General features: G+C 67.2%; 48 protein-coding genes, 1 other RNA gene and 1 riboswitch. Of the genes, 17 read left to right on the forward strand and 32 right to left on the reverse strand.

Annotated features, from left to right (window positions below; genetic code table 11):
• Positions 1 to 166: 166 nt before the first annotated feature.
• On the forward strand, positions 167 to 1309 hold the full coding sequence (locus tag H9654_RS15130; RefSeq protein ID WP_191771613.1) for an alginate lyase family protein: 1143 nt from the start codon (positions 167 to 169) through the stop codon (positions 1307 to 1309).
• Positions 1310 to 1373: 64 nt separating this feature from the next.
• Positions 1374 to 1712: a DMT family protein gene (locus tag H9654_RS15135; RefSeq protein WP_057507846.1), complete on the forward strand. Its 339-nt coding sequence runs from the start codon at positions 1374 to 1376 to the stop codon at positions 1710 to 1712.
• Between the two features lie 11 nt (positions 1713 to 1723).
• On the opposite strand, the gene H9654_RS15140 is transcribed toward H9654_RS15135, so the two are convergent.
• The 3 genes from H9654_RS15140 to H9654_RS15150 form a co-directional block, all read right to left on the reverse strand.
• Positions 1724 to 2278 carry a Hemin transport protein gene (locus tag H9654_RS15140; protein ID WP_191771615.1) on the reverse strand — a complete coding sequence of 185 codons (555 nt, stop codon included), beginning with the start codon at positions 2276 to 2278 and terminating at the stop codon, positions 1724 to 1726.
• A 177-nt stretch (positions 2279 to 2455) separates the two neighbouring features.
• Positions 2456 to 2650: a hemin uptake protein HemP gene (gene hemP, locus H9654_RS15145; protein WP_057507839.1), complete on the reverse strand. Its 195-nt coding sequence runs from the start codon at positions 2648 to 2650 to the stop codon at positions 2456 to 2458.
• A gap of 194 nt (positions 2651 to 2844) precedes the next feature.
• Positions 2845 to 3816 (reverse strand): potassium channel beta subunit family protein, encoded by a 972-nt coding sequence (locus tag H9654_RS15150; RefSeq protein ID WP_191771617.1) that lies wholly within the window; start codon positions 3814 to 3816, stop codon positions 2845 to 2847.
• Between the two features lie 191 nt (positions 3817 to 4007).
• Here H9654_RS15150 and H9654_RS15155 point away from each other — a divergent pair, with 191 nt between their 5' ends.
• The 4 genes from H9654_RS15155 to H9654_RS15170 all read left to right on the forward strand — a co-directional run bounded on the left by H9654_RS15155 (position 4008) and on the right by H9654_RS15170 (position 8430).
• Positions 4008 to 5306 (forward strand): NupC/NupG family nucleoside CNT transporter, encoded by a 1299-nt coding sequence (locus H9654_RS15155; protein ID WP_101098598.1) that lies wholly within the window; start codon positions 4008 to 4010, stop codon positions 5304 to 5306.
• A 42-nt stretch (positions 5307 to 5348) separates the two neighbouring features.
• The gene (locus H9654_RS15160; protein WP_191771619.1) at positions 5349 to 6311 is read left to right on the forward strand and encodes a ribokinase; all 963 of its coding nucleotides are present in this window, start codon (positions 5349 to 5351) and stop codon (positions 6309 to 6311) included.
• 251 nt (positions 6312 to 6562) lie between these two features.
• On the forward strand, positions 6563 to 7558 hold the full coding sequence (gene dusB / locus H9654_RS15165) for a tRNA dihydrouridine synthase DusB (RefSeq protein WP_191771688.1): 996 nt from the start codon (positions 6563 to 6565) through the stop codon (positions 7556 to 7558).
• Between the two features lie 44 nt (positions 7559 to 7602).
• On the forward strand, positions 7603 to 8430 hold the full coding sequence (locus tag H9654_RS15170; protein WP_101098596.1) for a methyltransferase domain-containing protein: 828 nt from the start codon (positions 7603 to 7605) through the stop codon (positions 8428 to 8430).
• A gap of 193 nt (positions 8431 to 8623) precedes the next feature.
• Here the strand turns inward: H9654_RS15170 and H9654_RS15175 are convergent, their stop codons facing one another.
• Positions 8624 to 9658, reverse strand: coding sequence for a metal-dependent hydrolase (locus tag H9654_RS15175; protein WP_191771620.1), 1035 nt, complete (start codon positions 9656 to 9658; stop codon positions 8624 to 8626).
• A gap of 223 nt (positions 9659 to 9881) precedes the next feature.
• On the opposite strand from H9654_RS15175, the gene metK reads away from it, so the two are divergent.
• Complete coding sequence (gene metK / locus H9654_RS15180; RefSeq protein WP_042615327.1) at positions 9882 to 11093, forward strand: methionine adenosyltransferase; 1212 nt, start codon at positions 9882 to 9884, stop codon at positions 11091 to 11093.
• 166 nt (positions 11094 to 11259) lie between these two features.
• Positions 11260 to 11766, forward strand: coding sequence for an acyl-CoA thioesterase (locus H9654_RS15185; RefSeq protein WP_191771622.1), 507 nt, complete (start codon positions 11260 to 11262; stop codon positions 11764 to 11766).
• Positions 11767 to 11867: 101 nt separating this feature from the next.
• Here the strand turns inward: H9654_RS15185 and ppc are convergent, their stop codons facing one another.
• Together ppc and H9654_RS15195 are read right to left on the reverse strand one after the other, a co-directional pair.
• Entirely contained in the window at positions 11868 to 14579 is a 2712-nt protein-coding gene (gene ppc, locus H9654_RS15190) for a phosphoenolpyruvate carboxylase (protein ID WP_191771624.1), read from the reverse strand.
• A 137-nt stretch (positions 14580 to 14716) separates the two neighbouring features.
• Positions 14717 to 17212 (reverse strand): S9 family peptidase, encoded by a 2496-nt coding sequence (locus H9654_RS15195; RefSeq protein WP_191771626.1) that lies wholly within the window; start codon positions 17210 to 17212, stop codon positions 14717 to 14719.
• Between the two features lie 108 nt (positions 17213 to 17320).
• Positions 17321 to 17395: riboswitch (S-adenosyl-L-homocysteine riboswitch) on the forward strand.
• Between the two features lie 35 nt (positions 17396 to 17430).
• Between H9654_RS15195 and ahcY the strand changes: the two genes are divergently transcribed.
• Together ahcY and ybaK are read left to right on the forward strand one after the other, a co-directional pair.
• Positions 17431 to 18876, forward strand: coding sequence for an adenosylhomocysteinase (ahcY, locus tag H9654_RS15200; protein WP_191771628.1), 1446 nt, complete (start codon positions 17431 to 17433; stop codon positions 18874 to 18876).
• A 156-nt stretch (positions 18877 to 19032) separates the two neighbouring features.
• On the forward strand, positions 19033 to 19500 hold the full coding sequence (gene ybaK, locus H9654_RS15205) for a Cys-tRNA(Pro) deacylase (RefSeq protein WP_191771630.1): 468 nt from the start codon (positions 19033 to 19035) through the stop codon (positions 19498 to 19500).
• A 69-nt stretch (positions 19501 to 19569) separates the two neighbouring features.
• On the opposite strand, the gene H9654_RS15210 is transcribed toward ybaK, so the two are convergent.
• From H9654_RS15210 to H9654_RS15230, 5 genes are all read right to left on the reverse strand, one after another.
• The gene (locus H9654_RS15210) at positions 19570 to 20127 is read right to left on the reverse strand and encodes a DUF3228 family protein (protein WP_191771632.1); all 558 of its coding nucleotides are present in this window, start codon (positions 20125 to 20127) and stop codon (positions 19570 to 19572) included.
• A 63-nt stretch (positions 20128 to 20190) separates the two neighbouring features.
• Positions 20191 to 20412, reverse strand: coding sequence for a hypothetical protein (locus H9654_RS15215; protein WP_191771634.1), 222 nt, complete (start codon positions 20410 to 20412; stop codon positions 20191 to 20193).
• A 97-nt stretch (positions 20413 to 20509) separates the two neighbouring features.
• Positions 20510 to 21241, reverse strand: coding sequence for a LytR/AlgR family response regulator transcription factor (locus H9654_RS15220; RefSeq protein ID WP_191771636.1), 732 nt, complete (start codon positions 21239 to 21241; stop codon positions 20510 to 20512).
• Complete coding sequence (locus H9654_RS15225) at positions 21238 to 22278, reverse strand: sensor histidine kinase (RefSeq protein ID WP_191771637.1); 1041 nt, start codon at positions 22276 to 22278, stop codon at positions 21238 to 21240. Before H9654_RS15225 ends, H9654_RS15220 begins: the two co-directional genes overlap by 4 nt.
• A gap of 57 nt (positions 22279 to 22335) precedes the next feature.
• Positions 22336 to 23259 carry an alpha/beta fold hydrolase gene (locus H9654_RS15230; protein ID WP_191771639.1) on the reverse strand — a complete coding sequence of 308 codons (924 nt, stop codon included), beginning with the start codon at positions 23257 to 23259 and terminating at the stop codon, positions 22336 to 22338.
• A gap of 181 nt (positions 23260 to 23440) precedes the next feature.
• Between H9654_RS15230 and metF the strand changes: the two genes are divergently transcribed.
• On the forward strand, positions 23441 to 24268 hold the full coding sequence (metF, locus tag H9654_RS15235) for a methylenetetrahydrofolate reductase [NAD(P)H] (RefSeq protein WP_101098607.1): 828 nt from the start codon (positions 23441 to 23443) through the stop codon (positions 24266 to 24268).
• Positions 24269 to 24314: 46 nt separating this feature from the next.
• Entirely contained in the window at positions 24315 to 24890 is a 576-nt protein-coding gene (locus H9654_RS15240) for a DUF4124 domain-containing protein (protein ID WP_191771641.1), read from the forward strand.
• A 169-nt stretch (positions 24891 to 25059) separates the two neighbouring features.
• Here H9654_RS15240 and H9654_RS15245 read toward each other — a convergent pair whose 3' ends face one another.
• The 4 genes from H9654_RS15245 to H9654_RS15260 form a co-directional block, all read right to left on the reverse strand.
• Positions 25060 to 26013 (reverse strand): Nudix family hydrolase, encoded by a 954-nt coding sequence (locus tag H9654_RS15245; protein ID WP_191771643.1) that lies wholly within the window; start codon positions 26011 to 26013, stop codon positions 25060 to 25062.
• A 234-nt stretch (positions 26014 to 26247) separates the two neighbouring features.
• Positions 26248 to 29922: an autotransporter outer membrane beta-barrel domain-containing protein gene (locus H9654_RS15250; RefSeq protein ID WP_225212102.1), complete on the reverse strand. Its 3675-nt coding sequence runs from the start codon at positions 29920 to 29922 to the stop codon at positions 26248 to 26250.
• Between the two features lie 399 nt (positions 29923 to 30321).
• Positions 30322 to 33051, reverse strand: coding sequence for a preprotein translocase subunit SecA (gene secA / locus H9654_RS15255; RefSeq protein ID WP_191771645.1), 2730 nt, complete (start codon positions 33049 to 33051; stop codon positions 30322 to 30324).
• A 230-nt stretch (positions 33052 to 33281) separates the two neighbouring features.
• Positions 33282 to 34235: a M23 family metallopeptidase gene (locus H9654_RS15260; RefSeq protein WP_191771647.1), complete on the reverse strand. Its 954-nt coding sequence runs from the start codon at positions 34233 to 34235 to the stop codon at positions 33282 to 33284.
• 12 nt (positions 34236 to 34247) lie between these two features.
• Here H9654_RS15260 and H9654_RS15265 point away from each other — a divergent pair, with 12 nt between their 5' ends.
• On the forward strand, positions 34248 to 34688 hold the full coding sequence (locus H9654_RS15265; protein ID WP_042613655.1) for a DciA family protein: 441 nt from the start codon (positions 34248 to 34250) through the stop codon (positions 34686 to 34688).
• 274 nt (positions 34689 to 34962) lie between these two features.
• Here H9654_RS15265 and lpxC read toward each other — a convergent pair whose 3' ends face one another.
• From lpxC to mraZ, 15 genes are all read right to left on the reverse strand, one after another.
• On the reverse strand, positions 34963 to 35874 hold the full coding sequence (gene lpxC, locus H9654_RS15270) for a UDP-3-O-acyl-N-acetylglucosamine deacetylase (RefSeq protein WP_191771649.1): 912 nt from the start codon (positions 35872 to 35874) through the stop codon (positions 34963 to 34965).
• A gap of 218 nt (positions 35875 to 36092) precedes the next feature.
• On the reverse strand, positions 36093 to 37340 hold the full coding sequence (ftsZ, locus tag H9654_RS15275) for a cell division protein FtsZ (RefSeq protein WP_101100363.1): 1248 nt from the start codon (positions 37338 to 37340) through the stop codon (positions 36093 to 36095).
• Positions 37341 to 37507: 167 nt separating this feature from the next.
• Entirely contained in the window at positions 37508 to 38743 is a 1236-nt protein-coding gene (gene ftsA / locus H9654_RS15280) for a cell division protein FtsA (protein WP_042613652.1), read from the reverse strand.
• Positions 38740 to 39471 carry a cell division protein FtsQ/DivIB gene (locus H9654_RS15285; RefSeq protein ID WP_101100351.1) on the reverse strand — a complete coding sequence of 244 codons (732 nt, stop codon included), beginning with the start codon at positions 39469 to 39471 and terminating at the stop codon, positions 38740 to 38742. The genes ftsA and H9654_RS15285 overlap by 4 nt, the downstream gene beginning before the upstream one ends.
• Positions 39468 to 40445, reverse strand: coding sequence for a D-alanine--D-alanine ligase (locus H9654_RS15290; protein ID WP_191771651.1), 978 nt, complete (start codon positions 40443 to 40445; stop codon positions 39468 to 39470). Before H9654_RS15290 ends, H9654_RS15285 begins: the two co-directional genes overlap by 4 nt.
• Positions 40442 to 41878, reverse strand: coding sequence for a UDP-N-acetylmuramate--L-alanine ligase (gene murC / locus H9654_RS15295; RefSeq protein WP_191771653.1), 1437 nt, complete (start codon positions 41876 to 41878; stop codon positions 40442 to 40444). The genes H9654_RS15290 and murC overlap by 4 nt, the downstream gene beginning before the upstream one ends.
• A 43-nt stretch (positions 41879 to 41921) precedes the next feature.
• Positions 41922 to 43010 (reverse strand): undecaprenyldiphospho-muramoylpentapeptide beta-N-acetylglucosaminyltransferase, encoded by a 1089-nt coding sequence (murG, locus tag H9654_RS15300; RefSeq protein ID WP_191771655.1) that lies wholly within the window; start codon positions 43008 to 43010, stop codon positions 41922 to 41924.
• Positions 43007 to 44353, reverse strand: a complete 1347-nt coding sequence (ftsW, locus tag H9654_RS15305) for a putative lipid II flippase FtsW (protein ID WP_191771657.1) — start codon at positions 44351 to 44353, stop codon at positions 43007 to 43009. Before ftsW ends, murG begins: the two co-directional genes overlap by 4 nt.
• Positions 44353 to 45438 carry a phospho-N-acetylmuramoyl-pentapeptide-transferase gene (gene mraY, locus H9654_RS15310; RefSeq protein ID WP_057507808.1) on the reverse strand — a complete coding sequence of 362 codons (1086 nt, stop codon included), beginning with the start codon at positions 45436 to 45438 and terminating at the stop codon, positions 44353 to 44355. The genes ftsW and mraY overlap by 1 nt, the downstream gene beginning before the upstream one ends.
• Positions 45428 to 46822, reverse strand: a complete 1395-nt coding sequence (locus H9654_RS15315; protein WP_191771659.1) for a UDP-N-acetylmuramoyl-tripeptide--D-alanyl-D-alanine ligase — start codon at positions 46820 to 46822, stop codon at positions 45428 to 45430. Before H9654_RS15315 ends, mraY begins: the two co-directional genes overlap by 11 nt.
• Positions 46819 to 48309: a UDP-N-acetylmuramoyl-L-alanyl-D-glutamate--2,6-diaminopimelate ligase gene (locus H9654_RS15320; protein ID WP_191771661.1), complete on the reverse strand. Its 1491-nt coding sequence runs from the start codon at positions 48307 to 48309 to the stop codon at positions 46819 to 46821. The genes H9654_RS15315 and H9654_RS15320 overlap by 4 nt, the downstream gene beginning before the upstream one ends.
• On the reverse strand, positions 48306 to 50159 hold the full coding sequence (locus H9654_RS15325) for a peptidoglycan D,D-transpeptidase FtsI family protein (RefSeq protein ID WP_191771663.1): 1854 nt from the start codon (positions 50157 to 50159) through the stop codon (positions 48306 to 48308). Before H9654_RS15325 ends, H9654_RS15320 begins: the two co-directional genes overlap by 4 nt.
• Complete coding sequence (gene ftsL, locus H9654_RS15330) at positions 50156 to 50419, reverse strand: cell division protein FtsL (RefSeq protein ID WP_191771665.1); 264 nt, start codon at positions 50417 to 50419, stop codon at positions 50156 to 50158. The genes H9654_RS15325 and ftsL overlap by 4 nt, the downstream gene beginning before the upstream one ends.
• Positions 50416 to 51384, reverse strand: coding sequence for a 16S rRNA (cytosine(1402)-N(4))-methyltransferase RsmH (gene rsmH / locus H9654_RS15335; RefSeq protein ID WP_191771690.1), 969 nt, complete (start codon positions 51382 to 51384; stop codon positions 50416 to 50418). The genes ftsL and rsmH overlap by 4 nt, the downstream gene beginning before the upstream one ends.
• Positions 51385 to 51398: 14 nt before the next feature.
• Positions 51399 to 51845, reverse strand: coding sequence for a division/cell wall cluster transcriptional repressor MraZ (mraZ, locus tag H9654_RS15340; RefSeq protein WP_191771666.1), 447 nt, complete (start codon positions 51843 to 51845; stop codon positions 51399 to 51401).
• A gap of 324 nt (positions 51846 to 52169) precedes the next feature.
• Here mraZ and H9654_RS15345 point away from each other — a divergent pair, with 324 nt between their 5' ends.
• Both H9654_RS15345 and H9654_RS15350 read left to right on the forward strand, forming a co-directional pair.
• Entirely contained in the window at positions 52170 to 52934 is a 765-nt protein-coding gene (locus tag H9654_RS15345; RefSeq protein ID WP_191771668.1) for an NRDE family protein, read from the forward strand.
• Between the two features lie 108 nt (positions 52935 to 53042).
• Entirely contained in the window at positions 53043 to 53522 is a 480-nt protein-coding gene (locus H9654_RS15350) for a DM13 domain-containing protein (protein ID WP_191771669.1), read from the forward strand.
• Between the two features lie 57 nt (positions 53523 to 53579).
• Here the strand turns inward: H9654_RS15350 and rnpB are convergent.
• Positions 53580 to 53928, reverse strand: an RNA gene (gene rnpB, locus H9654_RS15355) — RNase P RNA component class A.
• 46 nt (positions 53929 to 53974) lie between these two features.
• Entirely contained in the window at positions 53975 to 54793 is an 819-nt protein-coding gene (gene rsmI / locus H9654_RS15360) for a 16S rRNA (cytidine(1402)-2'-O)-methyltransferase (RefSeq protein ID WP_191771670.1), read from the reverse strand.
• Between the two features lie 81 nt (positions 54794 to 54874).
• On the opposite strand from rsmI, the gene H9654_RS15365 reads away from it, so the two are divergent.
• Positions 54875 to 56599 carry a penicillin-binding protein activator gene (locus H9654_RS15365; RefSeq protein ID WP_191771671.1) on the forward strand — a complete coding sequence of 575 codons (1725 nt, stop codon included), beginning with the start codon at positions 54875 to 54877 and terminating at the stop codon, positions 56597 to 56599.
• Positions 56589 to 56954 carry a YraN family protein gene (locus H9654_RS15370; protein WP_191771672.1) on the forward strand — a complete coding sequence of 122 codons (366 nt, stop codon included), beginning with the start codon at positions 56589 to 56591 and terminating at the stop codon, positions 56952 to 56954. Before H9654_RS15365 ends, H9654_RS15370 begins: the two co-directional genes overlap by 11 nt.
• Positions 56955 to 56982 lie beyond the last annotated feature (28 nt).

Raw genomic sequence — 56982 nt, forward strand, 5'->3', positions numbered from 1 at the left:
CCCCCCCCCCCCCCCCCCCCCCCCCCCCCCCCCCGCCCCTCGGACAGATTCCGGGGCCGTGTCGTCTGCGGACCGGGCGTGTACCGACGCGGAAGCCGGTTCTTGGCCGATAACCCCCGGAATCGGACGCGATTAGCGTGGAGACTCCTTCAAGGAGACTGCCCCGATGCGCGCCCCCGTGCTGCTGCTCTCACTCACCCTGTTGTCCCCCGCCCTCGCCCACGGGCAGGCATTCGTCCATCCTGGCATCCTGCTCGACGCGCCCGCGCTGCAGGCAACGCGGACCGCGCTGCGGGCGGGAGATCCGCTCAAGACCTCTGCCATGGCCGCCATGCGCCAGAGCCCCTTGGCGTCGCTGGAGCATGTCGCTACCCCGTCCGCGCGGGTGGAATGTGGTTCCTTCGACAAACCCAGCATCGGCTGCAAGCCCGAACGCGACGACGCCAAGGCCGCGTATACGCATGCGCTGCTGTGGGCGTACCTGGGCGAGCAGGCGCATGCACGCAAGGCCGTGGAGATCATGGACGCCTGGGCCACCACGCTGACCGGCGGCCACGCCAACAGCAACGCGCCGCTGCAGGCGTCCTGGACTGCGCAGCTGTGGACACGTGCGGCCGAACTCATCCGGCACACCAGCACGGCGTGGCCGGAAGCGGATGCCCGACGCTTCGGCGACTGGCTGATCGCGCAGTATCTGCCGGACATCGACCGCATGGGGCCCTGCCCAGGCGGAAACTGGCATGCCAGCGGCATCGAGGCACGCATGAACATGGGCATCTACACCGATCGCCGCGATATCCATGACCGCGCCGTGGCCGATTGGCACACGCGCCTGCCGACCTACGTCTACCTGCCGGTGGACGGTTCCACGCCGTTGCCGCGTCCCGGCTGCGACACCCCCATCGAAACCCTGTGGTTCGGCCAGACCGTCATGGCGGCCGGACTGGCCGAAGAAACCTGCCGCGACCTGGAACATACAGCGTACGGCCTGGCGGCTTTTCTCAACGCGGCCGAAACCAACCGTCTGCAGGGTGGCAGCCTGTACCAGGCGCAGGGCGAGCGCCTGGTCGCTGCGATGGAGTTCCACACCGACATGCTGGCGCGCCCCGTTGTTCCTGCGTGGTTGTGCAAGGGCAAACTGGTTTCCGATGTGCGCGGCACGCTGGAGATCGGCTACTCGCATTTCGCGGGCCGCCTGGGACAGGCACTTCCACACACCGCTGCATGGCTGGCCGCGCATCGGCCCAGCCAAGGCGACTTCCACTTCCTGTGGGAAACCCTGACGCATGGTTCCGCGCTCATCGAATGAAGGCTGTTGACCTGTCGCGCACGCCGCAGGCGCATAATCCGCCGACTCCACCGGCGTGATCGACATGGCCCAGTACCTCTACCCCGTGCTGCTGCTCCTGGGCAGCAACATCTTCATGACCTTCGCCTGGTATGGGCACCTGAAATTCAAGAGCGCACCGTTGATGACGGTGATCCTGATCAGCTGGGGAATCGCGTTCTTCGAGTACTGCCTGCAGGTGCCGGGCAACCGGCTGGGCAGTGCGGTGTATTCGGCACCGCAGCTGAAGGGCATGCAGGAAGTCATCACCCTGGTGGTGTTCGCGGTGTTCTCCGCGTTCTACCTCGACCAGCCGCTGAAGTGGAACCACTACGCGGCATTCGCGTTGATCGTGGTGGCCGCCCTGCTGATGTTCAAGGAATGACCCTGCACGTCTCAGGCATGCAGGGCGAGCGGAGCTGATTCTGCGGCGCCTTCGGCGCTTTCCAGCCGCGCGATGCGCCGCGCGGTCGCGCAGCCCAGCGATGACAGCGGCGCGAGGCTCACGGCCAATCCGCTGCCTTGATCCACCGCATGCAGCTGCACCGCGCACATGCGCCAGCGCTGCCCGCCCAGGCTGCCGGCGAGTCGCCGCCACAGGCGCTCGCCGACACTGGCATCGTCGTCGGCGGCCGAACGTACCGCCAGCCCAGCCACAAGACGGTCCCAGGCGAGGAAATCGCTGTCGGGCAAAAGGTACAGCCGCCAGCAGCAGCGGCCGCGTGCATCGGTGAAGCACAAGCTCTCTCGCACGCCCTCACTGTCCAGGCCTTGGCAGGCGTGGGCGGCAACCGCATCCTGCCAACCGGCCAACTCATTGCTGTCGGCCCGGTACAGGCACAGCACGGTGCCGAGGGCGGCCAGCTGACGGGCGGCAGGCCGGCTGACGGACTGCGATGACGGTATGCCGCGCGGCATGGCCGCGCGTACTGCGGACAAGGCTCTGCTCATGGGATCACCGTGTTGTGCACCTGGCCGTGCGGGAAGGGATCCCCCGGGGCCGCCACCAGCGCAACGAAGGCGCTGGCTGGAAGACCGAGGGGGAGAGAGACAGCAGAGACGACCGCCCGTGTCGACCGCGTCGCGCCACGGCGCGGCGCTGCCTCCGGAGAGAGGCGGCCGACCCGTTTACTTGGTCAGGATCAACTTGTCGTTGCTGGTGTGGCGCAGCCGGTAAAAGCGGTCGCCATGCTGGATGAGGATCTCGCGACGCCCTTTCAGCAGGGCCTCGCTGTCGATCACTTCCTCGGCGGGCACGGCACGGACCGGGCGGTCACGGAGGGTCAGGGTTTCGGGACGAAGCAGCACTGCTTGAGCATTCATCGTCTGGACTCGGTGCGAGGGACGACTCAAATGATAACGATTCTCAGTTCGCAATCAACACCCATTCTCAAATTGATTGATGGGATTGATGATTGAAGCCGGATTTACAATAGGCCTGAACTATCACCGTGGCACCGAGGTAGGCTCGACGCATCCCCGAAAGCCCCGCCGAGCTTGGCTCGGCGCTCCCACCATCAGGCGAATACCGCTTCCACCTGATCCCAGGCAGCGTCTTCCAGCGTCCCCACCCGCCCAAGGGCCTGCAGGTTCTGCAGCAGCTGCTCCACCCGGCTGGCGCCCAGGATCACGCTGGACACATTCGGATTGCGCAGGCACCAGGCGATGGCCAGGGTGGCGGGGGCGACGCCCAGCTCGGCCGCCAGTGCGGTGTAGCGCCTTACCTGTTGCAGGCGCGTGGCGCCGTCGGCACCCAGCACGATGTCCTGCAGCCAGGCCATGTCATCCAGCCCCAAGCGCGAACCGGCCGGGAAGCCATCGTTGTACTTGCCGGTCAGCAGCCCCGATGCCAGCGGCGAGAAGGTGGTGGTGCCCAGCCCGGCCTCGGCGTACAGCGGCGCGTACTCGCGTTCCACCCGGTCGCGGTGCAGCAGGTTGTACTGCGGCTGCTCCATGGTCGGGCCCTGCAGGTTGTGGCGGCGGGCGATATCCAGCGCTTCCTGGATCTGCGTGGCCGACCATTCCGAGGTCCCCCAGTAAAGCACTTTGCCCTGCCGGACCAGGGTGTCCATCGCATGCACGGTCTCGGCGATCGGCGTGTCTGCGTCGGGGCGATGGCAGTAATACAGGTCCAGGTAATCCACCCGCAGCCGCTTCAGCGCCGCATGGCAGGCATCGGTCACGTGCTTGCGCGACAGCCCGCGCTGGGTCGGTGCCGGGTCCACCGCACTGCCGAAGAACACCTTGCTGGACACGCAGAAGCCATCGCGCGGCAGCCGCAGGTCGGCGATCACATCGCCCATCACCTGCTCGGCGCGACCGTTGGCATAGCCCTCGGCGTTGTCGAAGAAGTTGATGCCGTTGTCCCAGGCCGCCGCCACCAGGTTGCGCGCCTGGTCCCGGGCCACCTGGCTGCCAAAGGTGACCCAGGCGCCGAAGGACAGCGCGGAAAGCTTCAACCCGGAGGTTCCAAGGCGGCGGTAGAGCATGCACAACTCCTGCTGCAGGCCCGCAGATCGGGCCGGAAGGGGGTTCATTCTAACCGCGCCACGTCGCCTGCATCCCTTGTCAATACAGAGCGGATCGGCGCTGATCGCCCCTCGCTGCGCGCTTTTCCTTGCCCCGGCCCCTGCCCTGCTCTAGGCTTCCCGTTTTTCGCGGTGCCCTCAGGGGATTCAACATGGTCGAAGGTTTGGGCAGGATCGGCTTCGGCCTGTTTGGTCTGGCGGTGCTCATCGGCATTACCTGGCTGTTCTCCAACAACAAGCGCGCGGTGGACTGGAAGCTGGTTGCGACCGGCCTGCTGCTGCAGATCGCGTTTGCCGCCGTGGTGCTGCTGGTACCGGGTGGCCGCGACGTGTTCGATGCGCTGGGCCATGGCTTCGTGAAGGTGCTGAGCTTCGTCAACGAAGGCTCCGGCTTCATCTTCGGCTCGCTGATGAACGTGGAGAGCTACGGCTTCATCTTCGCCTTCCAGGTGCTGCCGACCATCATCTTCTTCTCCGCGCTGATGGGCGTGCTGTACCACCTCAACGTGATGCAGGCGATCGTGCGCGTGATGGCGCTGGCGATCACCAAAGTGATGCGCGTGTCCGGTGCGGAAACCACCAGCGTCTGCGCCAGTGTGTTCATCGGCCAGACCGAGGCCCCGCTGACGGTGCGCCCCTACATCTCGCGGATGACCGAATCCGAGCTGCTGACCATGATGATCGGCGGCATGGCCCACATCGCCGGTGGCGTGCTTGCGGCCTACGTCGGCATGCTCGGCGGCGGCGATCCGGAATCCCAGGCCTTCTATGCCAAGCACCTGCTGGCCGCCAGCATCATGGCCGCGCCCGCTACGCTGGTGGTGGCCAAGCTGCTGATCCCGGAAACCGGCACCCCGCTGACCCGCGGCACGGTGAAGATGGAAGTGGAGAAGACCTCAAGCAACATCATCGACGCCGCCGCCGGTGGCGCTGCCGATGGTCTGAGGCTGGCACTGAACATTGGTGCGATGCTGCTGGCCTTCATCGCGCTGATCGCGCTGCTGAATGCTCCGCTGACCTGGCTCGGTGAAGTGACCGGCCTGGCCACGGCGATCGGCCGCCCGACCAACCTGTCCACCATCTTCGGCTACCTGCTGGCCCCGATCGCCTGGGTGATCGGCACCCCGTGGGCCGATGCCAGCACGGTCGGCTCGCTGATCGGCCAGAAGGTGGTGATCAACGAGTTCGTCGCCTACAGCGAACTGTCGCGCATCATCAACGGCCAGGTCCCGGGCGTTACCTTGTCCGAAGAAGGCCGCCTGATCGCCACCTACGCGCTGTGCGGCTTCGCCAACTTCAGCTCCATCGCGATCCAGATCGGCGGCATCGGTGGCCTTGCCCCGGAACGACGCCAGGATCTGGCCCGGTTTGGCCTGCGCGCCGTGCTGGGCGGTACCATTGCCACTTTCATGACCGCCACGATCGCCGGCGTCCTGACCCACTTTGGTTGATACCCTCGGGTACCACCGCGCTTCACTGAGAACCGTTTTCCTATGAGCAGCAACGTCGTCGTCGTCGGTTCCTTCAATGTCGATCATGTGTGGCGGTGCGAAGCACTGCCCGCCCCCGGCGCGACCATCGCCGGGCGCTACAGCACCGGCCCGGGCGGCAAGGGCTTCAACCAGGCCGTGGCCGCACGCCGCGCCGGTGCGCAGACCACCTTCGTCTGCGCGCTGGGCGATGATGCCGGTGGTGCCATGGCCCGCGGCCTGGCAGCCCAGGATGGCTTCACCCTGAGCGCCGAGGCGAGCACCGAACCGACCGGCACCGGTGGCATCTATGTCGATGCACGCGGCCGCAACACCATCGTCATCGGGCCGGGCGCCAATGCCGCGCTGAGCATCGGCTTCGTGCAGCAGCAGCAGGCGCTGCTGGCGGGCGCCAAGGTGGTGCTGGTGCAGCTGGAATCGCCGGTGGAAACCATCGAAGCCGCCCTGGCGGTAGCGCGCGAAGCCGGCGTCACCACCGTGCTCAACGCGGCCCCGGCCGACGCGCCCTCGAGCATCGGTCTGCTGAAGCTGGCCGATGTCATCACCCCGAATGAAACCGAGTTCGCCGCGCTGCTCAGCCGCCATGTCGGCGAGCGGATCGATCCCAATGATGTCGCCGCGCTGGACGGCGCCAGCCTGCATGCGCTGTGCCGCAAGCTGGTCGGCAGCGGCACCGTGGTGGTGACCCTCGGTGCGGTGGGCGTGTTCGTGTCGCACGACGAAGACACCCTGCGCGGTGACAGCCAGCCGTACTACCGCGTGGGCGCCGAGCAGGTGCAGGCCATCGATACCACCGGTGCCGGTGATGCCTTCAACGGTGCGCTGGTGGCCTCCATCGCGCACTCGCCGGATGCCCCGTTCACGCGCCACGTGCGCTTCGCCAACCAGTTCGCCGGCCGTTCCACCGAAAAGGAAGGCGCCGCCGCAGCGATGCCCCATTTCACCCCGGACGACCAGCCGGCGTAACGCACCGGTAGTGACGACCGCTGGTCGTCACGCTGTTGCTCTTGCCGCTGCGCTCGCCGAGCATGGCTCGGCACTACCACCCGGTCGTGCCGGGTGCATGCCAGCCGCCCACCATGGCCTGCGCCTGGGGGCGGCGGAAGCAACCGTCAAGCATCTGCTGATGCCGGTGTGGCATGAGCCCCATCCGGATCGGCCTGAACCGGGGGCTGCCGGCAGCGGCCCGGCCTGCCCTGCCGCACTACAATGGCCGCATGCAGATCGGCCCTTATTCCATTGTTCCCAACGTCGTGCTGGCGCCCATGGCCGGCGTCACCGACAAGCCGTTCCGGCTGCTGTGCAAGCGTCTGGGCGCAGGGCTGGCAGCCTCGGAGATGACCATCTCCGATCCGCGCTTCTGGACCACCCGCAAGTCCCTGCACCGGATGGACCACGACGGCGAGCCCGACCCGATCAGCGTGCAGATCGCCGGCACCGAACCGCAGCAGCTGGCCGAGGCGGCACGCTACAACGTCGACCACGGCGCGCAGATCATCGACATCAACATGGGCTGTCCGGCCAAGAAGGTCTGCAACGCCTGGGCCGGCTCGGCGCTGATGCGCGATGAGGACCTGGTCGCCCGCATCCTGACCGCGGTGGTCAACGCCGTCGACGTGCCGGTGACGCTGAAGATCCGCACCGGTTGGGACTGCGACCACCGCAACGGCCCGCGCATCGCCCACATCGCCGAAGACAGCGGCATCGCCGCGTTGGCCGTGCACGGCCGCACCCGCGACCAGCACTACACCGGCCATGCCGAGTACCAGACCATCGCCGCGATCAAGGCGGCGCTGAGGATCCCGGTGATCGCCAATGGCGACATCGATTCGCCGCGCAAGGCCGCCCACGTGCTCGCCGTCACCGGCGTGGATGCGGTGATGATCGGCCGCGCTGCGCAGGGGCGGCCGTGGATCTTCCGCGAAGTGGCGCACTACCTGGCCACCGGCCAGGAGCTGCCGCCGCCGTCGTTGTCCGAAGTGCGCGACATCCTGCTCGGCCACCTGCAGGCCCTGCATGCCTTCTACGGTGAACCGCAAGGCGTGCGCATCGCGCGCAAGCACCTGGGCTGGTACGCCAAGGATCGCCCGGAAAACGCGGCGTTCCGCGCCGTGGTCAACCGGGCCGAGGACCCGGCCAGCCAGATCGCGCTGACCACGGACTACTTCGATCGGTTGATCGCGGACACGCGAGAAACAGCTTCCGTTGATTGAGCCCTTCGCCGGGCGCTGGCCCGGCGCTACCCGGATACGCCCCCATGACGCCGCCGATTTCTTCGCCCACCTATCTCCATGGCTTCTCCAGCACCGAACAGGAGCGCCTGATGACCCAGGCCCGCCTGCTGGAGCCGACCATCTTCGGCCACATCGATTACACCGGCGTGCGCCGTCTGCTGGAAGTGGGCAGTGGCGTCGGCGCACAGACCGAAATCCTGCTGCGCCGTTTCCCGGAACTGCACGTCACCGGCGTGGACCTGAGCGAAGCCCAGCTGGCCACCGCACGCGCCAACCTGGAGAAAACGCCATGGTGCAGCGACCGCTACGTGCTGCAGCACGCCGATGCCGGTGAGCTGCCGTTCGGCGCGCGCGCCTTCGATGGCGCCTTCCTGTGCTGGGTGCTGGAACACGTGCCCTCGCCGGCCCGCGTGCTGAGCGAAGTGCGCCGCGTGTTGTCACCCGGCTCGCCGGTATACATCACCGAAGTGATGAACGCCTCGTTCCTGCTGGACCCGTATTCGCCGCACATCTGGCGTTACTGGATGGCCTTCAACGACTTCCAGCATGACAACGGCGGCGATCCGTTCGTCGGTGCCAAGCTGGGCAACCTGCTGCTCGCCGGTGGCTTCCGCGACGTGCAGACCGACATCAAGACCATCCACCTGGACAACCGCGAGCCGGCACGTCGGAAGACGATGATCGCCTTCTGGGAACAGGTGCTGCTGTCGGCCGCCGAGCAGCTGCTGCAGGCCGGTACGGTGGACGAAGAGACGGTGGACGGCATGCGCCGCGAGTTCCGCCAGGTGCAGAACGATCCGAACGCGGTGTTCTTCTTCTCCTTCGTGCAGGCCCGCGCGACGGTGTATTGACCGTCGCCCCGCTACGCACGCGGTCTGCCCTGGTAGCGCCGAAGGCGGCGGCAGGAGCCGCTGCCAACGTCGCTTGCGACGGCCCGCAGGGTGCCGGTCAGGACGATCGGCATAGCCGTGCTCGGCGAGCGCGCAGCGCGGCCTGCGTCAGGCACCATCACGCCGGACAGATCCCGCCGAGCATGGCTCGGCGCTACCGTACGGGCTCGTGCCAGATCCGGTCCCACATCAGCCCCAATCGACGGCTGATGTCGGCGCGCGCTTCGGGGCTGCTGTAATCGCCACGCAACTGCTCCGGCACGATGCCCTGCCACCGCCCTTCGTGCTCGGCCGCCACCGCGAAATTGAAGGTGTAATCCGGTTCCAGCCCCATCCGCAGGTCGCTCAGCACCAGCCGTCCATCCACCACCTGCGCGCGCATGAAGCCACGATTGAACCATTCCAGCCGCTGCACGGCCGGAATGTCCGCAGCCTGGCGCAGCGCCTGCACGTTGGAGGCGAATCCTTCGAACTGCATCTCTCCCTTGTCGGCCACCAGCGAGCGATCAGCCACCACGTAGCCGCTGGGGGTCATCGCCACCACCCGCCACAGCAGGGTGTTGAACGGCATGGGCACCGAGAACCGTGGCGCATCGCCCAGGCCCATCGCGGCCAGGCTGCGCTGCGCGGCGCGGTCCACCTGCGCCTTGGCCAGCAGGCTCCATCCCAGGTAACCACTGCTGACCACCAGGGCGACCGCCAGCGCCTTGCCGGCCCAGGGCCGGCTGCGCCCGAACCAAGCCAGCACGCAGCCCAGCAGCAACCACACGGTGTACAACGGATCGATGATGAAGATGTTCGAGCCCATCACCGGCGATGGCCGAAGCGGCCACCACAGCTGGGTGCCGTACACGGTCATTGCGTCCAGCAGCGGGTGGGTCACCAGCGCCAGTTGCATGGCCCAGAACCAGCGCAGCGGAGACTGCGCCACCCGGCCGTTGCCGAATCGCTTGAACAGCCACCAGACCAGCGCGGCGACCCACGGCAGCACCAGCAGCGAATGGCTGAAACTGCGATGTTCGGTCATCACCGCCACCGGGTCGGCGGCCCTGAAGCCGAGCCACAGCGCGTCCAGGTCGGGCAGCGTGCCGAGCGCGGCACCGGCCAGCAGGGCGGCACGGCGATGGCCGGACGGGGCAATAGCGGCGGCTACGGCGCCACCGAGTACGATCTGGGTAAGGGAGTCCATCGACCGATGCTAGCAGCCGCGCGTTGCGGATGGTCTGTTGCCGCTGCGCTGGCCGCGCGTGGCGCGGCGCTACCACGGTCCGGTCATGGTTCCCGGCTACCCTCACACCCGGGCACGCGACCTTAACCACCGGCAACCTGTCGCAGTCCACAATGCACGTGCGACGCGCGCCGTGTATCATTCGCGCCCATCTTTCCATCCGAATTAAAGGATATAACGCCTGATGTCCAGCTACCTGTTCACTTCCGAATCGGTCTCCGAAGGCCATCCGGACAAGATCGCCGACCAGATTTCCGATGCGGTCCTGGACGCGATCCTGGCCAAGGACCAGCGCGCCCGCGTGGCCTGCGAGACCATGGTCAAGACCGGCGTGGCCATCGTGGCCGGCGAGATCACCACCAGCGCGTGGATCGATCTGGAAGCCCTGACCCGCCAGGTGATCCTGGATATCGGCTACAACAGCTCCGACGTCGGCTTCGACGGCGCCACCTGCGGCGTGCTGAACCTGATCGGCAAGCAGTCCCCGCACATCGCGCAGGGCGTTGACCGTAAGAAGCCCGAAGAAATGGGCGCTGGCGACCAGGGCCTGATGTTCGGCTACGCCACCAACGAGACCGACAGCTACATGCCGGCGGCGATCCACCTGTCGCACCGCCTGGTCGAGCAGCAGGCCAAGATCCGCAAGAAGAAGAACTCGCCGCTGTCCTGGCTGCGCCCGGACGCCAAGAGCCAGGTCACCCTGCGCTATGAAGACGGCCAGGTATCGGCCATCGACGCCATCGTGCTGTCCACCCAGCATGCCCCGGGCATCAAGCAGAAGGACCTGATCGAAGCGGTCCGCGAAGAGATCATCAAGCCGGTGCTGCCGGCCAAGTGGCTGCACAAGGGCACCAAGTTCCACATCAACCCGACCGGCAAGTTCGAGATCGGTGGCCCGGTGGGCGACTGCGGCCTGACCGGCCGCAAGATCATCGTCGACACCTACGGCGGCTGGGCCCGTCACGGTGGCGGTGCGTTCTCCGGCAAGGATCCGTCCAAGGTCGACCGTTCGGCGGCCTATGCGGCCCGCTACGTCGCCAAGAACGTCGTGGCAGCCGGCCTGGCTGATCGTTGCGAAGTGCAGGTCTCCTACGCCATCGGCGTGGCCGAACCGACCTCGATCTCGGTCACCACCTTCGGCACCGGCAGGATTCCGGACGAGCAGATCGAAAAGCTGATCCGCAAGCACTTCGACCTGCGCCCGTACGGCATCATCAAGATGCTCGACCTGATCCATCCGATGTATCAGCAGACCGCGGCCTACGGCCACTTCGGCCGCAAGCCGAAGGATTTCAGCTACCTCGATGGCAACGGCGACACCGTCAATGCCACGGCCTTCTCTTGGGAGAAGACCGACCGCGCCGCCGCCCTGCGCGCGGATGCGAAGCTGAAGTAAGCGGAACGCAACACGTACCATCCGAAGGGCCGCGCAAGCGGCCCTTCTTTTTGGGTAGCGCCGAGCCATGCTCGGCGGAACGCATCACGATTCACGACTGCCGGCAGCAAGCCGCCGAGCATGACACGGCGATACCCGGCAGGGGGCCCCATGCGAAGATGGCCACATGTCGACCGAACTGAAATCCCACCAGCTCACCATGACCGTGTTGATGACACCGGACATGGCCAATTTCTCCGGCAAGGTCCACGGCGGCGCCGTGCTGCGCCTGCTCGACCAGGTGGCCTACGCCTGTGCCAGCCGCTATGCCGGGCGCTACGTGGTCACCCTGTCGGTGGACCAGGTGATGTTCCGCCAGCCGATCGCGGTCGGCGAACTGGTCACCTTCCTTGCCTCGGTGAACTACACCGGTACCTCTTCGATGGAGATCGGCGTCAAGGTGGTAGCCGAGGACATCCTGGAGCGCAGCGTGCGCCACGCCAACAGCTGCTTCTTCACCATGGTGGCGGTGGACGATGAAGGCCGGCCGACGCCCGTGCCGGCGTTGCAGCCCACCTCTTCCGACGAGCAGCGCCGGCACGCCGCCGCCCTGCTGCGGCGCCAGCTGCGGCAGGAAATGGAACAGCGCCATCGGGAACTGCTGGCCTCCAACCCGCCCGCGCCGGAGGCCTGACGGTAGCGCCGAGCCATGCTCGGCGAGCGCGCAGCGCGGCCTGTGTCAGACCTGGCCGTGCCGGAAAGATTCCGCCGAGCATGGCTCGGCGCTACCGTACGTCAGCCGGTGTTCTGTACGCCCTGCGACACGCCGTTGACGCACGCCACCAACGCGCGCAGCAGGTCCTCGTCCTCTCCTCCGCTTGCCCGCCAGCGCTGCAGCAGGTCCACCTGCAGCACGCTGATCGGGTCCACGTAGGGGTTGCGCAGGCGGATCGACAGCGCCAGCCGCTGGTCGTGTTCCAGCAACGACTGCTGGCCGGTCAGTTCCAGCACCCAGCGCTCGGTCAGCGCCCATTCGTCCTGCACCTTGGGGAAGAAGCTGCCGTGCAGCTCACCGGACAGCCGCGAGAACTGTTCGGCGATGGTGATGTCCCCCTTCGACAACACCATCGCGATGTCATCCAGGAACGTCCGGAAGAACGGCCAGTCGCGCGCCATCTGCCGCAGGGTGTCCTCATGTCCGGCATCTACCGCAGCCTGCAGGCCGCTGCCCACGCCGTACCAGCCCGGGATCACCGCACGTGCCTGGCTCCAGGCGAACACCCAGGGAATCGCGCGCAGGTTGGTCAGCGCCGCATCCTGGCCCAGCCGGCGCGAGGGGCGTGAGCCCAGCGTCATCCGCTCGATCACATCGATCGGCGTGGCAGTGCGGAAGTAGTCCATGAAGCGCGGCTGGCCGACGAACGCACGGTAGGCGGTGCTGCTCGCTTCGGCCACCACGTCCATCACCGGCCGCCATGCTTCCTCGCGCGGCTCAGGCGCGCGCGGACGCAGGCTGGAACGCAGCACCGCACCGGTCGCCTGCTCCAGCGAGCGCACCGCCAGCGCGCGGATTCCGTACTTGCGGTGGATCACTTCGCCCTGCTCGGTGACCCGCAGGCGACCGTCGATGCTGCCACGCGGCGATGCATCCACGGCGTGGGTGGTCTTGCCACCGCCACGGCTGATCGACCCACCACGGCCATGGAAGAAGGTCAGGGCGATACCGCTTTCAGCGGCCACCTCCAGCAGCTCCACCTGGGCCCGCTGCAGTCCCCAGCGCGAGGCGGCGATGCCCCCGTCCTTGCTGCTGTCCGAGTACCCCAGCATCACCATCTGCACGTCGTTGCGCGCGTGCAGGTGCGCGCGGTAAACCGGGTCGGCCAGCAGGTCGCGCAGGGTTGCGGTGCCGTGCTTCAGGTCGTCGACGGTTTCAAACAACGGCGCGATATCCAGCGGCACGCCGCCGTCTTCATCCACCAGGCCGCCACGCCGCGCCAATGCCAGCACCGCCAGCACGTCGCCGCGGTCATGTGCCATCGAAATGATGTAGCTGCCCAGCGCATCGGCGCCGTGCCGGCGGCGCGCATCGGCCAGCGCGGCGAACACCGCATCCAGCCGCTGGTTGCCTTCCTCGTCCGCCTGCGGCAGTGCCTGTTCGCCACTGGCGTAGGGTCCCAGCAAGGCCGCGCGTGCCTTCGCATCGCGGGCCTCCCAGGCGGCCTCGCCATCCAGCGCGGTGGCCAGCGCGCGCGCATGCACGCTGGATTCCTGGCGCACGTCCAGCCGCGCCAGGTGGAAGCCGAAGGTCTTCACCCGCCACAGCAGGCGCTGCACCGCAAAGCCACCGGCGTGTTCGCCGCGGTTGGCGCGCAGGCTGTCGAAGATCAGCTGCAGGTCGTCGATCAGTTCATCCGGCCCGGCATACGCACCCGGCCCATCGTCCAGCGTAGCCTGCAGCCGCGCGCGCATGCGGTCGTTCAACAGCCGGTACGGCATGTCGCCGTGGCGCGGGCGCGACTGCACGTCCGGCAGTCGCTGCTGATAGTCCGCCAGCCGCGCCTGCAGCGCATCGCTGACGCCCACCCGTTCGGTCGATTGGCTGAGCAGGCTGGCCAGCTGCAGCAGTTCCTTCTGGTACTGCGCCAGCACCGCGCGGCGCTGTGCATCCAGCGTGCTGCGGATGGTGCCGGCGTCCACATTCGGGTTGCCGTCCATGTCCCCGCCCACCCACGTACCGAAGCGCAGCAGCCGCGGCAGCGGGAGGCCTTCGCCGAAGGTATCCACCAGCGCCTGCTGCAGCGATTCGTACAGCACCGGGATCACCCGGTACAGCACCTGCACCAGGTAGAAGCCGACGTGCTCACGCTCATCATCCACGGTGGGACGCACCGGCGAGGAATCAGTGGTCTGCCAGGAGGCGGTGAGCGCCATGCGGAAACGCGCATCGTCGGCGGCCGCTTCGCCGGGCGTGCGCTGGCCATCCAGGTTGTCCACCAGGCTGGCCACCATCAGTTGTTCTTTTTCCAGCAGCGCGCGGCGTACCGCCTCGGTGGGATGGGCGGTGAACACCGGCTCGAGGTCGATGCGCGGCAACCAGTCCTGCAGTTCCTGCAGGGTCACGCCCTGGGCCTTGAGCTGCTGCAGGGCATCCTGCAGGCCATCCGGCTGCGGGGTGCGCGTGCCGGCGCGCTGGTAGTCGCGGCGGCGGCGGATGCGGTGCACGCGCTCGGCGATGTTGACCACCTGGAAGTAAGTGCTGAACGCGCGGACCATCGCTTCGGCCTGCTGCGGCGAGCGGCCGGCCAGTCCATCGGCCAGGTCGGACAGGGGCGATTGGTTCTCACGCCGTGCGATGGCGCGGGTGCGCACGCTTTCCACGTCGTCGAAGAAGGCCTCCGATACCTGCTCGACCAGCAGGTCGCCGACCAGTGCGCCGAGGCGGCGCACGTCGTCACGCAGGGGAATATCGGGGTTGGCGAACATGATGCTGCTGCGGAACTCGTTCATCGGCGACGCACGAACCTCAAGCAAGGATCCCTCGCCAAGCCTAGCGCAGTTCAATTGACTACCGACGGTTGGTTTCAGTAGTGACCGCCATGCCCGGTAGTGACGACCGCTGGTCGTCACGCCGTTGCCGCTATCCGCTACCGGCCGATGCGTTCGCCCTTGCCGATGGTCTGCTCCAGCCAGCGTTCGCTCTCGGCCAGCATCGTCATGATAGATTCACGTGCGCGGTAGGCGTGCGATTCATTGGGCAGCATCACCAGCCGCGACGTCCCGCCCAGGCCTTTCACTGCTGCGAACATGCGCTCGCTCTGCATCGGGAAGGTACCGGAATTGTTGTCGTCCACGCCATGGATGAACAGGATCGGATCCTTGATGTTGGCTGCGTAGTTGAACGGCGACATCTTCAGATAGGTGTCCTGCGCCTGCCAGTAGTTGCGCTCTTCGGCCTGGAAACCAAACGGCGTCAGCGTGCGGTTGTAAGCGCCGCTGCGCGCGATGCCGGCCTTGAACAGGCGGCTGTGCGCCAGCAGGTTGGCGGTCATGAACGCCCCGTAGGAGTGCCCGCCGATGGCGATGTGGTCGCGATCGGTGACGCCACGGCGCACCACTTCATCCACCGCTGCCTGTGCGTTGGACACCAGCTGTTCCAGGTAGGTGTCGTTGGGCTCCTTGTCGCCCTCGCCGATGATCGGCATGGTCGGGCTGGCCAGCACGGCGTAGCCCTTGGCCAGGAACGCCTGCGGGCCCCAGTAGCTGACCGCATTGAACAGGTACGGCGAGCCGGTGACCTGGCTGGCCGCCGCCGCGCTCTTGTACTCGCCCGGGTAGGCCCACATCAGCAGCGGGCGCGGTCCATCGCGCTTGGGGTCGTAGCCCGGCGGCAGCAGCAGGGTCGCGGTCAGGTCCACGCCATCCTTGCGCTTGTAGCGGATCTGCTCCTTGCTGATGCCACGCAGGTGCGGCAGCGGATGGGCAAACGCGGTGAGCGCGCGCGGTGCAACCGCCGCATCGCCGAGCGGCTGCACGAAGTAGTTGGCCGGCTGCTCCGGGCTTTCGCGGGTGAACAGCAGCGAGGAAGCATCCGCGCCCAACAAGGCGATCGGCACCGAATAGGTGGGCGCCTGCGAATGGAACAGCCGCGTGGTCTTGCCGGTCGCCAGCTCGTAGCGGTCCAGGAACGGACGGTCGCCTTCCGGCGATGCACCGGCGCCATAGAAGTAGATGCTGTTGCCGTCGGCACTGGTCTGCAGCAGTGCGCGACCGTTGTCGTCGCGCAGCGTGCCCGGCTTGCCCGGATCGCTGTAACGGTCCTGCGCATCGCGGTCGAACAGCAGCTTCGGATCGATCGCCGCCTCATCCGGGGCAATCAGCCAGGTCTTGGTGCGGCGGGTCTTCCACCACGACTCGTTGAGCAGGGCCAGGTCGCCGCGTGCCCAGGTGATGCCGGCATAGCGGCTGCCAAGCTGGGCCAGGGTCACCGGCGGCTTGTCGAACGGCGCGGCCTGCATCAGCACCGCGTCGCGGATGCTGGCCTGCCGGTTCGGGTCTCCGCCGTCCTGGGCTTCGGCCCACACCAGGGTGGCCGGTGCATCGGCACGCCAGCTGATGTCACGCACGCCGGTCACTTCGGCATCGTTGCCGGTCGGCAGGCCTTCCACCAGCGGCCGCGTGGCCACCGTATGCACCAGCTTGCCGGCGCGGTCGAGCACTTCGATGCGGCGCGGGAAACTGCTCACCGGCACCACGTACGAATACGGCCGATGCACGCGCTGGCTGAGCAGGTAGCCACCGTCCGGTGACAGACTCAGGCCGAGGTACACGCCGGCCGTGCCGACCGCGCGGGCCTGGCCGTCCAGGCCGATTTCGGTGGGCTGGCTGTTGGCGTAGTAATCGAACAGGCGCGCGTCAGCCTCGTTCTTCAGCAGGTCCTGGTAGGTGCGGATGGACACCACGCCGCTGCCTTCGCTGGTCTGCTGGACGGCCGGGCCGGTTGGCGCTACGTCGCGCGACGGCGGGCTGCCGGCGTCGCCAAGGCGGCTCATCACCAGCAGGCCGCGGCTGTCGGGCAACCACTGGTAGCCATCACCGAGCACGGTATTCAGCTCACCGCGCAGCCGGCGCGCGCTGGCGCTGGCAACGTCCACCAGCCACAACTCGTTGGCACCGCTGGCCGGATCCACCTGGTTGAAGGCCAGCCATTTCTGGTCCGGCGACCAGGCCAGGCTGGCCACCGACAGCGCCGGGGGCAGGCCGGTGATCTGCCGTTCCCTGCCATCGGCGATGCCCATCAGCCACAGCTTGGCGCCGTAGCTGAAACGGCTGTCGGAGAACGTGCGCGGGTTGATCCGGCGGCCGGCCAGCTTCAGCTCCGGCTGCGCGACCACCTCGATGGACGGCAACGGCGGCATCTGCAGCATCGCGGCCAGATCGCGCTGCGGGGACAGGAACAGGCCCGGCGCGCGTGGCTGGTCCACCACCGCCTGCAGCGCGGCCGAAGGCAGCTCATAGCCCGTGGCGCCGGTGGCGGCCGCAGCGGTCGGCGCGGCGGCCCACACGGCCGGCGTCATCGCCAGCAGGGCCATCGACAGCACCACTCCGTTCCAACGCCCCATGCGGCGCGCGCGCTTGCTCATGGCCATCCTTTTGATGCGGTTGAATACCCGACCTTAACAGCCGCCGCGCTGTTCACCCCCTGCCGATGGTTGGGGCCCCCCCGGGCCGCGATATAATGGCCGCCTTCCCCTGCCGAGGGGCGCTGCGACCGGACAACCCGGCCAGGCTCGGAGGGTGGCAATGTGAAACGGCGCCCGGCTAGATACGAGCATCCGCTCGTCCACAACCGGAGCAATGAATGAACGCTGTTGCCAAGACCTTCTCCACCGAAGGTGATTACAAGATCGCCGATATCTCGCTGGCCGACTGGGGCCGCAAGGAACTGGACATCGCCGAGCACGAGATGCCGGGCCTGATGTCGATCCGCCGCAAGCACGCCGCCACCCTGCCGCTGAAGGGCGTGCGCGTGACCGGCTCGCTGCACATGACCATCCAGACCGCGGTGCTGATCGAAACGCTGAAGGACATCGGCGCCGACGTGCGCTGGGCCTCGTGCAACATCTTCTCCACCCAGGATCATGCCGCCGCGGCGATCGCCGCCTCCGGCACGCCGGTGTTCGCCTGGAAAGGCGAGACGCTGGAAGAATACTGGGACTGCACGCTGGACGCGCTGACCTTCACCCTGGCCGACGGCACCCTGACTGGTCCGGAGCTGGTGGTCGATGACGGCGGCGACGTCACCCTGCTGATCCACAAGGGCTACGAGCTGGAAAACGGCAGCACCTGGGTCGACGAGCCGGCGGCTTCGCACGAAGAGCAGGTCATCAAGAACCTGCTCAAGCGCGTGGCCAGCGAGCGTCCGGGTTACTGGGGCCGCGTGGTCAAGGACTGGAAGGGCGTTTCCGAAGAGACCACCACCGGCGTGCACCGCCTGTACCAGCTGGCCCAGGCCGGCACCCTGCTGATCCCGGCGATCAACGTCAACGACTCGGTCACCAAGAGCAAGTTCGACAACCTGTACGGCTGCCGCGAATCGCTGGCCGATGGCCTGAAGCGCGCAATGGACGTGATGCTGGCCGGCAAGGTCGCCGTGGTCTGCGGCTACGGTGACGTCGGCAAGGGCTGCGCCGCATCGCTGCGTGCCTACGGCGCGCGCGTGGTGGTCACCGAGATCGATCCGATCTGCGCCCTGCAGGCGGCGATGGAAGGCTTCGAGGTCAACACCATCGAATCCACCCTGGGCCGTGGCGACATCTACGTCACCACCACCGGCAACAAGGACATCATCCGCATCGAACACCTGAGCAAGATGAAGGACCAGGCCATCGTCTGCAACATCGGCCACTTCGACAACGAGATCCAGGTCGATGCGCTCAACGCGTTGGCCGGCGTGCAGAAGATCAACATCAAGCCGCAGGTCGACAAGTACGTGTTCGACAACGGCAATGCGATCTTCCTGCTGGCCGACGGCCGCCTGGTGAACCTGGGCTGCGCCACCGGCCACCCGAGCTTTGTGATGTCCAACTCGTTCGCCAACCAGACCCTGGCGCAGATCGACCTGTGGGCGAACAAGGACAGCTACGAGAAGAAGGTCTACCTGCTGCCGAAGAAGCTGGACGAGGAAGTCGCTCGCCTGCACCTGGAAAAGATCGGCGTCAAGCTGACCACCCTGAGCCAGGAACAGGCTGATTACATCGGCGTGCCGGTGGAAGGTCCGTTCAAGCCGGAGCATTACCGCTACTGATCCGCAGGTAACATCGCAGATCGTCTGGACGGGCGCCTTCGGGCGCCCGTTCTTGTTTGATGCCCGGTGGTACCGGGTGCTGGCCGGCAATGCCGGTTTGTCGAGTCCCTGGCCCGGATCAAGCCACGCCCTTCAACAGCGCGCTACGATGCCGGCATGACGCCGGCCATCAACCTGCTCAAGCGCGAAAACATCGCCCATACCGTGCGCCACTATGTGCACGACGCGCATGCCGATTCCTACGGCGGCGAAGCCGTGCAGAAGCTCGGGCTGGAGCCGGAACAGGTGTTCAAGACCCTGGTCGCAAGCACCGAAACCCATGAGCTGCTGGTGGCCATCGTGCCGGTGGCCGCGCAGCTGGACCTGAAGGCGCTGGCCGATGCAGCCGGCTGCCGCAGATGCGCGATGGCGCCGGTGGATGCGGCGCAGCGCGCGACCGGCTATCTGGTCGGTGGCATCAGCCCGCTGGGGCAGAAGAAGCGGCTGCGCACCTTCATCGATGCCAGCGCGCAGGCGCTGCCGACGCTGCATGTCAGTGCGGGCCGGCGTGGATTGGAGGTGGAGCTGGCGCCGGCCGAGCTGGCGCGGTTGACCGGTGCGCTGTTCGCCACGATCCGGCGATAGCGCGAAAGGGGTCAGATTCCTTTTGCGCAGCAAAAGGAATCTGACCCCGTTTCCTGACCCGTCGTTCCGCTATTCCCGCCAGTTGGCGTTGGCTTGCCAGAACGCCACCGCGCGCGCGTAGGCCTCGCGGTCCAGGGGCACGCCGGAGCCGCCCTCCTCCACGCCCAGCGCGTTGCGCATCATGGTGATCGGTGCCATCGGCACTTCTTCGGGTTCGGCGGTGTAGATGCAGCCGACGATGCCCCAATCGGCGGTGATGTGCGTCCCCTCCTTCTCCAGCTGCTCGGCGCTGTACAGGATCACCACCAGGTAGTTGGCCACCGGCGATTCCACGCCCTCGAACCAGCGCACCAGCACCGGCAGTTCGTCTCGGTTGCGCGCTTCGTATCCGCTGCACAGCTGGTGCTGGTTGGCCGCGGTGATCGGCACGGTCAGGCAGCGGGTGCTGGTCCAGTTCTCGTACACATACAGCTTGCAGAACGGCGCATAGCCATCCAGTACCTTGAACGGCGCGTGCGTGTTGAGGTGCTGCACGAACTGTTCGGCCGAACAATCCTGGATGGTGTTGGCGCGCGGCGTGCGCGGAAACAGGCGGGGACGAGCGAATTCGGTCAGGACGATGGACATGGCAGGCACGGCAGGAAGTTTCCCCCAAGGGTACAGGGCGCATCGCGGCCGGGCACTCTGTGGTTACCTCATGACCACCCGCACCCGCATCTCCACCCTCAGCGCACGCAGCGTGCCCACCACGGTGGCCAAGGCCAGCGTGCGCCTGCCCGCCAACTGGCGGTGCAGCACCTCGCACGGCAGCCCGCAGACCCGGGCAACGCGCCGCAGGTCGGCGCCATCGATGAGGGTGAGCAGGGCTTCGGCCAAGATCGGCGCATCACCGCCGCTTTCGAAGGACTCCAATACCGGCCGGTGCTTCTACGTCACCGGCCGGACATCCTGGGTAGCCCGCCCCTCCGGGTCCATCAGGAAACCTGCAATCGGCACCGGCAAGACCGCTTCAAAGCGCCATCCGCTCGCGCAGTTCGCGGGCCTGACGGCGTGAGACTTCCGCACGCCCCCCGTCGGCCAGGATCAGCTCGTAGCCGTCGGCGATGGTCGGCTCCACTGCCCGCACCATCCGCAGGTTGACCAGCGTGTTGCGGTTGGCGCGGAAGAACAGCGCCGCAGGCAGCCGCGCCTCCAGCGCGCTCAGACTGCGCGCCAGCAGGGCGTTCTGGTCGCGGAACCACAGGCGCGCGTAGTTGCCGTCCACCACGATGCGGCTGATCTCGGCCACTGCCACGAACCAGCAGCGTTCACCATCGCGCAGGAACACCTGGTCCTGCGGGCCGAGCAGCACACGTTCGCCCACCCCGCCCTCGTCGGGTGCGCGCCGCTCCAGCGCGCGTTGCAGTGCCTGCTGCAGGCGCGGCGCTTCCACCGGCTTGACCAGATAATCCAGTGCGTTGGCCTGGAAGGCCTGTACCGCGTAGGCATCGTAGGCGGTGACGAACACCACCAGCGGCACCCCTTCCAGCCCATCGAGTACATCGAAGCCGCTGCCGGAAGGCATCTGCACATCCAGCAGTACCACCTCTGGACGCAGGCGGGCGATGGCCTCGCGCGCGGCCGGTACGTCATCGGCCTCGCCGACACAGCTCACCCACGGCAACCCAGACAGCAAAGTGCGCAGTTCCTGCCGTGCCAGGCGCGCGTCATCCACAATCAGTACCCGCAACGGCGCGGTCATTGCGGCACCTCCAGGACGGCCCGCATGCGGTCACCTTCGCACCGCAGTTCAAAGCGGCCGCGGGTGCCGTCCAGTTGGGCGCGCAGGTAGGCAAGGCCAACGCCATGGCCGGCGGTATCGGCGGCGACGCCCAGCGGATTCTCCACGCTGATATGCAGCGCCCCGTCCTGCTGCCGTGCTGCGATGCGCAGTTCGCCACCGGACGGGGTCAACGCGATGCCATGCTTGATCGCGTTTTCCACCAGCAGCTGCAGCGCCATGGCCGGCAACAGCGCGCCGCCGTCCGCGCTTATGTCCTTGACCACGCGCAGGCGCTGTTCGTAGTGAACCGCTTCGATGGCGAGATAGTCATCGACCACGGCCAGCTCCTCATCCAGTGTCACCCGGCTGGCGCCGCCGTGTTCCAGCGCGTGGCGCAGGGTGCGCGACAATCGGGTCACCATTTCCCGTGCGCGTTCCGGGTCTTCGTGGATCAACGCGCGCAGGTTGTTCAGGGCGTTGAAAACAAAATGCGGATTGAGTCGGGCGCGCAGGGCATCACGCTCCAGTGCGCTGTGCGCGGCTTCGGCGCGCAACTGCGCCAGCTGGGCCAGGCGTGCACGCCGCAAGCTGTGCAACCCGGCCCATATACCCGTCCACAAGGCCAGCACGATGACGGTGTTGAGCCAGTATCCGAGCGCCGATGCGAAACTGTAGTCGGCGGTGCCCGTGGGCAGTCGCACCCATCCGTTGCGCAGTGAAGGCAGCAGCACGGCGGCAATCAACGCCTGCGCGAGCAGCGCGCCGACCACAACGCTGGCGGCCAGCCTGGACAGCAGCAACGGCGCGGGATCGTCCCACCAGTGCGCAGTGAGCGCACGCCAGCGGAGCACGCTGCTGATCGCCCACAGCGCCCCCGCCAGCGTCACCCCTATCAGCATGCCGCCACTGCTGGCGCCGCCAAACTGGGCCATCAGGAAGACGTTGAGCAGCGCGTAGGCGGCCCAGGCGATGGTGTTGAGCAACCAGAAGCGCAGCGGGGAATTCGGTTCGTGCATGGGCTTGCCTGGGCGGGTCATGCGTGGCGGGCTGGCGCCACGCATCAAGGCGCCTCGTCAGTCCGTGGTCTTCAGGAAGCTGCGGATCTGCCCGTACAGCCACTGCGGATCATCCCACATCAGGAAGTGGAAACCTTCCGCGCTCATCTCGATACGCACGCCCGGCAGCTTGGCGTACTGTGCCGCGAAGATGCCACGGGTGGACGCTTCAGTGGCCCCCATCGGCCGATACGCCGCCCAGCTACCCAGCACCAGGGTCGGCGAGCGGATGCCCGCCACCGCATCGCGCAGGTCGTTCACCAGCATCGAATGCATCGCCGCCGCCGTGGTGGCACGGTCGCTTTCGCGGGCCCAGCGCACCAGCACCGGCATGTGGCCCTGATCATGCAGCATGCCCCTCAATGCCGCCTCGGCCTGGGCCTGGTAAGCGGCCGGTTCGGCGGCCAACATGCCCGCCCGCATCTGGTCGGCCATCGGCTTGACGCTTGCTGCGGTGGTCTGCGGATTCTGGATGGCCGCATAGAACGGCAGCGAATCGACGATGACCAGCGGCCCCATCGCGTCGGGCGCGGCGATCGCCATCTGCAACGCCAGCACGCCTCCCAGGCTGTGGCCGATGACGGCCGGCTGCTGCAGCTTCTGCGCTTTGGCGTAGGCCAGCAGTTCGTCACGCATGGCCGGCAGGAAATCCGCCGGTAGCGGGTCGGCTGCGGCTGCGCCGGCGAAACCGGGCAGCTGCACCAGGTGACACTGCACCTGCGGCTGCAAGGCCGCGCAGGTCGCGCGCCAGACTTCTGCGCCACTGTTGAGGCCGGGAATCATCAGCACCGGGCGGCCGCTGCCGACTACTTCCACCTGCAGGTGGCCGGGCTTTCCGATAGTGGCCGCCTGGCTGGTGCCGATGCAGGCCAGCAGGGCCAGCAGTCCGCTCACGGCCAGCATGACGCGTCCGGCGCGGTTCCGGGAGAGAGAGCGCTTCATCTGTCGAACTCCAGTCGTTGCAGGGAAGCACAGCGTGCCGTGGCAGGGCGCCGCGCGGCATAAAGAATGACCAACGGTCAAAGGTGTACGGCAAGCGGCCGACAAACAGGACGGCCGAACGGGTTGCATATCCATCGCGATGAAGCGATATACTTACAGCGAGCCCGCCGCCGCCATCGCCATGACCTCTCTCAGCTTCGAGTTCTACCCGCCCAAGACCGATGAGCAGCGCAGCCAGCTGGACCGCACCGCCGCCAAGCTGCGCAGCTTCAGGCCCGAGTACGTGTCATGCACGTTCGGCGCCGGCGGCTCCACGCTCAGCTATACCTCCGAAACGGTGCGCCACCTCAAGCAGCACCACCGGTTCGAGGCTGCCCCGCATCTTTCCTGCGTCGGCGGCAGCCGCCAGGAAATCCGCGAGCTGCTCAAGCTGTACCGCGCCATCGGCTGCAGCCGCATCGTCGCCCTGCGCGGTGACCTGCCTTCGGGCATGGGCCACCCCGGTGACCTGCGCTACGCCGCCGAGCTGATCGATTTCATCCGTGCCGAGCACGGCAACGCGTTCCGCATCGAAGTTGGCGCGTATCCGGAAACCCACCCGCAGGCCAGCGACGCGCTGGCCGACCTGAAGCATTTCAAGGCCAAGGTGGATGCCGGGGCCGATGCAGCGATTACCCAGTATTTCTACAACGCCGATGCGTACTTCCATTTCGTCGATGCGGTCCGCGCGCTCGGCGTCAGCGTGCCGATCGTGCCGGGCATCATGCCGATCTCCAACTTCAGCCAGCTGCGCCGTTTTTCCGAGCAGTGCGGCGCGGAAATCCCGCGCTGGATCGGGCGCAAGATGCAGGCCTATGGCGATGACAGTGAATCGATCCGTGCCTTCGGCGCCGAGGTAGTCGCGCAGTTGTGCCAGCGACTGGTGGAAGGCGGCGCACCCGGCCTGCATTTCTACACGTTGAACCTGGCCAAGCCGACGACGTCGGTGCTGAAACTGCTGCACGGCTGACGCGTTTTCATCGCCTGGGCGGGCGCCGGGCGCTACCCTGCAGGCAATGAGAATCCTTGCCTGCCTGCCGTTGCTCCTGCTGCTGTCCGCCCCGCCTGCGCCGGCCCAGGCGCAGCAGACGCAGCGCCTGAACCGCTGTACCGATGCCGGCGGACAAAGTGTCTACACCGACCGGCCCTGCGAAAGCCTCGGTGCCCGTTCGGGGCTGCCGGAAGCCACTGCCGCGAGCACCGGCAACACCCAGCAACGCAACACGCTCGGCGCCAGCTGCCCGCGTCGGCTGAGCGAGCTGGTGGGCGCGCTGCGTGGCGCGATGGCGGCGAACGACGTCAACCGTCTTTCCACGTTGTACCTGTGGGGGTCGGTATCCGACGCCGGTGCGCAGCGCATCCTGGGCCAGCTGGAGTCCATCGCGCGGCGCCCACTGGTGGATATCGTGCCGGTGTATCCCCAGACGCAGGAACCGCTGCTGCCCGCAGCGGAAGGCCTGGCGGAGGCTGCGGAAGATCGCCCCAATCCGATCGCACTGCGGTTGGAGCAGGTGCTGCCGGGCACCGCCACGCCGGCGCGCAGCGTGCTGGGACTGCGCCGGCAATATGGGTGCTTCTGGATCACGCTGTAACCGCTGCGTCGCCGCGTGCGTGGGTAACGACGGCCCGCAGGATGCCGGCCAGGACGACCGGCATAGCCATGCTCGGCGGCGTTCCGTTCCGGCAATGCGATGCCGGACCCAGACCGCGCTGCGCGCTCGCCGAGCATGGCTCGGCGCTACCGGTTGATCGGACGGCCGGTCAGGCGGGCCACAGGCCACGGATGGCAGCGATGCCCTGTGCGCCGTGGCGGCGGGCGGTGACGATGTCATCGGCACCCAGTCCGCCCAGCGCATAGATCGGCAGGGCCACCTGCGCGCGCAGGGCGGCGAAGCGCTCCCATCCCATCGGCTCGGCACCGGGATGGCTGGCCGTCGCCTGTACCGGCCCCAGCACCACGAAGTCACAGCCCAGTTGCTGCGCGGCCTGCAGCTGCGACAGGTCATGGCATGAGGCCGCCACCAGCTGGTCAGCCGGCAGCGGTCGCTCCTGCAGGGTGGCCAGTTGCTCGGCCCCCAGATGCACGCCGACACCCAGCGTGCGGGCCAGCTCGATATCGCGGTTTAGCAGCCACTGCCCGGCCCGGCGATGGTCGCGCACCACCGCTTCGCACAGTGCCACGCGCCGTGGGTGGTCGGGCGGCAGGCGCAGCTGGATGCGCTGGTGCCCATCGGCGAGGGCACGCCGCAGTTGCTCGCTCCAGCGCAGCTGGTCGCTGTCGTCGTCCGCTGGCGGCGGCGTGATCAGGTAGCGGTCGGGCTGGCGCAGCGCGGCCACTACCGGCAGGTCGGCCGGCGGCATCGAATAGCGTCCCAGCTTTTCCGGCGCCACCCAGGTGATCGCCTGGCCTTCGCGACCGCGCGGGCTGCCCTTCCAGCTGCGGATGTGACGCACCTCCAGCACCAGGTCCTTGTCAGGGTAGGACTGCGGCACGTCCATCAGCCAAGCGCCGACGTCCGCCTCGATGCCGAGTTCTTCCTGCAGTTCGCGAGCCAGGGCTTGTTCGGAGCTTTCGCCGGGTTCGCGCTTGCCGCCCGGGAATTCCCACAGGCCGGCCAGATCGCTGTGTTCGGTGCGACGGTTGAGCAGCACGCGGCCGCGCGCATCGGTGATGACGCCAGCCACCACATGGATGGATCGTTTGGGGGAGGACATGGGGGCAGCATGCCGAAAATGGCGGAGGTGACGCAAGCTGCATGGGAACGCTGTGACGACCAACGGTCGTCACCCATCGAACCAACGGTCGCCACCCACCGGGGCAACCGCCTGACGGCCAGCGGCCGTCACTACCGGGTAGCGCCACGCCATGCTCGGCGGGCATCGGACCGGCCGAACGACAACGGGCTCCCGAAGGAGCCCGTTGCCGTCCTGCCAGCGCTCAGCGATGGATCAGAACGCCACGTTCCAGTTCAGCTGTGCACCGACTTCGCGCTGGCCGTCACCGGCGCGGCCCTGCGCGGCGAAGGACAGGCGGCTGCGGCTGGAGGTGTTGACCGATACGCCCAGCTCGGCGATGCCGACGTTGCGCGCCAGCGGCAGGCCCTGCACGGTGAAGCCTTCGCTGCCCGCCACGAAGCGATGGGTCGAGTCCGCGCGCAGCTCACCGGCCGCGTTCTGCCAGGCCAGCCCGGCTTCCAGTCGCGCACCGTCCTGCTGGCCGCCGCTGATGTCCCACGCGGCGCGCACGCCGGCCGTGGTGGTCCACGCTTCGTCCTTGCTGGCAGCGATCGCCAGGGCGGCATTGCCTCCGGTTTCGATGCCGGCATCGGTGGACAGGCGGGTGTAGGCCACTGCCACGTACGGGGTCAGCGTCAACGCATCGTCGAGCTGGAAATCCCAGCCACCTTCGACGAAACCGGAAACAGCATGCGCATCGCGGCGGTTGGACAGGGTCTGCCCCCACGCCGTGCCCGCACCGACCGTACGCCGTGTATCCAGCTCGTAGTCGGCGTAGCTGGCGCCACCGTTGACGTATGCGTTGTCGCCACGGAAACCGGCATACAGGCCACTGTGCACGGCATCCACGTCGGTCGTCGCATTGCGTGCGTTGACCTGCTGGCGCAGCGACTCCGGGCCACCGGCCACGCCGAAGGTCCAGCGCTCGCCGATGCTCCAGTCGGCACCGGCCATCAGGCCCTGGCGGTGGTCGCGGGTACGCGCGGCGCTGCCATTGCCATCGCGCTGGCTGGAGGTACCGCTGCCACCGATCCAGGCGGACGGGCCGTCGCCGGCCGGCATGCCGCTGCGCAGGCGCTGGCTGATGCCATCGCGCAGGAAGCGGTCTTCCAGCAGCAACGCACGGTTGCTGGCGTGGATTTCGCCGGACAGGTCATCAAACGCCAGGCGGGCGCTGTCCGCATCCAGCATCAGCAGGCGGTTGTACAGCGCCAGGGGATCACCGGACTGCTGCAGCGTATCCAGCGCAGCCGCCGTGGCGAGCTGGTTGCCGGTCGCCGCTGCGGCGACGAAGACCTGCGGCGGCGGGGTGACCGGATCGACCGGCGGGGTGATCGGATCCACCGGCGGTTCAACCGGCGGGTCGACCGGGTCCACCGGCGGGTCCACCGGCGGATCGACCGGGCCGGTGCCCTTTACGGCAATGTTCAAGCGCACATCGTTGGCGGTATAGCTCAGCGAGGTATCCAGGAACGCCGAACGCGAGATCACGTCATCGAAGGTACCGGCCACGCCCCCTGCCGCGGTAAGGATCGTGTAGCTCTGCCCATCCTGGTAACTGGCCGCCGGATCCAGCGCGGTGACACGCACGCCGGTGTCGCCGGTCAGGCCGGTATTGGCACCGTGCCCGATGTAGGCCTTGCCGGCCACGGTCAGCAGGTCGGCCTGTCCGTTGCCCAGCACGTCCACGTCGAAGAAGGCCTTGTTCGCGACCTGTTCGGGCAGCAGCGCGTTGGCGTTGTAGAACAGGTCGCCGTCGATGGTCATCGTGCCGACACCGGCGTGGCCCGGCGACAGCGTGCCGCCATCGCGCACATAGGTGGTGCCGACCGTCGCATTGCCGGCCAGCACGCCGCTGCCGCTGACTTCAGCCAGCGAGCTTCGACGCACCTCGCTGCCGAGACCCGCACCGAAATCGATGGTCTGCTGGAAGCCTGCCGCACCGTTCAGCACCAGTGTTCCGCCACGCACGTCGATCTGCTGCTGCAGGGCCTGGCTGGGGCCTGTGTAGCCTTCGCCCGCGTACATGTCCGAGTTGATCACCAGGCTGCCGCCGTTGACGGTGATGTCGCCGCCGAACGCGCGCAGGTCACCATCGAGCGTGGTGTTGCCCGACACCTGGGTCAGCGCACCGCCGTGCAGGTGGGCATTGGACGATCCCGTAGAAACGGTCTGGATGGTGTTGCCCAGCGTGATGTCACCGGTGTGGTTGAACACCAGGCCGCCGGCGTTGCTGTCCATCGAGATCGCTGCGCCATCCAGCGTGCCGGCTTCTTCGGCGGCCAGCCACTGCGGGCCGCCGTCGGCCACCGACCATGTCGCCATGCCGCCGCCCAGCACCAGGTATCCGCTCTGGTCCAGCAGGATGCCGCTGCCACCGGCCACCCGCCCACCGTTGTTCACACTCAACATGCCGTACGGACCGCGCATCAGCACCGCGCCGACCGTCAGGCCGTTCACCGCTTCGATGGCCGATCCGGCGCCACTGACACGCACCTGTTCGTCCAGCAACGCCGGCGTCATGGTGACGTCATTAAGGCCGCCGCTGATGTTGACCGAATCACTGCGGATGACCGCGCCGTCCAGCACGTCCAGGTTGGTGCTGATGGCCATCGCACCGGTATTGGTCCAGCGCGTATCCGCGCCGGTGATGCGTGCCGTGCTGGCGGTCGGGCCGAAGCTGTCCTTGATCGCCGCGCGATCGGATTCGATCACGCCACCGGCTTCCAGCACCAAGTGGTTGCTCGCATCCACGCGCGCGGCACGGATCGCCGAGCCGGCACCGGTCACCACGATGCTTCCTGTCTGGCCGTAATCACCGCTGCCCAGTGCGTCGTACTTTTCCGCATTGACTTCGTCGGCGGTGACCACGCCGCCAGCCTCTACGCGCAGCGTGCCGTCACCGTTCTGGCCCACCCGCACGGTGGCGGCGTCGACCACCGATCCCGCTCCGCTGACGCTCAGCGTGCCGGTCGCGTTGTTGGAGGCGCCAAGCACCAGATCCTGCGACACCAGCTGGCCGCCGCCGCTGACAGTGATCTCACCGCGACCGCCCTGGGTGGCACCGGACTGCGTGCCTGCGCCAACATAGATGCCGCGACCGGCCTCGACGCGACCGCCGTCCACGTCCAGGCGACCCTGGCCCACCTGGCCGACCAGCAGATTGTTGTCGGTAACCAGAAGCTGGCCGCCGTTGCGGACGTTGATCGTGCCGCTGCCCGCCGGGTCCGAACCGAGGCTGACGCCGAAGTTGTTCACTACCGTATAAGCCATCGTGCTGGTGACGCGACCGCCATCGATATCCAGCGTGCCGGTGCCCTGGCGCCCAACCAGCAGCTGGCGTGCGGTCAGGCTGGAGTCGGCGCCACGTACCAGCGCGTTGCCGGTACCGCCAGCGCCATAACCCAGCGACACCGTGTTGTTGGACGTGGCCGTACCACCGTCGAGCAGCTGCAGGGTGCCGGCGCCGGCCTCGCCGATACGCAGTGCCGCGCCGGTCATCTGCAGGTAAGCGGTCGGGCCGATCACCCGCAGGGTGCCGTCGGCGCCGGCAACGGTACCCAGCGATACCAGGCCGTTGGACGTCAACTGGCCGCCGCCGACCAGGTCGATCGCCACCGCGCCGGTGTTGCCGATGAAGAAGCCGTCGGCGTAGACACGGGTGTCGCCGATGACTTCGTCGCTGGTGAAGTCGTAGGGCACCGCGAATGCGGAAGGTGCCGCAGCGGCACCCACGCACAGCGCGGCAACCACGGCGACGCCGAGCGGTGAGCGACGGCGCGTTGCACCGACGCTGCGGGCCGGCGAGGACGTGCCGGACGCAAGTTCAGAGGCCACCTGCATGGCACCGGTAGCGCGGTTGAAGACCAAACGGTAAATCCTGTTCATGAAGCTCCTTGGGATGACGATCAGGACGCGGGTGAGCGCGTCGCGCGCCGGGGTGCGCGCTGGAACCCTGCGTGTGGAAGAACGCGCGGGGCCAGTGACCCTAAGGGGCATGTCAGGAAAATCCGAGGGGGTGCTCCCCACTTTCGTGTGGGGATGCACCCGACACGAAGGTCAGAGAATTCTGATTGGGTCCAATAGGTGAAATCGATCACATGAGGCATATCGCAGGTGATGCATTTGTGGTCGCGCATTTCCCGCAGTTCGTCGCCTGTTTTTATGGCAATAACGACGCGCGCTTGCCGCCGGCGCGGCAATAGCGACACGCCGGCGTGACGCTTGCAGCGTAAAAAAAACCCCGCTTGCGCGGGGTTCTTTTCGATCTGCATCAGCGAAGGTGAATCAGCTCAACTGACCGTGGCAGTGCTTGTACTTCTTGCCGCTGCCGCACGGGCACGGATCGTTGCGACCGATCTTCGGCTCGCCGCCCTGCGACAGGCCGTCCTGCTGTGCGGCCTGCACCTGTGCAGCTTCTTCGTCGGCGCCATAGCCGCCGGCATCCTGGTGCTGGAACTGCGACTGGCTCAGGCGCGCCTGCACCTGCTGGCGCTCGGCCGCTTCCAGTGCCGCCACTTCCTCGTCGCTGCGGATGCGCACGCGCGAGAGCATGGTCACCACTTCGCGCTTGACGTCTTCCAGCATGCCGGAGAACAGCTCGAAAGCTTCCTTCTTGTATTCCTGCTTGGGCTGCTTCTGCGCGTAACCACGCAGGTAGATGCCCTGGCGCAGGTAATCCATGCGCGCCAGATGTTCCTTCCAGCTCTGGTCGAGCACGGTCAGCATGACGTGCTTTTCCAGCGCGCGCATGGTCTCCGGACCAACGCCGGTTTCCTTCGCCTCGAAGTGTGCGTTGACGCGCTCCTGCACCTTCTGCGCGATGGCTTCGGCGTCCAGCTCCTCGTGCTGCCTGACCAGGTCGGTGACCGACATTTCAAGGCCGAAATCAGACAGCAGCGTGGCTTCCAGGCCCGGCAGGTCCCACTGCTCGTCGATCGAGTTCGGCGGCACGAAGCGCGCCACGATGTCGAAGATCACATCGTCGCGGATGCCATCGACGTTGTCCTTCACCGACTCGGCGTCCAGCAGTTCGTCGCGCTGGGCGTAGATCACCTTGCGCTGGTCGTTGTTGACGTCGTCGAAGTCCAGCAGGTTCTTGCGGATGTCGAAGTTGTGCGCTTCCACCTTGCGCTGCGCCTTCTCGATCTGGCGGCTCACCAGGCGGTCCTCGATGACGTCGTCTTCCTTCATGCCCATCATGCGCATCGCTTTCTGCACCCAGTCCGAGGCGAAGATGCGCATCAGGTTGTCTTCCAGCGACAGGTAGAAACGGGACGAACCCGGATCGCCCTGGCGGCCGGAACGGCCACGCAGCTGGTTGTCGATACGGCGCGATTCGTGGCGCTCGGTACCGACGATGTGCAGGCCGCCGGCCGCCTTGACCGCGTCATGGCGCTTCTGCCATTCGGCCTTGGCGGCTGCACGCTCTGCGTCGCTGGCCTCTTCGCCCATCTCGTGCAGTTCGGTTTCCAGCGAACCACCCAGCACGATGTCGGTACCGCGACCAGCCATGTTGGTGGCGATGGTCACCGCGCCCGGACGACCGGCGTTGGCGACGATGGTCGCTTCGCGGTCATGCTGCTTGGCGTTGAGCACTTCGTGGTGCACGCCGGCCTTGCGCAGGTGTTCGGACAGCATTTCCGAGGTTTCAATCGAGGTGGTGCCGACCAGCACCGGCTGGCCGCGCTTGTTGCATTCCTGGATGTCGGCCAGCACCGCGTTGAACTTGCCCTGGCGGTTGAGGAACACCTGGTCCGGCGAGTCCTTGCGGATGGTCGGGCGGTTGGTCGGGATGACCACCACTTCCAGGTTGTAGATGCTCTGGAATTCGAAGGCTTCGGTATCGGCGGTGCCGGTCATGCCGGACAGCTTGCCGTACATGCGGAACAGGTTCTGGAAGGTGATGCTGGCCAGGGTCTGGTTTTCGCGCTGGACCGGCACGCCTTCCTTCGCTTCCACCGCCTGGTGCAGGCCATCGGACCAGCGGCGGCCGGCCAGGGTGCGGCCGGTGAACTCATCGACGATGACCACTTCGCCGTCGCGCACGATGTAATCCACGTCGCGCTGGTAGATGGCGTGCGCGCGCAGGGCGGCGTTGAGGTGGTGCACAACGGTCAGGTTCTGCGCCGCGTACAGGCCTTCGGTTTCGGCATCCAGGATGCCGGCTTCCACCAGCAGGCGCTCGGCGTGTTCCATGCCCGCTTCGGACAGGTGGACCTGCTTGCCCTTCTCGTCGATCCAGAAGTCGCCGTCGCCCTCTTCGCTTTCCTGTTTGACCAGGTTCGGCACGATGCGGTTGACGCGGATGTACAGCTCCGGGGAATCATCGGCCGGGCCGGAGATGATCAGCGGGGTACGCGCTTCGTCGATCAGGATGGAGTCGACTTCATCGACGATGGCGTAATGCAGGCCGCGCTGGTAGCGGTCGGCCTTGGACAGCGCCATGTTGTCGCGCAGGTAGTCGAAACCGAATTCGTTGTTGGTGCCGTAAGTGATGTCGCTGCCATAGGCTTCGCGCTTGTCGCCGTGCGGCATGCCCGGGTACACCACGCCAACGCTCAGGCCCAGCCAGTTGTACAGCTTGCCCATCTGCGCCGAGTCACGGCGGGCCAGGTAGTCGTTCACCGTGACCACGTGGACGCCCTTGCCTTCCAGCGCGTTCAGGTACACCGGCAGGGTCGCCACCAGGGTCTTGCCTTCACCGGTGCGCATCTCGGCGATCTTGCCCAGGTGCAGCACCATGCCGCCGATCAGCTGCACATCGTAATGGCGCATGCCGAGCACGCGGCGGCTGGCTTCACGGCAGACCGCGAACGCTTCCGGCAACACCTTGTCCAGGGCCTCGCCTTCGGCGATGCGCTGCTTGAACTCCGGCGTCTTGGCCTGGAGCTGCGCATCGCTGAGCTTCTCCATGTCCGGCTCCAGCGCATTGACCTTGGCGACGATGCGGTTGAGCTGGCGCAGCTGTCGTTCATTACGACTGCCGAAAACGCGGGTAAGCAGGCTGTTGATCATTGAGGGAACCGGTTGTCAGGTGAACGCCGGCACGGCTCCCTTCAGGAATCCGCCCGCCGCAAACGAAACGGGGCGCCCAGCGCCCCGTCGATGGCATCACCCATTGTAACTTGGGATGGAGGTCGGGGGTTTCAAGCGCTTGGCGGTTCGCGGGCCGGGACGGTATCGCAAACCCATGCTCGGCGAGCGCATCAGGGTGTGGCGACCAAGGTCGCCACCTACACCATCGGTCAGCCGCGGGAGACGCGACCCACCGGCGTGTTGCCGCCATCGCCGAGGAACTTGCGGGGATTGACCACCCGGCCGCTTTCCCAGACTTCAAAGTGCACGTGGGCACCGGTGGAACGACCGGTGGAACCGGCCTTGGCCACTTCCTGCCCGGCACGGACCAGGTCACCGACCTTCACCACCAGCCGTGAATTGTGCGCATAGCGGGTGACGTAGCCGTTGCCGTGGTCGACGTCCACCACGTTTCCGTAGCCGCCCTTCACGCCGGAGAAGCTGACCACGCCCTCGGCCACCGACATCACCGGGTCGCCGACCTTGGCATGGAAATCGATGCCCTTGTGGCTGCGCGCACCGCGGCCGAACGGATCGGCGCGGGTGCCGAAGCTGGAGGTCACGTAGCTGTTGCGGATCGGCATGCGCGAGGGCACGGCGTTCTGCTGCAGCTGGTGGTCGAACATCAGCGATTCCATCACCGAAAGCTGGCTGCCTGAAGCAGCGAACCGCTGCTCCAGCACCTGTAAGTCGGCGTTGATGTCCTTGACCGGGATGTCCACGGTCGGGCCACCGGAATCGCCGTCACCCAAGCCGGGGGTTTCCTGGAAGTCGAATTCACCGTCTTCCAGCTTGCCCATCTGGGTCAGGCGCTCACCCAGGGCGTTGAGCCGGGTGGCCTGCGCCTGCAGCTCGCCGAGGCGGGCAGCGAGGGCGTTGACTTCGGTCTGTGACTGCAGGCGGACCTGCGCCAGTTCGCGTTCCTGGCGGTCGACCTTGGCCTGCAGGCGGGAGTCGCCGAGCAGGTTGGCGCCCATTCCACCGGCGAAGCCGATAATGCAGCCCATGCCCAGCACGCTGCCCAACAGGGCGCGGGGGCGATCCTCGAAATAGAAGCGAAGACGCGCAAGTGGCGTTTTTGCCTTTCCATCACGCGTTTTGATTACGATCTTTTTAAATGCCATCAGTGAGTTTTCATGTCTGAGCCGAAATCCAGTACCCGTCCTGCCTCAGCACCGAAACCGGCACTGGATGCAGTCATGGGTGACAAGAGCGGGAACCCGCTGCGTCGTGCCCTGTGGCTCGATGCGTTGGACCTGCAGTTGCGCCCCCATCTGCCGCCCAGCCTGCGCAGCCATTGCCGGCTGGCCAACGTGAACGACGAGCACCTCGTTTTTCTCGTTGAATCCCCTGTGTGGCACGCCAAGGTGCGGCTCGCCGAAGCACAGTTGATCAACGCGGCCCGGTCCATCGGGCTGAAGGCCACGAAAGTGACCATCAAGACTGCGTCCCCCGCTCCACCACGCTCCCCAGCGATCGACAACCGGAACGGACCCCACGCAGTTTCAGCCGCCACGCACAAAGGACTACGCGACGCCTTGGCTAGCCTCCAGGACACGAAACCGTCCAGGTCCTGATGACCGCGAAGCCTCCGGCTCCGCCTCCCCGCGATGCCAACATTCCGTGGAAGTGGCGTGAAACTTTACGAGGACCGTGGGGCATCCTAACGGCGGAAGGCCGCTCAGTCGTTAGGGTTTTGTTATTTAAACGTTAAGTTCAGTCTTTTAGCGGAACAGGTTCACAAACTGTGACGCGCTGGGCGCTTGGACCCGTTGCGTCACTTTTGGCATCGCCAGAACGCGGAACGCCGCCCGGGGGGCGGCGTCAAACTGTTGATGCAGAAAGGCTTTTTCAAGCGTAAGCGGGGGCGCCATAGGCGACAGGTTCTGCCGCCGCCGGTGAGTCGTAGCTCACCCATTCCCACGCGGTCGCATCGGCCATCAGCGCCCGCACCAGCTTGTTGTTCAGTGCATGGCCCGACTTGAATCCTTCGTAGGCGCCCAGCACCTGGCCCCCGGCGAGATAAAGATCGCCGATCGCGTCCAGGATCTTGTGACGTACGAACTCGTCTGCGTAACGCAGGCCGTCTTCGTTCAGCACCCGGAATTCGTCGAGCACGATGGCGTTGTCCATCGACCCGCCGAGGCCGAGGTTGCGCTCGCGCATGTATTCCAGGTCACGCATGAAGCCGAAGGTGCGCGCGCGGGAGATTTCCTTGGTGTAGGCCGCGGTGGAGAACTCGATTTCCTGCCGCGACTGCTTGGCCGGGATCATCGGGTGGTCGAACTGGATGGTGAAGCCCAGCCTGTAGCCTTCATAAGGTTCGAAGCGCGCGACCTTGTCGCCTTCGGAGACTTCGACGGTCTTCAGCACGCGGATGAAGCGCTTGGCGGCATCCTGTTCGATGATGCCCGCCGACTGCAGCAGGAACACGAACGGGCCGGACGAACCGTCCATGATCGGCAGCTCGGCCGAGGACAGTTCGACGATGATGTTGTCCACGCCGAGGCCAGCCAGTGCCGACATCAGGTGTTCGACGGTCTGGATCTTGGCGTCGTTGCAGGTCAGGCCGGTGCACAGGGTCACCTCGGTGACGAGCTCGGCCTTGGCCGGCACGTCGACCACCGGATCCAGGTCCACGCGACGGAACACGATGCCATGGTTGACCGGTGCCGGGCGCAGGGTCATGTAGACCTTGTCACCACTGTGCAGGCCAACGCCGGTGGCACGGATCGTGTTCTTGAGGGTACGTTGCGGGATCATGGGGTGTGGCCAGATGCATGCGGCGGGCCGCGATGGCCTGCCCAAGGGGTGGGACAGATTAACACGCGACCGGCCCTACCCCGGCTGAAGCCAGGCGGGTCACGGCGCGATGCAGGTAAAGCTCATGCATGACAGGGCTGCCGGGCCCATCCTGGCCCGGCGCCTGTAGTGCAGGACATGGTGCTGGTGACCGGGGAGGACAACCCCGGCGCCGGCGATCAGTCCGCCTGGCGGCGCAGGAACGCCGGGATGTCCAGGTAGTCGTTGGGCAGTTCAGCGGTCTGCGTGGTGGAGCTGCTGGAAGCGGACGAGGAGGAGGCCGACGAGGACGTCGCCACGCTGTCGCTGCTGGCCCGACGCAGGCCCAGGCCCACGCCACCGACGGCCTTGGAAACCGCATCGCCGCCGTTGTCGAAGTCGGAGAACTCCGGCTGGCCGGTGGTGGCGTTGCGGACCAGCTTGATCGGTGCACGCTCGCCCGGACGCTGGGTCTTGCCGGCGACCACGCGGTTCAGGCCGGTGGCCACCACGGTGACGCGCACTTCGTCCTGCATGTCCGGATCCAGCACGGTGCCGACCACGACCGTGGCATCTTCCGAAGCGAAGCCGTCGATGGTGCGGCCGATCTCGTCGAATTCGGCCATCGTGAAGTCCGCACCGGCGGTGATGTTGACCAGGATGCCGTTGGCACCGGCCAGGTTCACATCGTCCAGCAGCGGGTTCTGGATGGCCGATTCGGCCGCAGCCTGAGCGCGGTCATCGCCACGGGCGGTGCCGGTACCCATCATCGCCAGGCCCATTTCGGACATGACGGTGCGCACGTCGGCGAAGTCGACGTTGATCAGGCCCGGACGCACGATCAGGTCGGCGATGCCCTGCACGGCGCCCTGCAGCACGTCGTTGGCGGCACGGAAGGCCTGGATCATGGTGGCGTTGCGGCCCAGCACGGTGATCAGCTTTTCATTGGGGATGGTGATCAGCGAGTCGCAGTGCTGGCTCAGTTCTTCGATGCCCTTCAGTGCGACCTGCATGCGGCGACGGCCTTCGAACGGGAACGGCTTGGTGACCACGGCGACGGTCAGGATGCCCATCTCCTTGGCCAGCTGCGCCACCACCGGTGCAGCACCGGTACCGGTGCCACCGCCCATGCCGGCGGTGATGAAGACCATGTCCGCACCCTGCAGCGCGTCCATGATGCGCTCGCGGTCTTCCAGCGCGGCCTGGCGGCCGACTTCCGGATTCGCGCCGGCGCCCAGGCCCTTGGTGACATTGGTGCCCAGCTGCAGCTGCAGCTTCGCACCGCAATTCTTGATGGCCTGCGAGTCGGTGTTGGCGGTGATGAATTCCACCCCGTCCACCGCTGAGTTGACCATGTGCGCCACGGCGTTGCCGCCGCCGCCGCCCACGCCAACCACCTTGATCACCGCATTGGGTGCCATCTTTTCGATCAGTTCAAAATGCGCCATGTCCGTGTCCTCGGTTGTATCCGCTTCCTTTGGCATGTTGCGGGTGAGGCATCCTGCCTTCCGCTGCATGCCGCCGTTGCGGCTGTAGTGGTTTGTTGTTGCCGTGTGTTGCGGTGTGTTGCGGTGTTGCGTTTCAAAGCAGCCGGCCGGGGCCGGCATGGCCGCGGTCAGAACTCGCCGCGGAACCAGGTTTTCAGTTTCTTGAACATGCTTCCCGCGCGTCCGGCCGGCAATGACGGCCGGCGCGGATGCTCGATCTGGCTGCCCATCAGCAGCAGGCCGACGCCGGTTGCGTGGACAGGGTTGCCGACCACTTCACCCAGCCCGGTGACGTGCTGTGGAATGCCCACGCGTACCGGCATCTGCAGCATTTCCTCGGCCAGTTCGACCACGCCTTCCATCTTCGACGCACCGCCGGTGAGCACCATGCCGGCGCGCACCAGTTCTTCGAAACCGGAACGGCGCAGTTCGGCCTGCACCATTTCAAAGATTTCCTCGTAACGGCCCTGCACCGCCTGCGCGAGTGCGTGGCGCGGCATGCGGCGCGGCGGACGATCACCCACGCTCGGCACCTGGATGCTTTCCTCGGCGGTGGCCAGCTGGGCGAGCGCGCAGGCGTAACGCACCTTGATCTGCTCCGCTTCGGGGGTCGGCGTGCGCAGCATGTGCGCGATGTCGTTGGTGACGTGGTCACCGGCGATCGGCAGCGAAGCGGTATGGCAGATCGCGCCCTGCACGAACACGGCGATATCGGTGGTGCCGGCGCCCATGTCCACCAGCACTACGCCCAGTTCGCGCTCGTCGGCGGTCAGCACGGCCACGCTGGAAGCCAGCGAAGACAGCACCAGGTCGTCCACCTGCAGGCCACAGCGCTGCACGCACTTGCTGATGTTGGCCGCCGCGGACTGCGCGCACACCACCAGGTGGGCGTGTACTTCCAGCCGCACGCCGGTCATGCCGACAGGATTGCGGATGCCTTCCTGCGAATCGTCCAGCACGTACTCACGCGGGATGGCGTGCAGGATCTTCTGGTCGGCCGGGATCGCCACGGCCTTGGCCGCATCGAGCACCCGGTCCAGGTCGCCCCAGGTCACTTCGCCGTCGCGGATCGGCACGATGCCGGGCGAGTTCTTGCACTGCACATGGTTGCCGGAGATGGAGGCATACACCGAGCGGATCTCGCAGCCGGCCATCAGCTCGGCTTCTTCCACCGCGCGCTGGATCGACTGCACGGTCGACTCGATGTCCACCACCACGCCGCGCTTGAGGCCGCGCGATTCGTGCGAGCCGATGCCGATCACCTCGATCGGGTTGCCGGGCGAGTACTCACCCACCAGCGCCACTACCTTGGAGGTGCCGATGTCGAGGCCGACGATCAACGATTTGTCACCCTTGCGATTCATGTCCTGTCCTGCGTTTTCTTCGGCGCTGCGGCCGGCGGTTCACCCCAGCTGAGGGTGAAGCCATTGGTGTATCGGAGGTCGGCGCGCTCGATCGGCGCGGCCTGGCTGGCCAACTGCGGCAACACACGTACATAGCGCTGCAGGCGCGAACGCGCGTCGTCGCGGCCCACCACCACTTCAGTCCCATTGCTCAGCAGCAGCGACCAGCTGCCGCGTGCATCCATGCTCAGGCGGGTCACGTCCAGCCCGGACGGGGCGAACATCGAACGAGCGTCGTTGTAGAGCGTCACCACTTCTTCGGTCTGGCTGTCCGGACCATCCAGCTGCGGCAGCTGCAGGTCGGCCAGCTTCTTCGGCGTGGGGAACAGCTTGCCCTGCTCGGACAACAGGCGATCATTGCCCCAGCGTGCGAACGGTTTGTGCTCGATCAGCGTCACTTCGAGCACATCCGGCCACTGCTTGCGCACGCGGGCGCTTTCTACCCACGGCAGGCGCTCGATGCTGTCCTGCGCATCCTGCAGGCGCACCGCGAAGAAGCCGGCATGCGCATACGGCAGCAGCACCTTCTGCAGCTGTTCGGCCGGCACCCGCTTGAACTCACCGTGCACGCGCAGCTTGGCCAACGGCCAGCGTTCGGCGCCCACCCAGCCGTTGAGCACGGCCACCACGGGCAGCGCCACCACGGACAGAGCGATCAGCCAGACGAAGATGCGCAGCACCGCGTTCATGCGTGGCGATTCTCCTGCGATGGATCGGCCAGGGTCTGTTCCAGCACGCGCCAGACCAGTTCTTCGAAACCGATACCGGCCTGGCCGGCGGCCTTGGGCACCAGCGAGTGGCTGGTCATTCCCGGGGCGGTGTTCACTTCCAGCAGGAACAGGCGGCCGGTGGTGCGGTCGCGCATCACGTCCACCCGACCCCAGCCCCGGCAGCCGGCGGCGCGGAAGGCGGCCAGCGCGAGGCGACGAATCTCCTGCTCGTCCGCGCCGTCCAGCCCTGGGCACAGGTACTGGGTATCGTCGGCCTTGTACTTGGCTTCGTAGTCGTACCACTGGCCCTTGGGCACGATGCGGATCGACGGCAGCGCGACATCGCCGAGGATGCCGACGGTGAGCTCGTCACCTACCACCATCTGTTCCATCAGCAGTTGGCCGTCATAGCGCGTGGCCAGCGCTACGGCTTCGTCCAGGCCGGCATCGTCGAAGACCCGGCTGATGCCCACGCTGGAGCCTTCGTTGGCCGGCTTGACCACTACTGGCAGGCCCAGCTCGGCGGCCTGAGCGTGTACGTCCGCGGCGGTCACCCTGCGGTACTGCGGGGTGGGCAGGCCGACGGACAGCCACACCTGCTTGGTGCGGATCTTGTCCATGCTCAACGCCGAACCCAGCACGTCCGAGCCGGTGTACGGCACGCCGAAGGCTTCCAGCAGGCCTTGCACGATGCCGTCCTCGCCCCCGCCGTTATGGCCATGCAGGATGTTGAATACCCGGTCGACCTCACCGGCGACCAGCACCTTGGACAGCGCCGGAATGCCATCGATGGCGAACGCATTGACGCCGCGCGCCTGCAGTGCTTCGAGGACATTGCGGCCGGAATCCAGCGACACTTCGCGCTCGCTGGAGGTGCCACCGAGCAGCACGCCGACCCGCCCGAAGTCGGCCGGATCGCTGCTGCGCAGCGCCGGGAAGGTGAAGCCGCTCATGCCTGGGCCTCCACGCTGAAGCCCTCGCTGGCGATCTGCTGTGCGACCGCGCCGATATCGCCTGCACCCATCATCAGCAACAGGTCACCGTCCTGCAGCACATCAGGCAGCACGTGCGCCAGCTCGGCGGCCTTGCCGACCACCACCGGTTCACCGCGGCCGCGCGCGCGGATCGCGCGGGCCAGCGCTTCGGAATCGGCGCCGGCGATCGGCTCTTCGCCGGCCGGGTAGACCTCGCTCAGCACCAGCGCATCGACGCTGGACAGCACCGCGGCGAACTTGTCGAACTGGTCGCGGGTACGGCTGTAGCGATGTGGCTGGAAGGCCACCACCAGACGCTTGTCCGCCCAGCCACCGCGGGCGGCGGCGAACACCGCCTCCAGCTCGCTGGGATGGTGGCCGTAATCGTCGATGACGCGGACTTTGGCACCGCTGGCGGTGGTGACTTCGCCCAGGTCATTGAAGCGCCGACCGACGCCGGCGAAGCTCTGCAGCGCGCGCGCGATGGCATCCGGGGCCACGCCCAGCTGCCAGCCGACGGCGGCCGCAGCCAGCGCATTGAGCACGTTGTGCTTGCCGGGCAGCGCCAGCACCACTTCCTGGCTGGTGCCCTGCGGCAGGCGCAGCGTGAAGCGCATCCGCGATCCTTCCTGCACCACGTTTTCCGCACGGACATCGGCGTGGTCGCTCAGGCCGTAGCTCATCACGTGACGGGGCGTTCTAGCCGCCAGCGCGGCCACCTCCGGATCATCGATGCACAGCACGGCCAGGCCGTAGAACGGCAGCCGCTGCAGGAATTCGGCGAACGCCGCCTGCACACGGGCGAAGTCGTTGCCGTAGTTTTCCAGGTGGTCGGCATCGATGTTGGTGATGATCGACATCAGCGGGTTGAGGCGCAGGAAGCTGCCATCGCTCTCGTCGGCTTCGGCTACCAGCCACTGGCCACTGCCCAGCTTGGCGTTGGCACCGGCGGCCAACAGCTGCCCGCCGATGACGAAAGTCGGGTCCAGCCCGCCCTCGCTCAGCACCGCCGCGGTGAGGCTGGTGGTGGTGGTCTTGCCGTGCGTGCCGGCCACCGCGATGCCGCGGCGGAAGCGCATCAGTTCGGCCAGCATCGCCGCGCGCGGCATGATCGGGATGCGCTGGCTGCGCGCTTCCATCAGTTCCGGGTTGTCGTCGCGGATCGCGCTGGAGACCACCACGCAGTCGGTGCCGAGTACGTTGGCAGCCGAGTGGCCGCGCATGATGCGGGCGCCGAGGCCGGCCAGGCGACGGGTCGCGGCATTGTCGGCGTTGTCCGAACCGGACACTTCATACCCCAGCGTCAGCATCACTTCGGCGATGCCGCTCATGCCGGTGCCACCGATGCCGACGAAATGCACGCGCGGGAAAGCGCGCACCAGGTCGTTGGTGTCGTGCAGGCGGCGGATCATGCGCAGCTCCGCGGGGTGTCGGCGCGGTGGCGCGGCACGTTGTTCATACAGCTTCCTCGAGGATGATGTCGGCGATGCGCTCTGCCGCATCGACCTTGGCCAGCGCACGTGCGGCTTTCGCCATCTGCATGCGGCGGGCGGGATTTTCGGATAGTTCACGCAACAGTGACGTGATGCCGCTGACCAGCGCGTCGCCCTGCTTCAACAGCACGGCCGCATCGCGCTCGACCAGGTACTCGGCATTGCGCGTCTGGTGGTCGTCGACGGCGGCCGGGAACGGCACCAGCACGCTGCCCACGCCGACCGCGCACAGCTCGGCCAGGGTAGACGCACCGGAACGGCACACCACCACATCCGCCCATGCGAAGGCGTCGGCCATGTCGGCGATGAAAGGCGTGATGTCCGCCTCGACGCCGGCCTTGGCGTAGGCCTCCACCGCTTCGGCATGCAGCTTCTCGCCGCTCTGGTGGCGCACGCTCACCGGGCATGCCGCACCGAGTGCGGCGATGGCCTGCGGCACCCCGGTGTTGAGCGCACGCGCGCCCTGGCTGCCGCCCACTACCAGCACACGCAGCGGACCGCTGCGGCCGGCGAAGCGCCGTTCGGGCGGTGCGATGGCCGCGATCTCCGCACGCACCGGGTTGCCGACGGCCTCTTCGCGCGCGGCGAAGCTGCCGGGGAAACCGGTCAGCACGCGCTGCGCGAAGCGTGACAGGAAGCGGTTGGTCATGCCCGGTGCACGGTTCTGCTCGTGCACCAGCAGCGGCAGGCCATGCAGGCGCGCGGCCAGGCCACCGGGGCCGGAGGCATAACCGCCGAAGGCGATCACCGCGCGCGGATTGCGGTCACGCAGGATGAAACCGGCCTGGCGGATCGCACGCAGCAACCGCCACGGCGCGCCCAGCAGGGCCAGCTTGCCCTTGCCACGCAGGCCGGCGATGTCCAGCGTGTCGATCGGCAGGTCATGCTGGGGAACCAGACGCGTTTCCATCTGCCCCACCGCGCCCAGCCAGGTCACCGGAACGCCGCGCGCGCGCAGCACGCGGGCCACGGCCAGGCCGGGGAAAATGTGCCCGCCGGTGCCACCGGCCAGGATCATCACCGGGCGATCGGCAGGAGCGCGGGCGCTCATGACAACCTCCCGAAGGTCGGTTCGATGCGTGTCTGCAGGCGGCTGGTGCCACGCGGGGCGGTTCCCTGCGCCGGTGCGTCCGGCCTGGTTTCCTGGCTGCTGGCGACGTTGGCCACGCGGCCCGGAACGGCGGCGGGCGCGCCGCCGGCCGGTGCGCGCACCACGTCCTCGCTGGCATCGTCTCCACCACCCATGCGCACCGCGTGGCGGCGCTCGGCGCGGTCCAGTTCATAGGAAACGCGCAGCAGCAGACCCATCGCCACGCAGGTCATCAATACGCTGGAGCCACCCGAGGAGATCAACGGCAGGGTCAGGCCCTTGGTCGGCAGGATGCCCAGGTTGACGCCGATCGAGACGAAGCTCTGCATGCTGATCCACAGCCCGATGCCGAAGGCGATGTAGCCGGAGAAGTGGCGCTTCATTTCCACGCAGCGCATGCCCAGCCACATCGTCCGCCCCACCAGCAGCGCATACAGCGCCACGATCAGGCAGGTGCCGATGAAGCCCAGCTCTTCTGCGGTCACCGAGAAGATGAAGTCGGTATGCGCTTCGGGCAGGTAGTACAGCTTCTGCACCGAATTGCCCAGGCCGACGCCGGTCCACTCACCGCGGCCCACCGCCATCAGCGCGTTGGACAGCTGGTAGCCATCGCCCTGCTGGTCGGCCCACGGATCCAGGAAAGAGGTGATGCGGCGCATGCGGTAGGGTTCGAAGATCGCCAGCGCGGTCATGCCGATCATCCCGAAGATGATCGGCATGGACATGCGCGGCATGTTGACCCCGCCCAGCACCAGCATGCCGGCGGTGATCGCCAGCAGCAGCGTGGACGAACCGAAGTCGGGCTGCAGCAGCATCAGCACCACCAGCGCGCCGGCCACGCCGAGTGGCTTGAGCATCGCCGGCCAGGTGGCGTTGACCTCGTCGCGGAATCGCACCAGATAGCTGGACAGCCACACGATGTACAGCACCTTGACCGCTTCCACGGTCTGGAATTTGGAGACGCCCAGGTTGATCCAGCGCCGGGCGCCGTTGACGCTGCTGCCGAGGCCGGGGATGAACACCACGATCAGCAGCGCGAAGCAGCCCAGCAGCAGCAGCTGGTTGTACTGCTCGATGGTTTTCAGTTCGGTACGCATGGCCAGCCCGGCCAGCACGATGCCCACCGCCAGGAAGATCAGGTGGCGGTTGAGGTAGTAGAACGGGCTGCTCATCAGCGCGATCGAGCTGGACGCGACCATCACCACGCCCAGCCCGGTCAGCGCGATGATCGCGCCGAGCAGCCACTTGTCGAAGTGGCCTCCGATGGCTTCAAGGCGTGTTGCCTGGCGCGACAGGTCATTCATCAGCGCACCTTCAACGTGGCCAGGCCGACCAGCACCAGCACCACCGAGATGATCCAGAAGCGCACGATCACGCGCGGCTCCGGCCAGCCCTTCAGTTCGAAGTGGTGGTGGATGGGGGCCATGCGGAACACCCGCTTGCCGGTGAGCTTGAACGAGGCGACCTGGATCATCACCGACAGCGTTTCAACCACGAACACGCCGCCCATGATCACCAGCACCAGTTCCTGGCGCACGATCACCGCGATGGTGCCCAGCACCGCGCCCAGCGCCAGCGCGCCGATGTCACCCATGAACACCATGGCCGGATAGGTGTTGAACCACAGGAAGCCTAGGCCGGCGCCGGCAATCGCCGCGCAGATGATCACCAGCTCGCCCGCGCCCGGGATCTGCGGGATCTGCAGGTAGTTGGAGAACACCACGTTGCCTGATGCATAGGCGAACACGCCCAGCGCACAGGCCACCAGTACGGTCGGCATGATCGCCAGGCCGTCCAGGCCGTCGGTCAGGTTGACCGCGTTGGAGAACCCGACGATCCAGAAATAGGCGATGGCCACGAAGCTGATGCCGGCCAGCGGCAGCGCCACCGATTTGAACATCGGGATGTAGAAGGTCAGCGCGGAAGGCACGTCGGCGGTGAAGTACAGGAACAGGCCGGCGGCCAGGCCGAAGATCGACTGCAGCAGGTACTTGTAGCGCGACTTCAGGCCGTTGGGGTCGCGGCGCACGATCTTGATCCAGTCGTCGTACCAGCCAATGGCGCCGAAACAGATCATCACCGCCAGCACCAGCCACACGTAGCGGTTGCTCAGGTCGGCCCAGGCCAGCACCGCCAGGGTGACGGTCAGCAGGATCAGCGAGCCGCCCATGGTCGGCGTGCCGGCCTTGGCGAAGTGGGTCTGCGGGCCATCGGTGCGGATCGGCTGGCCACCCTTGAACTGGGCCAGCCGGCGGATCACCGCAGGACCCATCCACAGCGACAGGAACAGCGCCGTCAACGCGGCCAGGATGGCGCGGAACGTCTGGTAGTTGAACAGCCCGAACGAGCTCTCCAGCTGCTGCAACCATCGAGCCAGTTCATACAACATGGGGGGCTTCCTCTCCTTGCGCGAGCAGCGCTTTCACGATCTTGTCCATGGCGCTACCACGGGATCCCTTGACCAGGCAGCGCACGCCGGCTTGCAGGTCGTCCTGCAGCGCGCGCGCCAGTGCGTCATGGGTTTCGAAATGCCGACCACCGTCGCCGAATGCAGCCGACGCGGCAGCGCTGAGCGGACCCAGCGTATACAGGCGCTTGAGGCCGCCCTGGCGTGCGCGCTGGCCGGCCTGCGCATGCAGTGCCACCGCGTCCGGGCCGAGTTCGCGCATGTCGCCGAGCACCAGCCAAGCGTCCTGGCCACTGCTGGCCAGCGCATCGATCGCCGCTGCCAGCGAACCGGGATTGGCGTTGTAGCTGTCATCCACCAACACCGCGCCGTTGGGCAGGCGGTGGGCGATCTGCCGGCCCGGCACCGGTTCGGTGACCGCCAGCGCGGCCACGATGTGCTGCAGCGGAATGCCTGCCGCCAGCGCCAGCGCGGTGGCTGCCAGCGCATTGCCGATGTTGTGGCGGCCCGGCAGCGGCAGCGCTACCTCCGCCTCGCCTGCCGGCGTGTGCAGCAGGAAATGGCTGCCTGCGGCATCGAAGCGGATCGCCGAGGCGGACACGTCCGCGCTGTGGTCCAGGCCGAAACGCAGCACACCACAACGCGGCGGGGTGCCGATGAAATGCTGTTCAAACCACGGCGCGAAGGCGTCGTCGGCGTTGATCACCGCCACGCCATCGGCCGGCAGCGCGGCGTAGATCGCGCCCTTCGTGCTGGCCACGCCCTGCAGGCTGCCCATGCGTTCCAGGTGCGCGGCGGCGATGTTGTTCACCAGCGACCAGCGCGGACGCACGATGTCGGTCAGGTAGGCGATGTCTCCGGGCTTGCCGGCGCCCATTTCATAGACCGCGAAGTCGGCATCTTCCGGCGCTGCGATCACCGCCAGCGGCAGGCCGATCTCGTTGTTGAAGTTGCCCGGGTTGGCGTGCACCACCTTGTGCGCCACCTGCGCATGCTGGCGCAGGATATCCAGCAGCAGGGTCTTGACGCTGGTCTTGCCGTTGCTGCCAGTGATGGCGAACACGCCGGTGTTGCGATCGCGCTGCATGCCGGCGGCGATGCGGGCAAGGGCCAGCTCGCTGTCGGCTACCAGCACCTGCGGCAGGTCCAGCGGCAGCAGGCGTTCAACCAGCAGCGCGCTGGCGCCGCGTGCCTGCGCATCGGTGCCGAAATCGTGCCCGTCGAAGCGCTCCCCGCGCAGCGCCACGTACAGGCTGCCGGGGCTCATCTGCCGGGTGTCGTTGCTGATGGCATCGATGGCGACGTCGTCGCCATGGATCTCGCCGCCGGCCCAATGCGCGATCAGCGAAAGCAGGGTGCGCCTCATGCCACTCCCTCCCCGTGCGCACGCGAGGCCAACGCAGCGGCAGCCACGTCGGTGTCATCGAAGGCATGGCGGACGCCGTTGATTTCCTGGTAGGGCTCATGGCCCTTGCCGGCGACCAGCACGATATCGCCGTCGCCTGCCGCGGCTACCGCAGCGCCGATGGCACGTGCGCGGTCGCGCTGCACGACCACCGCGGACGCCGTGTGGAAGCCAGCGAGGATATCGGCCACGATGCGGTCGCCGTCTTCGCCGCGCGGGTTGTCATCGGTCACCGTGACCCGGTCGGCCAGGCGTTCGGCGATCGCAGCCATCTGCGGGCGCTTGCCTGCATCACGCTCGCCACCGCAGCCGAACACGCAGGCCAGCTGGCCTGCGACGTGGCCGCGCAGGCTGGACAACGCCTGTTCCAGGGCATCCGGGGTATGTGCGTAATCGATGACCACGGTGGGCTCGCCCGCCGCGCCGCCAAGGCGGTTCATCCGCCCATGGATCGGCTGCAGCTGGCCCAGCACGCCAGCGATGGTGGCCAGCGGATGGCCCAGGCCATGCAGGGTGCCGGCCACGGCCAGCAGGTTGTCCACGTTGAAGCGACCGAGCAGCGGCGAGCGCACGTCCGCGCTGTCTTCGTCGATCTGCAAGGTGAAGGCCAGCCCCTGCCCGTCCAGCACGATGTCGCGCGCACGCACCGCAGCGCCAGCCGCATCGCGTGAACTCACGCCGATCGCCTGCTGGCCGGCCGGCAGGCGCGCATGCAGTTCGCGGCCAAAGCCATCGTCGAGGTTGACCACCGAGGCACGCAGGCCGGGGCGGTGGAACAACCGCTCCTTCGCCGCGCCATAGGTGTGCATGTCGCCGTGGTAATCCAGATGGTCGCGGGTGAGGTTGGTGAACACCGCCACGTCATAGTGCACCGCGTCCACGCGGCCCTGGTCGAGCGCGTGTGAGCTGACTTCCATCGCTACCGCCTGTGCGCCGGCATCACGCAGCTCGGCCAGCAGGGCGTGCATCTGCAGCACCAGCGGGGTGGTGAAGCCAGTCGGCTGCACATCGCCGAACAGCCCGGCGCCGAGGGTACCGATGCTGCCGCTGCGGGTGCCCAGCAGGTGCCAGGCCTGGGCCAGCAGCTGCACGGTGGAAGTCTTGCCGTTGGTGCCGGTCACCCCGACCATGCGCATCGCGCGCGATGGCGCACCGTGGAACTGGTCGGCCATCGCGCCCATGCGCGCGCGCAGCCCTGGCACGGCGATGGCGTCGGCCGGTGCGGGCAGCTCCTGCGGCGCCGGTGGTTCGAACAGGATGGCCGAAGCGCCGGCGCCACGCGCCTGGTCGACGAAGCCGAGGCCATGCGCGCCAAAGCCGGCGATCGCCACGAAGGCATCGCCTGCACGGACCGCGCGGCTGTCCATCACCAGGCCGGTGATGGTCACATCGCGGCCTGCCAGGGCCAGATCGGGAAGCAGGCTTGAAAGCAGCATGGAACGGCTCATTGCGTGCCTCCCGTCGGTGCGGGGGCAGGCGCCGGGGCCTGCGCGGCCGTCGGCAACGCGGCGTCGAATTCAGCGGCGGCATCGGCGGGCAGCACGGCATCGGCCGGTGGCGTCGGCAGCACCGAAGCAGAGTGCCCGGTCTTGCCCGACTGCTGCGCCGTCAGCCAGGACTGGATGTCATCCGGCGGCACGTCCATCAGGCGCAGCGCACCGTCCATCACGTTGTGGAATACCGGTGCCGAGACCAGCCCGCCGTAGTACTTGCCGGCCTGCGGATCGTTGATGACGATCACCGTGGCGAAGCGCGGGTTGCTGGCCGGCACCACGCCGGCGAACAGCGCGTTGTAATGGCCGCGTTCGTAGCCGCCGGGGCCAGCCTTGCGTGCGGTGCCGGTCTTGCCGGCCACGTGGTAGCCGAGTACCGCAGCCTGCTTGGCGCCGCCTTGGGTGACCACGGTTTCCATCATCGCCACCACTTCCTTGGCGACTTCCGCATCCACTACCTGGCGCGCTTGGTTGTGCTGGCCCTTGACGAAGGTCGGCGGAATCAGCCGGCCGCCGTTGCCCAGCGCCGAATACGCCGTGGCGATCTGCAGCGGGGTCACCGACAGTCCGTAACCGTAGGACATGGTGGTCTTGGACGAACCGCTCCAGCGCGCCGGGCGCGGCAGCACACCACCGGATTCACCGGGGAAGCCACTGCCGGGGCGGCTGCCGTAGCCGAAGTTGTGCACCGAATCGTAGAACACCTGGTCGGTCATCTTGGCCACGACCTTGGCCGCGCCGACGTTCGAGCTGCGGGTGATCACGCCGGTGACGTTGAGCACGCCGTTGTTACGCGGCACGTCGCGGATGGTGTAACGGCCCAGCGACATGTAGCCGGGATTGGTGTCGATGATCGTGTCCTTGGTGACCACGCCGGCCTGCAGCGCGGACGCGATCGTCAGCGGCTTCATCGTAGAGCCCGGCTCGACCAGGTCGGTCACCGCGCGGTTGCGCCGCGTGTCCGGCACCGCGCCATCCAGCGAGTTCGGGTTGTAGGTGGGCAGGTTGACCATGGCCAGCACTTCGCCGGTGGCCACGTCCATGATCACGATCGAACCGCCCGCTGCCTTGTTGGCGATCAGCGCGTTGCGCAGCTCGCGGTAGGCCAGGAACTGGATCCGCCGGTCGATGCTCAGGGTCAGGTCCTTGCCCGGCGTGGCGGCGCGCAGCAGATCGCTTTCCACCGTTTCGCCCTTGCGGTTGCGGATCACGCGCTTGGCACCGGGTTCGCCGCGCAGCCATTCGTCGAAGGCCAGCTCCAGCCCTTCCTGGCCGCGGTCGTCGATGTTGGTGAAGCCGAGCACGTGCGCCATCGCTTCGCCCTGCGGGTAGAAGCGGCGGAACTCGCGCTGTGCGGCAACACCGGGGATCTTCAGCGCGACCACTTTCTCCGCATCGTCCGGATTGATGCGACGACGCAGGTACATGAACTCCTTGTCCGCCTTCTGGCTCAGGCGGCTGCTCAGGTCGTCCACTGAAAGGCCCAGTGCAGTGGCCAACTCCGGAATGCGGTCCGGCGTGCGCAGCAGTTCCTGCGGATTGACCCAGATCGAAGCGACCGGCGTGGAGACCGCCACCGGCTCGCCGTTGCGGTCGGTGATCATCCCGCGCGAGGTCTTGATCGGCAGTTCGCGCAGGTAGCGCGCCTCGCCCTGGCGCTGGTAGAAATCGCTGTTGATCAACTGCACGTAGGCGGCACGGCCTACCAGCGACACCGAACACAGCCCAAGCGCCAACGCGACCCAGCGCAGCCGCTGGCGCAGGTTGAAGGCGTTGCGGGGACGGTTGCGGCCGGTCTTGTTCATGGGCGGACCACCACCACGTCGGCGGCTTCCGGGAACTTCATGCCCAGTTTTTCACGCGCAACCTGGTCGACCCGGTTGGCCTCGGCCAGGGTGGCCTGTTCCAGCTGCAGCCGGCCGAATTCGATGTTCAGCTCATCGCGCACGCGCTCGGCGCGGGCCAGCTCAATGAAGGTCTGGCGATGGCGATGGCGCACGAACACCACCCCGATCGCCGAAGCGACCGTGCAGGCCAGCAGCACGATCAGCATCAACCGGCTCATCCGGCGACCTCACGCTTCTGTGCCACGCGCAGCACCGCACTGCGCGCGCGCGGGTTGCCGGACAGTTCGTCGCCATTGGCCTTGATGGCGCCACCGATGAGGTCCAGCGTAGGCACGAAGACCTGCTGTTCGGGCAGGCGACGATTGCTCGGAGGCGCTTTGGCCAACCGGTTCATGTACTGCTTGACGATGCGGTCTTCCAGCGAATGGAAGCTGATCACGGCCAGCCGGCCACCCGGCTTGAGCCGTTGCACGGCCGCGTCCAGGCCGGCCTGGAGATCGGCCAGCTCGCCGTTGATATGGATGCGGATGGCCTGGAAGCTGCGGGTGGCAGGGTGAATCTTGTCCTTGCCGCGCGGCATCACCGAGGCGATCGCCTCGGCCAGTTCGGCGGTGCGGGTGAAAGGCTGCTTCTGCCGGCGGGCGACCAGCGCACGGGCGATGCGGCGGCTCTGGCGCTCTTCGCCATAGGTCCACAGCACGTCGGCGATCTCGGTGTCGTCCGCGCGTGCCAGCCACTGCGCCGCACTTTCGCCGCTGTCCGGGTCCATCCGCATGTCCAGCGGTCCGTCCTTGCCGAAGCTGAAACCGCGCTCGGCGACATCCAGCTGGGGCGAGGAAACGCCCAGGTCGAACAGCACCCCATCCAGGCCGGCGGCCGTCTGGTCCCACTGCAGCAGCTGGGCGAAGCTGCCACGGAAAATCGACACGCGCGGGTCCGGCGCGAAGTCGCGCTCGGCCACGGCGATCGCATCAGGATCCTTGTCCATGACCAGCAGGCGGCCGCCTTCACCGAGCTGCTCCAGCACGCCACGGGCATGACCGCCACGTCCAAACGTGCCGTCCAGGTAGGTTCCGTCTTCGATCACCCTCAGGCCTTCAAGGACCTGGGTGTACAGCACCGGCAGATGACCCGCCGGCGACTGCGACACCGGGAGGTGACCGGTCTGCGCTGTTCCGCGCACCCGGGCACCCCGGCTCACAATTTCAGATCGAGAAGCCCATCGCCCAGATCCTCGTCAGACAACGTCTGCTGGATCAATGCGCGGTGTGCCTGCTCGCTCCACAGTTCAAATTTGTCACCCATGCCCAGCAATACCGCCTTTTTTTCGATACCCACCGCGCCGCGGTGGCTGGCGGGGATGCTGATGCGGCCATTGCCGTCCAGCTCCAGATGTGCGGCCGAACCGACCAGTTTCTGCTGCAGCAGGCGTACCACCCGCTGGGTGTTCGGCTTGGCCATGACGTCGTCACGGACGCGCTCCCATTCGGACTCGGCATACAGCCAGAGGCAGCCGGATTCGAACGGGTTGTAGGTCAGGACCAGGCGGTTGCTGCTCACGCGCGCGACGAGGTCGCGATGAACGGTCGGAACCGCCATGCGCCCTTTATCGTCAACTGTGATGGCCGTCTCGCCCTGAAACACGACGCGTGCACCTTTCCTTCAGCGTGATGAAACATTGAACCACGAAAAACCACAAAAGACCCGGTTTTCCCTCTGTTGCCCACCTTATCAGCGGTCAAAGGGTTGTCAACAACTTTTGGACAAGGAAATCACCTGTCCCATCAATAGCTTGCAGCGATCTTTAGAGACTTGTTCAAGGCTTATCCACAAGTGGCTGTTTCGTCTCAAATTTTCAGATTTCGCCGAAGTTCATGGGTGTGCAGAGGGTGTGAAGTCGCGCCCGCGCATTCATTGACCGTGCCGATTCCGTAGCAGGCGACTGCGCAAAACAGCACAATGCGGGGCATGTGCCTGCTTGCCCTGTCCTGGCTGCACCACCCGCGCTGGCGGCTGGTGATGGTCGGCAACCGCGATGAATTCCACGCTCGTCCAACCGCCGCGCTGTCCCGCTGGAGCGACGCGCCGCAGGTGATGGGCGGGCGTGATCTGCGCTCAGGCGGCGGGTGGGCAGGCGTCGGTGCGGGCGCGCGGATGGCGGTGGTCACCAATGTGCGCGATCCGCTGGCGTCACAGACCGGGCCGTCGCGCGGCGCCCTGGTTGCCGATTACCTGCGCGGCAGCGCAGCGGCAGCCGTGCACGCCGACCGGCTGTCGCGCGTTGCCGCAACGTACGCCCCGTTCAACCTGCTGCTGGCAGACGCGCAGGCCGTGCATTTCCTCGGCAACCATCCGCCCGGACAACAGGAGTTGGCACCCGGCATCCACGGCCTGTCCAATGGGGCGCTGGACGCGCCGTGGCCAAAGACGCGACGACTGATGGACGCGCTTGGGGCGTGGACCGATAGCGACACCTCGTCACTGGAGCCCTTGTGGACGGCCTTGGCCGATGAGCACCGCCCTGCCGATGCTGAGCTGCCGGACACCGGGATCGGACTGGAACGGGAACGCTGGCTCAGCCCGGCCTTCATCCGAGGCGACCACTACGGCACCCGCTCCAGCACCCTCATCCTGATCGACCACGATGGGCGGGGTGCCATCCACGAACGACGGTTCGGGCCGCACGGCGTCTTCCTCGGCGGGGGCAGTCTCGCCTTCTCATGGGGCGGTTAGAGCGTCTGCGCCTCATTCCTGCCGCGTCTGGCTCTATGAATGTCCCGACGGTCACCCCACGCTGAATCGGCGCGCCCCCGCGCGCGTTCGATCCCCCCGGAGTCATCAATGCGCCGCATCCTCGTTCTTATCGCTACCCACATGCTCACCCTCGGCCTCGGCTTCGGTCTGGGTGTGTATTTCCTGCCCATCCTGATCGCCCCGGACGATCCGCCGGTCGAGGAAATACAGGCCGCGATGGCCGACGCCACTTACCGCACCACCTTCCATCGCGACCTCAAAGGCAGTGACGCGGTGCATTGGGCCGAAGGCAAGGTCAGCGTCAGCGCGCGCCAGGTCGCCTTCAGCGGCAAGATGGGCCCGGGCCCTGACTACAAGGTCTACCTGGTCCACGAATTCGTCGACAACAAGGCCGACTTCCTGAAGATCAAAGCCAACGCGCAGCGCATCGGCGAGGTCAAGACCTTCAACCGCTTCCTGGTGGATGTGCCGGCCAACGTGGACGTGAATGAGTTCACCACCGTGGTGGTGTGGTGCGAGCGCTTCTCGAAGTTCATTTCCGCCGGACAGTACCGCACGCCGGGCTGAGCCCGGCCATCGTCCGGGTAGTGCCGGCCAGCGGCCGGTACTACCCGCTGAAGAGAGTGGCGGAGCCGGCCGATAAGCCGGGTTCTGTCGTGGACAGTCATTCCTCTAGGCGTTACGTCACCGCAACGCTCAAGCAACCTACCCGGACCCGACGCGGGCCGCGCCATGAGGTCCCTATTTGGTCTTGCTCCAGGTGGGGTTTGCCGTACCGGTCTGTTGCCAGACTCGCGGTGCGCTCTTACCGCACCATTTCACCCTTGCCACGCGCCCGAAGGCCGTTCGGCGGTATCTTTCTGTTGCACTTTCCGTCGACTTGCGCCGCCCAGGCGTTACCTGGCACCTTGCCCTATGGAGCCCGGACTTTCCTCGGCATCCCGAAGGATGACGCGACTGTCTGGCCGACTCCGCCGCGTGCATTCTCCCATATCCGCCCGTTTCCGGGGGCGCGATGATCAGCTGCCGTACAGCGCCTTGCGCGGGGCGCCGGTCAGTTCGGCGGCCAGCTTGGCCGCGGTGGACGGCGGCAGGTGCTCGCTGAGGGTGGCGTACACGCGACGGCCTTGGGCCAGCTGTGCCTGCTCGTCATCGGCGGCGCCCTGCACCATCACCACGAACTCGCCCTTGCGCTGGTTCTCGTCGGCACCCACCTGCTGCTGCAGGCTGTGCAGGTCACCGTCGAGCACGGTTTCAAACAGCTTGGTCAACTCACGCGCCAGCACCGCCGGCCGCTCGCCGCCGAATACGGCAGCCATGTCGGCGAGCGACTCGGTGATGCGGTGCGAGGACTCGTAGAACACCATCGTGCGCAGTTCCCCGGCCAGGCCCTGCAGCCGATCACGACGTCCGCTGGCCTTGGCCGGCAGGAAGCCTTCGAAGGTGAAGCGATCACTGGGCAGGCCGGCCACGCTGAGTGCGGCAATGGCCGCGCACGCACCGGGAACCGGGCTCACCCGGATCCCGGCCTGGCGCGCCGCGCGCACCAGCCGGAAGCCCGGATCGCTGACCAGCGGGGTCCCGGCATCGCTGACCAGCGCCAGTGACTCGCCGGCCTGCAGGCGGGCCACGATGCGCTGCGCCAGCACCTCTTCGTTGTGGTCATGCAGGGCCACCAGCGGTTGGGAGATGCCGAAATGGGACAGCAGCTGGCCGGTGCGCCGGGTGTCTTCGGCACAGATTGCCGCCACCGTGCGCAGCACCTCCTGCCCGCGTGGGCTCAGGTCGGCGAGATTGCCGATCGGGGTGGCAACGACATACAGCGTGGCAACGGTCATTTCAGCGGCACTCCAAGGTCAAGGGTAGAATCCTAGCGTGTACCCGGCCAACGCCGCTGCCCCTCCTGCATGGACCCGATCATGAACAAGCCTGTCGTCCGGATCTCCGCCCTGTCGTTGTCGCTGCTGTTGCTGGCCGGCTGCGCCACCACCAGCCTGACCAGTGCACCGGAGTCACCGGCCCAGAGCCAGGCCCTGCTGCTGATTGAACAAGGCCGTCCGCGCGATGCCGCCATGCAGCTGGAAAGCCTGGCTGGCACCCTGCGTGGCGCCGCACGCAGCAACGCGCTGGCCGACGCGGCCTTTGCCTGGCACGAAGCCGGCGATGCGACGCGCGCGCGCAGCCTGCTGTCCCAGCTGCAGCCGCGGCAGCTGTCCGCCGCCAGCCGCCAGCGCTACCTGCTGACCACCGCCGAACTGGCACTGGCCGACAAGCAACCCGCGCAGGCGCTGGCCGCACTGTCCGAACCGGCCACCGAGCTGCTGCCGGCGCTGGCATCGCGCTGGCAGCTGGCCCGCGCCGCTGCGCTGCAGGCCACCGGCGACAACTTCGGCGCCGCCCAGGAGCGTGCCCGTGCGCATGTCGGGTTGGCAGGCAAACCCCGCACGGACAACCAGGCGGCCATCGTCGGCCTGCTCGGTACGCTGGACGATGCCACGCTGCAGTCGCGCGCGGCGGCTCTGGCGGCCAATGATCCGCTGTACAACTTCGCCGGCCGCGCCTTGATCGCGCGCGGCATGCCGCTGCCGCGTCCGTTCGACCGCGACGCGGCCAGCACCCAGTTCGACACCAGCAAGCGTCCGCCGGCGATGAGCGACGGCTACCGGCCGCCGGTGAAACTGGCCGTACTGCTGCCATTGAGCGGCCGCCTCGCCACGGCAGCACAGCCGGTGCGCGATGGCCTGCTGACCGGTTACTACGGTGAAACCCGGCGCAAGCCGGAGATTGATTTCATCGACACCGCCGGGACCCCGGCCGGCGCCCTGTCGGCTTACGACCGGGCCGTGGCCAGCGGCGTGGATTTCATCGTCGGCCCCTTGGGCCGCGACGAAGTGGATGCCGTCTACGGCCGCGCCCAGCTGCCCGTACCGGTGCTGGCGCTGAACCGCGGCAAGGATGCGCCGCCGGCTGGCAGCGCGGGCTTCTCGCTGGCGCCGGAAGACGATGGGGTGATGGCCGCCGAATACCTGCGTGGCCGCGAACGCGCCAAGGTGATCGTGCTGCACAGCAGTGATGACACCGGCCGCCGCACTGCGGCCGCGTTCGCCGAACGCATCACCCAGCGCGGTGGCCAGGTGCTGGCCACGGTGGCGGTGGCCGACCCCGTGGGCGACATCAGCGCGCGCCTGCGCGCTGCCGGCCAGGCCGATGGCGTGCTGCTGGCGGTGCGTGCCCCGCAGGCCCGCCAGCTGGCACCGCAGCTTGCCCTCGCCGGCGTCGGCGGCGGCACCCGCGTGGGTACCTCGCAGCTGACCGTGGGCAGCGGCAAGCCGGAAGAAGACGTGGCGCTGGACGGCATCATCTATCCGAACGAAGCCTGGAACGTGCGCGGCGTGGCCGGCCTGCCCAGCGCCGGCACCGCCGGCCAGATGCTGCCGAGCGCACGCGGTGCGGCCGGCCGGCTGTTCGCCTTCGGTTTCGATGCGTGGAAGATCAGCGCGTACATGGAATCGCTGGCCGCCCAGGGCGGGCTGTCCGGCGCCACCGGCACCTTGTACCTGGACGGCGGTGGCAACATCCTGCGCGTGCCGGCGTGGTCGACCTTCAGTGGCGGACGGCCGATGCCGATCGCCAATGCCAACTGACAGGGCCAGGCGTGGCGTGGCGGTCGAAGCGGCCGCCGAGCGCCTGCTGTGCGCGGCTGGGCTGCAGGTGCTGGACCGCAACGTCAACTTCCGCGGCGGCGAGCTGGACCGCGTAATGAACGATGACGGCACGGTGGTGTTCGTCGAAGTGCGCTATCGCGCACGCACGGACTTCGGCGGTGCCGCCGCATCGGTGGACAGCCGCAAGCAGCAGCGGCTGGTGCTGGCCGCGCAGCTGTACCTGCAGGCGCATCCGGAACTGTGCGAACGGCCGTGCCGCTTCGACGTAGTGCAGGCCAGCGGCGACCCGCCGCGCCTGCAGTGGCTGCGCGATGCGTTCCGACTGGACAGCTGAGCGCCCCCTCCTTTGGTTTCCGCTGGAA

The sequence above is a fragment of the Stenotrophomonas lacuserhaii genome (assembly GCF_014836545.1).
GTDB lineage: Bacteria > Pseudomonadota > Gammaproteobacteria > Xanthomonadales > Xanthomonadaceae > Stenotrophomonas > Stenotrophomonas lacuserhaii.

Coding starts and splice junctions, on each gene's coding strand:
- H9654_RS15130 (WP_191771613.1), top strand. CDS start 167: ATGCGCGCCCCCGTGCTGCTGCTCTCACTCACCCTGTTGTCCCCCGCC.
- H9654_RS15135 (WP_057507846.1), top strand. CDS start 1,374: ATGGCCCAGTACCTCTACCCCGTGCTGCTGCTCCTGGGCAGCAACATC.
- H9654_RS15140 (WP_191771615.1), bottom strand. CDS start 2,278: ATGAGCAGAGCCTTGTCCGCAGTACGCGCGGCCATGCCGCGCGGCATA.
- hemP (WP_057507839.1), bottom strand. CDS start 2,650: ATGAATGCTCAAGCAGTGCTGCTTCGTCCCGAAACCCTGACCCTCCGT.
- H9654_RS15150 (WP_191771617.1), bottom strand. CDS start 3,816: ATGCTCTACCGCCGCCTTGGAACCTCCGGGTTGAAGCTTTCCGCGCTG.
- H9654_RS15155 (WP_101098598.1), top strand. CDS start 4,008: ATGGTCGAAGGTTTGGGCAGGATCGGCTTCGGCCTGTTTGGTCTGGCG.
- H9654_RS15160 (WP_191771619.1), top strand. CDS start 5,349: ATGAGCAGCAACGTCGTCGTCGTCGGTTCCTTCAATGTCGATCATGTG.
- dusB (WP_191771688.1), top strand. CDS start 6,563: ATGCAGATCGGCCCTTATTCCATTGTTCCCAACGTCGTGCTGGCGCCC.
- H9654_RS15170 (WP_101098596.1), top strand. CDS start 7,603: ATGACGCCGCCGATTTCTTCGCCCACCTATCTCCATGGCTTCTCCAGC.
- H9654_RS15175 (WP_191771620.1), bottom strand. CDS start 9,658: ATGGACTCCCTTACCCAGATCGTACTCGGTGGCGCCGTAGCCGCCGCT.
- metK (WP_042615327.1), top strand. CDS start 9,882: ATGTCCAGCTACCTGTTCACTTCCGAATCGGTCTCCGAAGGCCATCCG.
- H9654_RS15185 (WP_191771622.1), top strand. CDS start 11,260: ATGTCGACCGAACTGAAATCCCACCAGCTCACCATGACCGTGTTGATG.
- ppc (WP_191771624.1), bottom strand. CDS start 14,579: ATGAACGAGTTCCGCAGCAGCATCATGTTCGCCAACCCCGATATTCCC.
- H9654_RS15195 (WP_191771626.1), bottom strand. CDS start 17,212: ATGAGCAAGCGCGCGCGCCGCATGGGGCGTTGGAACGGAGTGGTGCTG.
- ahcY (WP_191771628.1), top strand. CDS start 17,431: ATGAACGCTGTTGCCAAGACCTTCTCCACCGAAGGTGATTACAAGATC.
- ybaK (WP_191771630.1), top strand. CDS start 19,033: ATGACGCCGGCCATCAACCTGCTCAAGCGCGAAAACATCGCCCATACC.
- H9654_RS15210 (WP_191771632.1), bottom strand. CDS start 20,127: ATGTCCATCGTCCTGACCGAATTCGCTCGTCCCCGCCTGTTTCCGCGC.
- H9654_RS15220 (WP_191771636.1), bottom strand. CDS start 21,241: ATGACCGCGCCGTTGCGGGTACTGATTGTGGATGACGCGCGCCTGGCA.
- H9654_RS15225 (WP_191771637.1), bottom strand. CDS start 22,278: ATGCACGAACCGAATTCCCCGCTGCGCTTCTGGTTGCTCAACACCATC.
- H9654_RS15230 (WP_191771639.1), bottom strand. CDS start 23,259: ATGAAGCGCTCTCTCTCCCGGAACCGCGCCGGACGCGTCATGCTGGCC.
- metF (WP_101098607.1), top strand. CDS start 23,441: ATGACCTCTCTCAGCTTCGAGTTCTACCCGCCCAAGACCGATGAGCAG.
- H9654_RS15240 (WP_191771641.1), top strand. CDS start 24,315: ATGAGAATCCTTGCCTGCCTGCCGTTGCTCCTGCTGCTGTCCGCCCCG.
- H9654_RS15245 (WP_191771643.1), bottom strand. CDS start 26,013: ATGTCCTCCCCCAAACGATCCATCCATGTGGTGGCTGGCGTCATCACC.
- H9654_RS15250 (WP_225212102.1), bottom strand. CDS start 29,922: ATGAACAGGATTTACCGTTTGGTCTTCAACCGCGCTACCGGTGCCATG.
- secA (WP_191771645.1), bottom strand. CDS start 33,051: ATGATCAACAGCCTGCTTACCCGCGTTTTCGGCAGTCGTAATGAACGA.
- H9654_RS15260 (WP_191771647.1), bottom strand. CDS start 34,235: ATGGCATTTAAAAAGATCGTAATCAAAACGCGTGATGGAAAGGCAAAA.
- H9654_RS15265 (WP_042613655.1), top strand. CDS start 34,248: ATGTCTGAGCCGAAATCCAGTACCCGTCCTGCCTCAGCACCGAAACCG.
- lpxC (WP_191771649.1), bottom strand. CDS start 35,874: ATGATCCCGCAACGTACCCTCAAGAACACGATCCGTGCCACCGGCGTT.
- ftsZ (WP_101100363.1), bottom strand. CDS start 37,340: ATGGCGCATTTTGAACTGATCGAAAAGATGGCACCCAATGCGGTGATC.
- ftsA (WP_042613652.1), bottom strand. CDS start 38,743: ATGAATCGCAAGGGTGACAAATCGTTGATCGTCGGCCTCGACATCGGC.
- H9654_RS15285 (WP_101100351.1), bottom strand. CDS start 39,471: ATGAACGCGGTGCTGCGCATCTTCGTCTGGCTGATCGCTCTGTCCGTG.
- H9654_RS15290 (WP_191771651.1), bottom strand. CDS start 40,445: ATGAGCGGCTTCACCTTCCCGGCGCTGCGCAGCAGCGATCCGGCCGAC.
- murC (WP_191771653.1), bottom strand. CDS start 41,878: ATGATCCGCCGCCTGCACGACACCAACGACCTGGTGCGCGCTTTCCCG.
- murG (WP_191771655.1), bottom strand. CDS start 43,010: ATGAGCGCCCGCGCTCCTGCCGATCGCCCGGTGATGATCCTGGCCGGT.
- ftsW (WP_191771657.1), bottom strand. CDS start 44,353: ATGAATGACCTGTCGCGCCAGGCAACACGCCTTGAAGCCATCGGAGGC.
- mraY (WP_057507808.1), bottom strand. CDS start 45,438: ATGTTGTATGAACTGGCTCGATGGTTGCAGCAGCTGGAGAGCTCGTTC.
- H9654_RS15315 (WP_191771659.1), bottom strand. CDS start 46,822: ATGAGGCGCACCCTGCTTTCGCTGATCGCGCATTGGGCCGGCGGCGAG.
- H9654_RS15320 (WP_191771661.1), bottom strand. CDS start 48,309: ATGAGCCGTTCCATGCTGCTTTCAAGCCTGCTTCCCGATCTGGCCCTG.
- H9654_RS15325 (WP_191771663.1), bottom strand. CDS start 50,159: ATGAACAAGACCGGCCGCAACCGTCCCCGCAACGCCTTCAACCTGCGC.
- ftsL (WP_191771665.1), bottom strand. CDS start 50,419: ATGAGCCGGTTGATGCTGATCGTGCTGCTGGCCTGCACGGTCGCTTCG.
- H9654_RS15345 (WP_191771668.1), top strand. CDS start 52,170: ATGTGCCTGCTTGCCCTGTCCTGGCTGCACCACCCGCGCTGGCGGCTG.
- H9654_RS15350 (WP_191771669.1), top strand. CDS start 53,043: ATGCGCCGCATCCTCGTTCTTATCGCTACCCACATGCTCACCCTCGGC.
- rsmI (WP_191771670.1), bottom strand. CDS start 54,793: ATGACCGTTGCCACGCTGTATGTCGTTGCCACCCCGATCGGCAATCTC.
- H9654_RS15365 (WP_191771671.1), top strand. CDS start 54,875: ATGAACAAGCCTGTCGTCCGGATCTCCGCCCTGTCGTTGTCGCTGCTG.
- H9654_RS15370 (WP_191771672.1), top strand. CDS start 56,589: ATGCCAACTGACAGGGCCAGGCGTGGCGTGGCGGTCGAAGCGGCCGCC.